The organism is Sphingopyxis sp. (assembly GCF_965279725.1).
GTDB lineage: Bacteria > Pseudomonadota > Alphaproteobacteria > Sphingomonadales > Sphingomonadaceae > Sphingopyxis.
Genome location: NZ_CBDIIL010000001.1, coordinates 171,931 through 227,341 on the forward strand (window position 1 = coordinate 171,931; position 55,411 = coordinate 227,341).

Annotated in this window: 57 protein-coding genes (2 of these 57 running past the window's edge); 28 read left to right on the forward strand and 29 right to left on the reverse strand. The window is 63.2% G+C overall.

Translation table 11 applies throughout. From position 1 onward, the window contains the following. The 7 genes from ACQY6T_RS00815 to ACQY6T_RS00845 all read left to right on the forward strand — a co-directional run. Window positions 1–572: the 3' portion of a class II aldolase/adducin family protein gene (locus tag ACQY6T_RS00815; RefSeq protein WP_428627325.1), read on the forward strand. It extends 193 nt beyond the left edge of the window; the window shows 572 of its 765 coding nt (coding positions 194–765); the start codon falls outside the window, past its left edge; it ends in the stop codon at window positions 570–572. Between the two features lie 27 nt (window positions 573–599). Further along, on the forward strand, window positions 600–1,145 hold the full coding sequence (locus ACQY6T_RS00820) for a (2Fe-2S)-binding protein (RefSeq protein ID WP_428627326.1): 546 nt from the start codon (window positions 600–602) through the stop codon (window positions 1,143–1,145). 134 nt (window positions 1,146–1,279) lie between these two features. Further along, window positions 1,280–2,221 (forward strand): RcnB family protein, encoded by a 942-nt coding sequence (locus ACQY6T_RS00825; protein ID WP_428627328.1) that lies wholly within the window; start codon window positions 1,280–1,282, stop codon window positions 2,219–2,221. A 152-nt stretch (window positions 2,222–2,373) separates the two neighbouring features. After that, window positions 2,374–3,645, forward strand: coding sequence for an amidohydrolase family protein (locus tag ACQY6T_RS00830; protein ID WP_428628805.1), 1,272 nt, complete (start codon window positions 2,374–2,376; stop codon window positions 3,643–3,645). A 145-nt stretch (window positions 3,646–3,790) separates the two neighbouring features. Then, a complete protein-coding gene (locus ACQY6T_RS00835; protein ID WP_428627329.1) occupies window positions 3,791–4,159 on the forward strand; it encodes a hypothetical protein in 369 nt (122 codons plus the stop codon). A 71-nt stretch (window positions 4,160–4,230) separates the two neighbouring features. Further along, entirely contained in the window at window positions 4,231–5,451 is a 1,221-nt protein-coding gene (locus ACQY6T_RS00840; RefSeq protein ID WP_428627331.1) for an ArnT family glycosyltransferase, read from the forward strand. Next, a complete protein-coding gene (locus ACQY6T_RS00845) occupies window positions 5,441–6,901 on the forward strand; it encodes a UbiA family prenyltransferase (RefSeq protein WP_428627333.1) in 1,461 nt (486 codons plus the stop codon). The genes ACQY6T_RS00840 and ACQY6T_RS00845 overlap by 11 nt, the downstream gene beginning before the upstream one ends. A gap of 27 nt (window positions 6,902–6,928) precedes the next feature. Here the strand turns inward: ACQY6T_RS00845 and ACQY6T_RS00850 are convergent, their stop codons facing one another. Beyond that, window positions 6,929–9,490, reverse strand: coding sequence for an EAL domain-containing protein (locus ACQY6T_RS00850; RefSeq protein WP_428627336.1), 2,562 nt, complete (start codon window positions 9,488–9,490; stop codon window positions 6,929–6,931). Window positions 9,491–9,719: 229 nt separating this feature from the next. Here ACQY6T_RS00850 and ACQY6T_RS00855 point away from each other — a divergent pair, with 229 nt between their 5' ends. Further along, window positions 9,720–10,748: a fatty acid desaturase family protein gene (locus ACQY6T_RS00855; protein ID WP_428627339.1), complete on the forward strand. Its 1,029-nt coding sequence runs from the start codon at window positions 9,720–9,722 to the stop codon at window positions 10,746–10,748. Here ACQY6T_RS00855 and ACQY6T_RS00860 read toward each other — a convergent pair. The 6 genes from ACQY6T_RS00860 to ACQY6T_RS00885 all read right to left on the reverse strand — a co-directional run bounded on the left by ACQY6T_RS00860 (window position 10,745) and on the right by ACQY6T_RS00885 (window position 15,949). Next, window positions 10,745–11,515, reverse strand: coding sequence for a putative DNA-binding domain-containing protein (locus ACQY6T_RS00860; protein WP_428627341.1), 771 nt, complete (start codon window positions 11,513–11,515; stop codon window positions 10,745–10,747). The genes ACQY6T_RS00855 and ACQY6T_RS00860 overlap by 4 nt on opposite strands. Further along, entirely contained in the window at window positions 11,508–12,362 is an 855-nt protein-coding gene (locus ACQY6T_RS00865; protein WP_428627344.1) for a DUF692 domain-containing protein, read from the reverse strand. Before ACQY6T_RS00865 ends, ACQY6T_RS00860 begins: the two co-directional genes overlap by 8 nt. Window positions 12,363–12,421: 59 nt before the next feature. After that, the gene (locus tag ACQY6T_RS00870) at window positions 12,422–12,706 is read right to left on the reverse strand and encodes a hypothetical protein (RefSeq protein ID WP_428627347.1); all 285 of its coding nucleotides are present in this window, start codon (window positions 12,704–12,706) and stop codon (window positions 12,422–12,424) included. A gap of 93 nt (window positions 12,707–12,799) precedes the next feature. Next, window positions 12,800–13,285, reverse strand: a complete 486-nt coding sequence (locus ACQY6T_RS00875) for an asparaginase domain-containing protein (protein ID WP_428627349.1) — start codon at window positions 13,283–13,285, stop codon at window positions 12,800–12,802. Continuing rightward, window positions 13,282–14,883: a lysine--tRNA ligase gene (locus ACQY6T_RS00880; protein ID WP_428627351.1), complete on the reverse strand. Its 1,602-nt coding sequence runs from the start codon at window positions 14,881–14,883 to the stop codon at window positions 13,282–13,284. The genes ACQY6T_RS00875 and ACQY6T_RS00880 overlap by 4 nt, the downstream gene beginning before the upstream one ends. A gap of 58 nt (window positions 14,884–14,941) precedes the next feature. Further along, window positions 14,942–15,949 (reverse strand): NAD(P)-dependent alcohol dehydrogenase, encoded by a 1,008-nt coding sequence (locus ACQY6T_RS00885; protein ID WP_428627353.1) that lies wholly within the window; start codon window positions 15,947–15,949, stop codon window positions 14,942–14,944. 139 nt (window positions 15,950–16,088) lie between these two features. Between ACQY6T_RS00885 and ACQY6T_RS00890 the strand changes: the two genes are divergently transcribed. The 4 genes from ACQY6T_RS00890 to ACQY6T_RS00905 all read left to right on the forward strand — a co-directional run bounded on the left by ACQY6T_RS00890 (window position 16,089) and on the right by ACQY6T_RS00905 (window position 20,672). Beyond that, a complete protein-coding gene (locus ACQY6T_RS00890) occupies window positions 16,089–16,457 on the forward strand; it encodes a PilZ domain-containing protein (protein ID WP_428627355.1) in 369 nt (122 codons plus the stop codon). A gap of 82 nt (window positions 16,458–16,539) precedes the next feature. After that, the gene (locus ACQY6T_RS00895; RefSeq protein WP_428627358.1) at window positions 16,540–19,287 is read left to right on the forward strand and encodes an ATP-dependent DNA helicase; all 2,748 of its coding nucleotides are present in this window, start codon (window positions 16,540–16,542) and stop codon (window positions 19,285–19,287) included. Window positions 19,288–19,345: 58 nt separating this feature from the next. Beyond that, window positions 19,346–19,897, forward strand: coding sequence for a SixA phosphatase family protein (locus ACQY6T_RS00900; RefSeq protein ID WP_428627359.1), 552 nt, complete (start codon window positions 19,346–19,348; stop codon window positions 19,895–19,897). 292 nt (window positions 19,898–20,189) lie between these two features. Further along, on the forward strand, window positions 20,190–20,672 hold the full coding sequence (locus tag ACQY6T_RS00905) for a hypothetical protein (protein ID WP_428627362.1): 483 nt from the start codon (window positions 20,190–20,192) through the stop codon (window positions 20,670–20,672). Window positions 20,673–20,738: 66 nt separating this feature from the next. Here the strand turns inward: ACQY6T_RS00905 and ACQY6T_RS00910 are convergent, their stop codons facing one another. The 5 genes from ACQY6T_RS00910 to rpmF form a co-directional block, all read right to left on the reverse strand. Further along, window positions 20,739–21,143, reverse strand: a complete 405-nt coding sequence (locus ACQY6T_RS00910; protein WP_428627363.1) for a MerR family transcriptional regulator — start codon at window positions 21,141–21,143, stop codon at window positions 20,739–20,741. 15 nt (window positions 21,144–21,158) lie between these two features. Beyond that, complete coding sequence (locus ACQY6T_RS00915) at window positions 21,159–21,452, reverse strand: integration host factor subunit alpha (RefSeq protein ID WP_428627365.1); 294 nt, start codon at window positions 21,450–21,452, stop codon at window positions 21,159–21,161. Between the two features lie 151 nt (window positions 21,453–21,603). Beyond that, on the reverse strand, window positions 21,604–22,569 hold the full coding sequence (locus ACQY6T_RS00920) for a beta-ketoacyl-ACP synthase III (RefSeq protein WP_428627367.1): 966 nt from the start codon (window positions 22,567–22,569) through the stop codon (window positions 21,604–21,606). Next, a complete protein-coding gene (gene plsX, locus ACQY6T_RS00925; protein ID WP_428627370.1) occupies window positions 22,566–23,600 on the reverse strand; it encodes a phosphate acyltransferase PlsX in 1,035 nt (344 codons plus the stop codon). The genes ACQY6T_RS00920 and plsX overlap by 4 nt, the downstream gene beginning before the upstream one ends. 22 nt (window positions 23,601–23,622) lie before the next feature. Then, complete coding sequence (rpmF, locus tag ACQY6T_RS00930) at window positions 23,623–23,802, reverse strand: 50S ribosomal protein L32 (RefSeq protein WP_011541714.1); 180 nt, start codon at window positions 23,800–23,802, stop codon at window positions 23,623–23,625. A gap of 324 nt (window positions 23,803–24,126) precedes the next feature. Between rpmF and ACQY6T_RS00935 the strand changes: the two genes are divergently transcribed. Next, window positions 24,127–24,567, forward strand: coding sequence for an MAPEG family protein (locus tag ACQY6T_RS00935; RefSeq protein ID WP_428627374.1), 441 nt, complete (start codon window positions 24,127–24,129; stop codon window positions 24,565–24,567). 109 nt (window positions 24,568–24,676) lie between these two features. Here ACQY6T_RS00935 and ACQY6T_RS00940 read toward each other — a convergent pair whose 3' ends face one another. Then, on the reverse strand, window positions 24,677–25,348 hold the full coding sequence (locus ACQY6T_RS00940) for an MBL fold metallo-hydrolase (protein ID WP_428627376.1): 672 nt from the start codon (window positions 25,346–25,348) through the stop codon (window positions 24,677–24,679). An 86-nt stretch (window positions 25,349–25,434) separates the two neighbouring features. Here ACQY6T_RS00940 and ACQY6T_RS00945 point away from each other — a divergent pair, with 86 nt between their 5' ends. Then, window positions 25,435–25,740: a YdeI/OmpD-associated family protein gene (locus tag ACQY6T_RS00945; RefSeq protein WP_428627378.1), complete on the forward strand. Its 306-nt coding sequence runs from the start codon at window positions 25,435–25,437 to the stop codon at window positions 25,738–25,740. Between the two features lie 23 nt (window positions 25,741–25,763). Here the strand turns inward: ACQY6T_RS00945 and ACQY6T_RS00950 are convergent, their stop codons facing one another. The 3 genes from ACQY6T_RS00950 to ACQY6T_RS00960 form a co-directional block, all read right to left on the reverse strand. After that, entirely contained in the window at window positions 25,764–26,324 is a 561-nt protein-coding gene (locus ACQY6T_RS00950) for a retropepsin-like aspartic protease family protein (protein ID WP_428627381.1), read from the reverse strand. Window positions 26,325–26,372: 48 nt separating this feature from the next. Further along, window positions 26,373–27,329 carry a hypothetical protein gene (locus ACQY6T_RS00955; RefSeq protein WP_428627384.1) on the reverse strand — a complete coding sequence of 319 codons (957 nt, stop codon included), beginning with the start codon at window positions 27,327–27,329 and terminating at the stop codon, window positions 26,373–26,375. A 67-nt stretch (window positions 27,330–27,396) separates the two neighbouring features. After that, window positions 27,397–28,152, reverse strand: a complete 756-nt coding sequence (locus ACQY6T_RS00960) for a YgfZ/GcvT domain-containing protein (RefSeq protein WP_428627386.1) — start codon at window positions 28,150–28,152, stop codon at window positions 27,397–27,399. Window positions 28,153–28,212: 60 nt separating this feature from the next. Here ACQY6T_RS00960 and pyrC point away from each other — a divergent pair, with 60 nt between their 5' ends. Continuing rightward, window positions 28,213–29,235: a dihydroorotase gene (gene pyrC, locus ACQY6T_RS00965; RefSeq protein WP_428627388.1), complete on the forward strand. Its 1,023-nt coding sequence runs from the start codon at window positions 28,213–28,215 to the stop codon at window positions 29,233–29,235. 43 nt (window positions 29,236–29,278) lie between these two features. On the opposite strand, the gene rarD is transcribed toward pyrC, so the two are convergent. Then, window positions 29,279–30,196 carry an EamA family transporter RarD gene (gene rarD, locus ACQY6T_RS00970; RefSeq protein ID WP_428627389.1) on the reverse strand — a complete coding sequence of 306 codons (918 nt, stop codon included), beginning with the start codon at window positions 30,194–30,196 and terminating at the stop codon, window positions 29,279–29,281. A gap of 25 nt (window positions 30,197–30,221) precedes the next feature. After that, the gene (locus ACQY6T_RS00975) at window positions 30,222–30,443 is read right to left on the reverse strand and encodes a hypothetical protein (RefSeq protein WP_428627391.1); all 222 of its coding nucleotides are present in this window, start codon (window positions 30,441–30,443) and stop codon (window positions 30,222–30,224) included. Between the two features lie 182 nt (window positions 30,444–30,625). Between ACQY6T_RS00975 and ACQY6T_RS00980 the strand changes: the two genes are divergently transcribed. The 4 genes from ACQY6T_RS00980 (at window position 30,626) to ACQY6T_RS00995 (ending at window position 33,031) form a co-directional block, all read left to right on the forward strand. Then, window positions 30,626–31,024, forward strand: coding sequence for a glycine zipper 2TM domain-containing protein (locus tag ACQY6T_RS00980; RefSeq protein WP_428627394.1), 399 nt, complete (start codon window positions 30,626–30,628; stop codon window positions 31,022–31,024). 176 nt (window positions 31,025–31,200) lie between these two features. Next, complete coding sequence (locus ACQY6T_RS00985; protein ID WP_428627396.1) at window positions 31,201–31,758, forward strand: GNAT family N-acetyltransferase; 558 nt, start codon at window positions 31,201–31,203, stop codon at window positions 31,756–31,758. Further along, window positions 31,755–32,195, forward strand: coding sequence for a DUF1330 domain-containing protein (locus tag ACQY6T_RS00990; protein WP_428627398.1), 441 nt, complete (start codon window positions 31,755–31,757; stop codon window positions 32,193–32,195). The genes ACQY6T_RS00985 and ACQY6T_RS00990 overlap by 4 nt, the downstream gene beginning before the upstream one ends. 86 nt (window positions 32,196–32,281) lie before the next feature. Next, window positions 32,282–33,031, forward strand: a complete 750-nt coding sequence (locus ACQY6T_RS00995; RefSeq protein ID WP_428627400.1) for a hypothetical protein — start codon at window positions 32,282–32,284, stop codon at window positions 33,029–33,031. A 72-nt stretch (window positions 33,032–33,103) separates the two neighbouring features. Here ACQY6T_RS00995 and ACQY6T_RS01000 read toward each other — a convergent pair whose 3' ends face one another. Beyond that, a complete protein-coding gene (locus ACQY6T_RS01000; RefSeq protein ID WP_428627401.1) occupies window positions 33,104–33,286 on the reverse strand; it encodes a CsbD family protein in 183 nt (60 codons plus the stop codon). A 144-nt stretch (window positions 33,287–33,430) separates the two neighbouring features. On the opposite strand from ACQY6T_RS01000, the gene ACQY6T_RS01005 reads away from it, so the two are divergent. Then, window positions 33,431–33,742, forward strand: coding sequence for a hypothetical protein (locus ACQY6T_RS01005; protein WP_428627404.1), 312 nt, complete (start codon window positions 33,431–33,433; stop codon window positions 33,740–33,742). 146 nt (window positions 33,743–33,888) lie between these two features. On the opposite strand, the gene ACQY6T_RS01010 is transcribed toward ACQY6T_RS01005, so the two are convergent. The 3 genes from ACQY6T_RS01010 to thiS are packed head-to-tail and all read right to left on the reverse strand — an operon-like array spanning window position 33,889 to window position 35,719. Then, a complete protein-coding gene (locus tag ACQY6T_RS01010) occupies window positions 33,889–34,740 on the reverse strand; it encodes an amidohydrolase family protein (protein WP_428627406.1) in 852 nt (283 codons plus the stop codon). A gap of 8 nt (window positions 34,741–34,748) precedes the next feature. Then, window positions 34,749–35,519 (reverse strand): thiazole synthase, encoded by a 771-nt coding sequence (locus tag ACQY6T_RS01015; RefSeq protein WP_428627408.1) that lies wholly within the window; start codon window positions 35,517–35,519, stop codon window positions 34,749–34,751. After that, window positions 35,516–35,719 carry a sulfur carrier protein ThiS gene (thiS, locus tag ACQY6T_RS01020; protein WP_428627410.1) on the reverse strand — a complete coding sequence of 68 codons (204 nt, stop codon included), beginning with the start codon at window positions 35,717–35,719 and terminating at the stop codon, window positions 35,516–35,518. The genes ACQY6T_RS01015 and thiS overlap by 4 nt, the downstream gene beginning before the upstream one ends. 81 nt (window positions 35,720–35,800) lie before the next feature. Here thiS and ACQY6T_RS01025 point away from each other — a divergent pair, with 81 nt between their 5' ends. The 4 genes from ACQY6T_RS01025 (at window position 35,801) to ACQY6T_RS01040 (ending at window position 39,659) form a co-directional block, all read left to right on the forward strand. Continuing rightward, the gene (locus tag ACQY6T_RS01025; protein WP_428627412.1) at window positions 35,801–36,268 is read left to right on the forward strand and encodes a type II 3-dehydroquinate dehydratase; all 468 of its coding nucleotides are present in this window, start codon (window positions 35,801–35,803) and stop codon (window positions 36,266–36,268) included. 70 nt (window positions 36,269–36,338) lie between these two features. Beyond that, window positions 36,339–36,818, forward strand: a complete 480-nt coding sequence (gene accB / locus ACQY6T_RS01030) for an acetyl-CoA carboxylase biotin carboxyl carrier protein (protein WP_428627415.1) — start codon at window positions 36,339–36,341, stop codon at window positions 36,816–36,818. A gap of 8 nt (window positions 36,819–36,826) precedes the next feature. After that, window positions 36,827–38,188, forward strand: a complete 1,362-nt coding sequence (gene accC, locus ACQY6T_RS01035) for an acetyl-CoA carboxylase biotin carboxylase subunit (RefSeq protein ID WP_428627417.1) — start codon at window positions 36,827–36,829, stop codon at window positions 38,186–38,188. 112 nt (window positions 38,189–38,300) lie between these two features. Next, on the forward strand, window positions 38,301–39,659 hold the full coding sequence (locus ACQY6T_RS01040; RefSeq protein WP_428627420.1) for a L,D-transpeptidase family protein: 1,359 nt from the start codon (window positions 38,301–38,303) through the stop codon (window positions 39,657–39,659). A gap of 162 nt (window positions 39,660–39,821) precedes the next feature. Here the strand turns inward: ACQY6T_RS01040 and ACQY6T_RS01045 are convergent, their stop codons facing one another. Continuing rightward, window positions 39,822–40,511 carry a murein L,D-transpeptidase catalytic domain family protein gene (locus ACQY6T_RS01045; RefSeq protein WP_428627422.1) on the reverse strand — a complete coding sequence of 230 codons (690 nt, stop codon included), beginning with the start codon at window positions 40,509–40,511 and terminating at the stop codon, window positions 39,822–39,824. Window positions 40,512–40,738: 227 nt separating this feature from the next. Between ACQY6T_RS01045 and ACQY6T_RS01050 the strand changes: the two genes are divergently transcribed. Continuing rightward, window positions 40,739–41,083, forward strand: coding sequence for an ArsC/Spx/MgsR family protein (locus ACQY6T_RS01050; protein WP_428627425.1), 345 nt, complete (start codon window positions 40,739–40,741; stop codon window positions 41,081–41,083). A gap of 127 nt (window positions 41,084–41,210) precedes the next feature. Here ACQY6T_RS01050 and ACQY6T_RS01055 read toward each other — a convergent pair whose 3' ends face one another. Both ACQY6T_RS01055 and recF read right to left on the reverse strand, forming a co-directional pair. Next, window positions 41,211–41,435, reverse strand: coding sequence for a hypothetical protein (locus ACQY6T_RS01055; RefSeq protein ID WP_428627427.1), 225 nt, complete (start codon window positions 41,433–41,435; stop codon window positions 41,211–41,213). Window positions 41,436–41,603: 168 nt separating this feature from the next. Then, window positions 41,604–42,713, reverse strand: a complete 1,110-nt coding sequence (gene recF / locus ACQY6T_RS01060) for a DNA replication/repair protein RecF (RefSeq protein ID WP_428627429.1) — start codon at window positions 42,711–42,713, stop codon at window positions 41,604–41,606. Window positions 42,714–43,129: 416 nt separating this feature from the next. Between recF and ACQY6T_RS01065 the strand changes: the two genes are divergently transcribed. Both ACQY6T_RS01065 and ACQY6T_RS01070 read left to right on the forward strand, forming a co-directional pair. Further along, window positions 43,130–43,309, forward strand: coding sequence for a PspC domain-containing protein (locus ACQY6T_RS01065; RefSeq protein WP_332820080.1), 180 nt, complete (start codon window positions 43,130–43,132; stop codon window positions 43,307–43,309). Window positions 43,310–43,442: 133 nt separating this feature from the next. After that, window positions 43,443–44,219, forward strand: coding sequence for a DUF3658 domain-containing protein (locus tag ACQY6T_RS01070; protein ID WP_428627432.1), 777 nt, complete (start codon window positions 43,443–43,445; stop codon window positions 44,217–44,219). Window positions 44,220–44,285: 66 nt separating this feature from the next. Here ACQY6T_RS01070 and rpoC read toward each other — a convergent pair whose 3' ends face one another. Together rpoC and rpoB are read right to left on the reverse strand one after the other, a co-directional pair. Next, window positions 44,286–48,572 carry a DNA-directed RNA polymerase subunit beta' gene (gene rpoC / locus ACQY6T_RS01075; RefSeq protein WP_428627435.1) on the reverse strand — a complete coding sequence of 1,429 codons (4,287 nt, stop codon included), beginning with the start codon at window positions 48,570–48,572 and terminating at the stop codon, window positions 44,286–44,288. Window positions 48,573–48,627: 55 nt separating this feature from the next. After that, a complete protein-coding gene (gene rpoB, locus ACQY6T_RS01080; protein ID WP_428627437.1) occupies window positions 48,628–52,806 on the reverse strand; it encodes a DNA-directed RNA polymerase subunit beta in 4,179 nt (1,392 codons plus the stop codon). A gap of 438 nt (window positions 52,807–53,244) precedes the next feature. Between rpoB and ACQY6T_RS01085 the strand changes: the two genes are divergently transcribed. Further along, a complete protein-coding gene (locus ACQY6T_RS01085) occupies window positions 53,245–54,048 on the forward strand; it encodes an enoyl-CoA hydratase-related protein (protein WP_428627440.1) in 804 nt (267 codons plus the stop codon). A 118-nt stretch (window positions 54,049–54,166) separates the two neighbouring features. Here the strand turns inward: ACQY6T_RS01085 and ACQY6T_RS01090 are convergent, their stop codons facing one another. Together ACQY6T_RS01090 and ACQY6T_RS01095 are read right to left on the reverse strand one after the other, a co-directional pair. Then, window positions 54,167–54,769, reverse strand: coding sequence for an HD domain-containing protein (locus tag ACQY6T_RS01090; protein WP_428627442.1), 603 nt, complete (start codon window positions 54,767–54,769; stop codon window positions 54,167–54,169). A 33-nt stretch (window positions 54,770–54,802) separates the two neighbouring features. After that, window positions 54,803–55,411 carry the 3' portion of a hypothetical protein gene (locus ACQY6T_RS01095; RefSeq protein WP_428627444.1) on the reverse strand. The gene runs 108 nt beyond the window's last position, so the window shows 609 of its 717 coding nt (coding positions 109–717); its start codon lies off the right edge, out of view; it ends in the stop codon at window positions 54,803–54,805.

Below are 55,411 nucleotides of genomic sequence, written 5' to 3' on the forward strand. Positions count from 1 at the left end.
TGACGGCCTCGACGTTGATCAAGATCGACATCGACGGCAACAAGGTCGACGAAGATAATCCCTGGCACGTCAACAAGGCGGGCTTCGTCCAGCACAGCCTGTTCCACCGCGTCCTGCCCGACGCGCATGCGATCATCCACACCCACACCACCGCGACGGTCGCAGTCTGCGCGCTCGAAGGCGGGCTCCAACCGGTCAATTTCTACGCCTGCAACTTTGCCGGCCAGCTTGCCTATCATGATTTCGAAGGCGTGACGGTCCGCGAGGAAGAGGGCGAGCGTCTTGTCGAGAACCTTGGCGACAAGCGTATCCTGATGCTCAAGAACCATGGCCCGGTGGTGATGGGCAAGACGCTGACCGAGGCTTTCATCAAATATTGGGCGCTCCAGCGCGCTTGCGAGATCCAGCTCGCGACGATGAGCATGGGCAAACCGATCATCGTCCCGAACGAAGTCATCGCAGTCCACCAGCGCGACCTTTTCATGGCATCGATCCCAGGGCAGGCTGGCAAAGCAGAATTCGACGCGATGGTGCGCAAGGTCGACAAGATCGATACGAGCTGGCGTGACTAATCCGGCGGCTCCGCTAAATCTTCGCGCATGACGCGATTCTCAGTCAACGACCGTCCGGTCGAATATCGGATGGAACCCGAAACGCCCTTGCTGTGGGCGCTGCGCGACGCATCGAACCTGACCGGGACCAAATATGGCTGCGGCACCGGCGAATGCGGTGCCTGCACGGTCGATATCGATGGTGAGGCGATCCGCAGCTGTATGGTCACGATCGCCGAATGCGAGGGGCGCTTCGTTACCACGATCGAGGGACTGACCCGCGACCGCAGCCATCCGGTGCAACAGGCCTGGGTCGCCGAACAGGTGCCGCAATGCGGGTTCTGCCAATCGGGGATGATCATGGCGGCGGCGGCGCTGCTGCGGTCGAACAGCAATCCCAGCGACGCCCAAATCGACGCGGCGATGACCAATATCTGCCGGTGCGGCACCTATCCGCGCATCCGCACCGCAATCCACCGCGCCGGGCGCGTGCTGCGCGGCGAGGAGCGGATCGCCGCCGCCCCGCCGCCGGGCATCCGGCCCGAAGACGCCGCGCGCGCGGTCCCCGCGCTACGCCTTCCCCCCAGCACCTGAACACTGCCGTTCATGTAGCTGAACCGCAGGCAACAGCGCGGTTCAGCCGCCGATCATCTTGCCGCCGGTAAGACATGATTCATCATCCCGGCTGGCCTCTCCAGCGATCGGGACATGAGTTGGAGTATGGCGAGATGAAAAAGATGTTCGGAGGGTTGCTGATCGCTGCGACGATCCTGACCCCCATTGCCCCGGCGGCCGCGCAGGCGACGGGCGAGCGCATGCAATTGGCGCAGCGCGGCGACCGCGGTGATCGCGGCCCGCGCGGCCCTGAAGTCCGGCGCGGCAACAGCGGCGGCGAAGCGCGGGTCCAGCGTCAGCAGACCCAACAACCGCGACCCGAGCGCGAGCAACGTAGCGAAGTGCGCCAGCAACGCACCGAGGTACGTCAACAGCGTAGTGACGTCCGCCAGCAACAGCGCGGCACCGATCAGCGCCAGACTCAGCAGGCGCAACAGACTCAGCGCCAACGCGGCGGCACCTATGATCGCAACAACGACGGCCGCCTCGACCGCCAGTGGGATCGCAATCGCAACGGCCAGGTCGATCAGCGTTACGATCGCAACGACAACGGCCGCGTTGATCGGCGGTATGACCGCAATCGCAACGGCGACCTCGATCGCCGTCTCGATCGCAACAACAATAATCGCCTCGACAGTCGCGATCCGCGGTATGACCGCAATCGCGACGGCCAGATTGATCGGCGTTACGACCGCAACGACAACAACCGCGTCGATCGCCGCTATAACAACGGCCGCGGCAACAGCAGCTGGAACCGAGACTGGCGCAGTGACCGTCGCTACGACTGGCGGAGCTATCGCAACCAGAACCGCAGCCATTACCGGATGCCGCGCTATTACAACCCGTATCGCGGTTATGGTTATACGCGGTTCAGCATCGGCTTCAGCCTGAACTCGCTGTTCTACAGCTCGCGCTATTGGATCAACGACCCCAGCTATTACCGACTGCCGCCCGCCTACGGCGGCACCCGCTGGATCCGCTATTATGACGACGCGCTGCTGGTCGACACCTACTCGGGCGAAGTGATCGACGTAATCCACGATTTCTTCTGGTAATTCCTTTCGGTTACCCGAAGACAAACTCAAGGGGTCGGCTTGTCCGGCCCCTTTTTTTTTGCGCGCGGCCCATCCAGTAGGCCGCTCTCTTTATGGGCTTGCCCTCCCATGTTCAGCGCGCCACGATGACGACACAGAACAGGGGAACATCGATGCATAAATTGGGATTGGTCGCCGTCGCGGCGTTGGCGCTGCTCAGCACCACTGCACAGGCCAAAATAACCGTCGTCTATGCTGGCCAAGTCATCACCGATGCGAATAAGCCGGCGCAAGGTCCTTCGACAATCGTCATCACCGATGACCGCATCACATCGATCACCGCCGGCCGCAGCGCCGCCCCCGCCGATGCCGAAATCGTCGACCTGGGCGACAAGACGCTGCTGCCCGGCCTCATCGACCTCCACGTCCATCTGACCGGCGACCCGGGCGACGATTATCGTGCCGCGGCGGTCGATCCGAACGAATGGGGCGTTGTCGTCGGCGCGAAAAACGCCGGGCTCACGCTGCGCGCGGGCTTCACCACCGTGCGCGAGGCGGGTTCGGCGCAATACACCGCTTATTCGCTCCGCCGCGGCACCGCGAACGGCTTTATCGAAGGACCCCGCATTATCGCCGCCGGCCCTGCGCTGTCGATCATCGGCGGCCACGGCGACGTGACAGGCTTTCGCGAGGATGTGCATGCGGTTCTGGATGAGGGCTATACCTGCACCGGCGCAATCGAGTGTGCCGAAAAGGTCCGCAAGGCCGCGCGGGCCGGTGCCGATGTCATCAAGATCACCGCGACCGGCGGTGTCCTGTCGCAGCAGGCACGCGGGCTCGAAGGCCATTTCACCAGCCCCGAACTTCAGAGCATCGCCGACACCGCCCATTCGCTGGGGCTGAAGGTGATGGCGCACGCGCATGGTGCAGGCGGGATCACTTCGTCGGCCGCGGCCGGAATCGACAGCATTGAACATGGTACCTTCGCTGACGATGCAACCCTGCGGGTGATGAAAGCCAAGGGGACGTATCTCGTGCCGACGCTGATGGCGTTCGAAGGCATTCGCGAACGACTCGGCAAGGGCATCTATACCCCGACCGTAGAGAATAAGGTGCGCATGACGCTCGGCGATGTCGGCAAGGCTGTGACCCGCGCCAAGGCGATGGGCGTGCCGATCGCCTTTGGCACTGATGCTGGCGTGTTCGAGCACGGCCGCAACGGCGGCGAGTTCGCGCTGCTGGTCAAATATGGGCTGACCCCGCGCGAGGCGCTGGCCAGCGCAACAACCGTCGCGGCAAAGCTGCTGTCGATGGAGAATGAAATCGGTCGGATAGCACCCGGCCTGTCCGCCGACATGATCGCGGTATCGGGCGACCCTTTAAAGGATGTGACAGTACTGGAAAAGGTCGACTGGGTGATGGCGCGCGGCCGCATCGCCGAATAACCGGAGTCGCCCAGCGGTGTGGCTTCCACGCCGCCGATCGGACGGGCTCGTGGCGCAGGAATCGACCCGACATTTCGTGCGAGTTTAACATTATCTTGAACCGCCGCCGCTAATGGCAAGTCGCTGATAGACGGAAAGATTGTCCATGACAGTGCGCCTGCTCCTTTTGATACTCGCAAGCGTAAGCCTGTCTGCGCTGGCGCAGCTTGCGCTCAAGATCGGGACCACGGCGGCGGCTGGCGGTCGATCGTCAGGGATTGGTGGAGAGATTGGCGGCCTCGCTCAATCCCCGATGATCATTCTGGGCCTCGGCCTTTACGGCATCGGGGCGCTGCTCTGGCTTTTCGTTCTGGGCCGGGCTCCTCTGTCGCTGGCCTATCCCTTCGTCGGGATCGGGTTCATCCTGACGATGCTCGCGGGCGCCTTCTGGCTCGACGAAAGCGTCAGCGTCGCCCGCGTTGCGGGAACCCTGCTGATCGCGACGGGCTGCGTACTCGTCGCGCGCTCGGCGTAAATCCCATGGCTCCGCAGACCACAGGCCTTCCGCCTTCGGCATCGGCGCTTTCACCGCGAGCCTGTTCAGCCATGCTCGTCGCGATCGTCCTCCTCGCCATGGCGCTGAGACTGGCGGGCGCGTGGGTTCTGCAGCACCCGCTCAATAGTGATCCGCTCGCCTATTTCACTATGGCCCAAGGCCTCGCCGAACGCGGTGAACTCACGGATATGTACGGGCAGAAGGCCTTCTACAGCGCCGGTTACCCGTTGCTGCTAGCGCCGTTTTTCAAGGCCTTGGGCAGCTCGGTCGGCACGGCCATAGCGGCCAATCTACTGCTGTGTGCGATCAGCATCTGGCTGATCTACAAGCTCACCGTCGCGCTGTCCGGACTTCGCGGGGCGGGCCTGATCGCCGCGGCCATCTATGCGCTATGGTTTCCCGGCCTCTGGAATGCGACGATGCTGGCCAAGGAAAATCTTTCGACCCCCTTCCTACTGGGGATCACCCTGTGTGCGATCGCGATCGCGCGCGGCGAGCGCCCTGCGGGTGCCGCGCTGGTGGCCGGCCTTCTGTGGGGCGCGGCGCTGGTCACGGGCGGCTCCGCGCTGCTCCTGTGCCTTGGCGTCGCGGTCGCGCTGTTGATGCTCATGCGCGCACGGGCGCGGTTCGCGCCCGCTTTTGCCGCGGGTCTTTGTTTTATCATCGGCGCCGTGCTGATGCTGGCGCCATGGCTTTATACTACCGACCTGATGGTCGGCCGCCCGGTCCTCACGACCAACGCTGCGTTCAACCTCTACCTGGGCAACAACCCCGCCGCGACGGGCCGGTTCGTCAGCATCGCCGACACGCCGCTGGCAAAGGATTGGGACTCTACGCGCCTGCGTCTTGGCGAGGCAGGCAATGCCGATCGCCTGCAAGGCGAAGCGCTCAACTGGATCAAAGCGAATCCTGGCCGGGCGGCGGAACTGGCCGCGCTCAAACTCGCCTATTTCTGGCAACCCAATCTTCCCGACGCCCGCGACTTCGCGGTCTCGAAAGCCCTCGCTTCGATCCGCCTGATCGAGGTCGCGCAATATGGGCTGATCCTGTTGATCGGGCTGCTCGCCTTTCGTTCGCGGCAAATCGCTAGCGACGGAAAATGGATTTTTGCCGCAATGATCGCGGGCTTCTGGCTGATCCATGCCGCCGCCTACATCATCGTCCGTTACCGCGATCCGGTGATCCCGCTGCTGATCATCATGGCGGCTATTCCGGTCACAGCCTGGGTCGAGCGGCTCGCGGCGCGAAGGAACCGACGCCATGCTGGATAAACAGCGCGTCAGTGCCGACCAAGCCGTACCGCTGTTCGTCGACGTCGACGGCACCCTGACGCGCGCGGATATTTCCCTCGAAAGTTTCGTGAGGATCGCGCGATCCGGCATCGCCGCGATGGTCGCGGTGCTGACCTGGCTGGTCGCGGGCCGTGCCGTCGCCAAGACGATGGCGGCGCGGCGCGACCGCATCGACCCCGCGCGGCTGCCATACCGGCCAGAGGTGCTCAATCTTATCGAGCAGGCCAAGGCCGACGGCCGCCCCGTGATCCTGGCGAGCGCCAGCCACTGGCGGCACATCCGCCGCATCGCCGACCATCTGACGCTGGTGGATCCGGTCATCGCCACGCGCGGTCGCTCTAATCTGAAAGGTGCCGCCAAGCTGGCCGCCATCCGCGCCCGCATCGGTCCCGATGCGCCGTTCGACTATGTCGGCGACAGCCGCGCCGACACCTGCCTGTGGCGCGAAGCACGGCATGGCTGGTCCGTCGGCCATGTGCCGCCGGGATCGGCGGTCCAACGCCTCGGCGACCCACGCCCCAGCGCCGGCCGGGCAATTATCAAGGCCATGCGGCCACATCAATGGGCCAAAAACGCGCTGGTGATCGTTCCTGCGCTAACGTCGGGCGAATTCGCAAAGCCCGCCGTGTTGCTCACTGCGGTGACGGCCGCGTTGCTCATGTCGCTCATCGCCTCGTCGATCTATTTGCTCAACGACCTGCTCGATATCGACTCCGATCGCGCGCATCACAGCAAATGGAAACGGCCGCTTGCGCATGGTGATCTCACGATCCCCGCCGCGCTGGGCCTGTCCCTGCTTCTCGCCACCCTGGGCCTGGCAGGGGGATGGTGGCTGGGTGGCCCCGTGCTCACCTTCTGGCTCTTGGCCTATATGGCGATCACGACCGCCTATTCGTTCCGGCTGAAGGCGGTGATGGTCGGCGACGCCATCGTCCTCGCCTCGCTTTACACGATCCGGATCTGGATTGGCGCAATTGCGATCGACGTGGCGCTTAGCTTCTGGCTACTGCTCTTCTCGGTCTTCCTGTTCCTGAGCCTCGCCTATCTCAAACGCTATGTGGAGATGCGTGACGCGAGCGAACCCGAGCGCCTGCTGAGCGGACGCGGCTATGTCGGCGGTGATCTGGACGTGGTGATGATGTCCGGGATCTCGGCCGGGATGGTCGCGACCCTCGTGCTCGCTCTGTTTGCGCATGATCCGGCGACGGCTGAACGCTATGCGCTGCCCGAAATGCTGTGGCTGCTCTGCCTACCGCTGATTTACTGGCTGAACCGGATCTGGATGATGGCGCGGCGCGGCGAGGTCGAGGGCGATCCGGTGGCCTTTGCGATCAAGGACGGACGAAGCCTTGCCGTTGGCGCGGTGACGGCCTGCATCTTCGTGGCGGCCCTCTACGGACCGGCGGCCGTCAATCTGATCGCCGACTGACGGTTGGCGTATCGCGCCGGCGCACCGTCAGGCGGCCGCGCGGCGCAACTGCATGCGCGCCGGCGCCGCCGTCTTTGGCCCGAGCAGCGCCTCCATATCGACCGCTTCCGCAAATTTGACCCCGACGCGATTGCCCGCCGACCAGCGCGCCTCGACCATGACCATCTGGTCGGGTCCGAACTCGAGCGTCAGCGACGTTCCGGGCGGGACGTTCCATAGCCCCTCGACCAGCGCCCCGCGCGGCGACATGTTGCGCACGATCGCTTCGTAACGATGCCCGCCGCTCGCGACCTGGATCGTGCGGAAGATCGTGAAGCGCGGTTCGCGCGCACTTTTGTAACCGCGCGCTTCGGCTTGGCCGCCGCCCTCGCGCAGCAGCGCCAATACCTCGGCCAGTTCCATCGGACGCCCATAGATATAGCCCTGGACATGGCTGCACCCGAGCCCGCGGATCAGCGCTAGATCGTCATGGGTTTCGACACCTTCGGCGGTCGTTTCCATATTGAGCGCAGTGGCGAGCCCCACGATCGACGAGATGATCGCGGCATTCATGCTGCTGGGGTCGGCGGCGCCGAGCACAAAGCTCTGGTCGATCTTGATCTTGTCGAACGGCGCCTTTTTCAGATAGCCGAGCGCCGAATAGCCCGTACCGAAATCGTCAAGCGCCAACCGGATGCCCGTGCGCTTCAGTTTCTGGAACATCGCCAGATTTTCGGGACTTTCGTCGAGGAACACCCCCTCGGTAATCTCGAGTTCCAGCTGATCCGGACGGATGCCGGCCGCCGATACCGCGCTCAGGATCGTTGCAGGCAGCTTTTCATTGGAAAACTGCCGCGGCGAGATATTGACCGCGACGCGGTAACCGGGACCGAGCAGCGCAATGCTGGCACAGGCGGTGCGGATGACCCACTCGCCGATCGGCACGATCAGGTTCGATTCCTCGGCGATCGGGATGAATTTCGACGGGCTGATCAGCCCCTCGGTCGCGTGATGCCAGCGGATCAACGCTTCGAACCCGGTGATTCGCTCGCTGCCGACATCGACGATCGGCTGATAGAGCAGCCGCAGCTCATCCTTGACCAGCGCATCGCGCAGCGAGTCCTCGATCGCCTTGCGTTCGCTCGCCTGATTGTGCATCGCATCGGCATAGAAACGATAGACGCCGCGCCCCGCATCCTTGGCCGCATACAGCGCGAGGTCGGCGTTGCGGACCAGCGCCGAAGCCGACACCCCCTGTCCTTCCGACACCGCGATCCCGATCGACGACCCGACGCGAACCTGCTCGCCCTCGATCGAAAACGGCTTGGCCAGACTGAGGAGGATCGCATTGGCGATCCCCGCCAGCTTTTCGGGCTGGCAAAGCTGCGGCACCACGATCTGGAATTCGTCGCCGCCCAGCCGCCCGACCTGCCCCTTGTCGCCGACGATCTGGGTCAGCCGCCCGGCAACCTGTTGCAACAGCTGATCGCCGACTGGGTGTCCCAACGTATCGTTCACCGCCTTGAATCGATCGAGGTCCATCAGCAGCAGCGCGCAGGGCTGCGGCTGGCCGATATGGCTTTTGAGCGCCCGTTCGAGCAGGTCGGTGATGTGGGGCCGGTTCGCGAGACCGGTCAGCGTGTCGTAGCGCGCCAGCTGGTTAATCTCGCGGTCCGAGCGTTTCTTCTCGGTAAGGTCGGTGCCGCTGCCCCGAAACCCTTGGAAATTGCCTAGCGCGTTGCTGATCGGCTGACCCGAAATCGACCACCAGCGTTCCTCACCTACGACCGCGGCCTGCACCGTCAATTCCTTGAATGGGGTGCGCGACGACAGGCTGAACCCCAAGGTACGCTCCTCGCTCTCGTCATTGCCGACGCGTTTGCGAATGATGTCGGTGAACGGTCGGCCGACCAGATCGGACGCCGCCCGGTCGAGCCGCGCGGCAACGGTCGGCGAGATATAGACCAGCTGGCCATGGCGGTCGGTTTCCCAAAACCAGCCGCGCCCCGCCCGCTCGAAATCGCGCATCAGGTTCAGCGCGCGTTGCTGGTCGCTGACCGACAGTCGGCGGGCGCGCGTCGCGCGGCGCTGGTGGCGAATATCCTCGCGCATCATCACGATCAGCAGACCGAGGAACACCAAGCCGGCGACGGCGAACGGCCAAGACGCGATGCCGATCGCTCCCCCAAGCGCGGTCGCACCGGCGAAGGCAAAAAAAGCGGGGCGCACGATCGCCGCTGCCGACGCAGCGACGAGCAGCGATCCGACCTGGATCGCGGTGAACGCATCGAAGTGGGCGCTACCGTCCGGAACCGCGATCGCGGCAAACATGGCGGCGGCGTTGAACAAGGTTCCGACCGCGATCATCACCATGCACAGCATGACCAAATTGCGCAGAAGCTGGTTCGACACCGCCCGCGGCCGCCGCATCGCCTGCCCGATTACCGTCAGCACGACGTCGCACGGCAGGCCCGCCACCATCACCAGCCACTGCGATGGATGGTCAAGAAATCCCGACACCCCCGGCACGAACCCAAAGGTGAGAAACGCGAGGACGCGACCGATCAGCACATAATGCCACAGCTGCGCCACGCGCAGCAGACGCGTCACGAACTCGGGCGACTCGAATATCGGCTCGCCCGCCGCCAACGGACCCGCTGCCGGCCCGATAATGTTACGCCGAACCTCCAATTTCCCGCTTGTCCTGCTCGTCTGGTCCACTCCGCTCAGTGGCCAAATAGAGGTTCACAAATCCTTACCTGGCCGCCGCGATCGTCGCCGATCCTGTGCCATTATGGACGCTATTCCGTTTCGCATCGCAACTTGTTATAGCGACCTCATGCCCACCGTCCGCTTGCTCCCGCCCGACCGTTTTTTCGACCGCAGCCAATGGGCGGCGATCACCACTGCGTCGCGGTGGCGCGGTATCTGGCTGGTCGCGCATGCATGGATCGTCAGCATCGTCCTGGTGGGGCTGGCGGCGTGGCTGCACAACCCCGCCGCGTGGGTGCTCGCGATCATGTTCGTCGGCGGCCGCCAGCTTGGCCTCGCAATCCTGATGCACGATGCGGCGCACGGGTTGCTGCATCCGACGCGCAAGACGAACAATTTCCTGGGCCAGTGGTTGACCGGCGCTGCGGTCGGGTCCGACCTCATCGCCTATCGCACCTATCACCTTCAGCATCACAAATTCACGCAGCAGGCCGAAGACCCAGATCTGTCTTTGTCAAAACCCTTTCCCACCTCCCGCACCAGCCTCGCGCGCAAGGCGCTCCGGGACCTGAGCGGCCAGACCTTTTTCAAACAGCGCACGGCGCAATTCGGCTTTGCTCTCGTCGGGCTGAAAGCGATGTTCCGCGGCGAAAAGCCCGAAAAAGGTCGCGCGAGCACCAAGGCCGGAACCCCGTTCAATAAGCAGTCGGATGATGGCATGACGTCACCGGCGGTCGATGTCGCGGGCGCGATCACGGTCGCGCGCGCGGTCGGCCGCTTTCTGCTTGTTCAGGCGCTGCTGCTTGCCGCCTCGCTCGCGCTTTATGGCTGGACGCCGTATCTGCTGTGGCTCGCGGGCCTCGCAACGACCTTTCAACTCTATCTGCGTATCCGCAACATTGCCGAACATGCCTGCACGACGACGGGCAGCGACGATCCCTTCACCCACGCCCGCACCACTTACGCAGGTTGGCTCGCGCGCGCGACGGTTGCGCCATATTGGGTGAATTACCACGCCGAACATCATCTGTTCATGGGCGTCCCTTGTTATCGGCTGGCGGAAGTCCACGCGATGCTGGGCCGCGCCGGTCGCCACGAATCGATGACGATCGCGCCCGGCTATGCGGCCGTTTTGCACCGCGTCACGGCAATCTAGTCAGCGCTCATCAACACGCCGTCGCCAAGCCAGATCCCCAGCCAGCCCGCCAGCGCCGCCAGCGCCGCTGCCTCGCCCAGTCGTTCGATGGCTTGGGCGCTTAAATCCGTAAAGTTTGCCGCCGCTTCCAGTCGGGCAAACATCGCACCTTCGTCAGCCGAAAGGCTACGAAACTTCGGTTGCTGACCGCTGCGCCAAACGAGCAGCTGCACCGGCACCGCGAATGGTTCGACGGCGGGCGGATTTGTTTCGCTGTCGAGCGCGCTCCAGATCGCCGCTATATTGTGGCGCACCGTCAACAGCCGCGCCGATGGGTGGAGGGTCAAAGATCGTTCGATCAATGCATCACCGAGCGCACCGACACCCGCCGCATCGAGCACGGCAACGTCCGGCGCGTCGAACGCCTCGCGCAATCCCCAATCGATGGCGGCTAGTTCGGCAAGCTCGCCGTCGTCGGGATAATTATTCGCCAGAAAGCCCACGAACATGTCGCCATAATAGCGAAGGTTGCGGGTTGTCGACGGGTACGCGGCCACATAAGCGCGCGCAACGTGGCCGAACTGATCGGCACCCAGATAGGCGAACAGCCGCGAATAATGATCGGCCAGAACGCCGGTCAGGCTGGCGCGGTAATTGTTGCGATAAATGTCGAGCCGTCGGCGCGCACCGACATGGTCGTCATCGACGATCAACGCCTCGGCATCGGCGGCACCGTCGATTACCCCGGCCAGGAACCGCGCTTGCACGACGCGCAGCGCCTCAAACATAACTGGGTTCGCACATTTGTGCCGCAACCGCGCGCGCTCGGTCAAGCTCGGTAATCAGCGCGGCGAGCGGAGGGATGTCGTCGTCGCGCTCGATCATCGTCGCAACCGGGCCGAACAGGTCGCAAGCATTGGCGTATAATTCCCAGACCGCGTCGCAGACGTCGGCGTCGTGGGTGTCGATGACATAATCACCCATGTCGCTGTGGCCGGCGAGGTGGATTTGCTGGACGCGCCCCGCAGGCAAGCCGACCAGATAGTCATGCGGGTGAAATCCGTGATTGCGCGCGCTGACATAGACATTGTTGACGTCGAGCAGCAGCAGGCAATCGGCGCGTTCGGCCATTTCTGCCAAGAAGTCCCACTCGCTGCGATCGGACGAACGAAAGGTCACATAACTGGACGGATTTTCGATCAGGATGCGGCGGCCAAGATAGTCCTGGACCCGCGAAATATTGTCGACAACGCAATCGAGCGTCGGCGCGTCATATGGCAATGGCAACAGGTCGTGGCTGTTGTGCGCGTTGATCCCGGTCCAGCACAGATGGTCGGACACCCACAAAGGTTCGACCCGCTCCGCCAGCGCCTTCAACGCAGCGAGATAGTCCATGTCGAGCGGTTCGGCCGACCCGATCGACAGCGACACGCCGTGCATCACCATCGGATAGTCGGCGCGAATGGCGTCGAGCATTGCCAGCGGCTTGCCGCCCGGCACCATATAATTTTCCGAGATGATTTCGAGCCAGTCGACCGGCTGCGGCCGGTTCAGAAACTCGCGGTAATGATCGGCGCGCAGGCCCAGGCCGAACCCCGGGTACGCCAACGTCTTGCGATCTTTGGTACAGGTCATTGATTGGAACATGGATTGCTTTCCGCGCGGCGCCCGGCGCCGCGCGGAAAGCAACGAGGTCAGCCGATGTCGCCGATAACGCCGCCAGCGGTCAGGCACTTGCCCGCGGCCATCGCCTTAAAGCCCTGATTCTTGCATTCATTGTGACCCTTGCACTCGTTGGCGCTGGTCTTGCAGTCGGCGCTTCCCTTGCAGCTGTTGACGCCATAGCAATGGACCGTGTCGCTGGCGCCGACGGCGGCGCCCGAGCTGTTGGCGGGGGCCGGGGCGGCCATCGCGGCACCGGCAAGCGCCAGCGCGGTGGCCGACGCGGCAAAAGCAGCGGCAAATTTATGATTGGTCATGATGAGATCCTCCGAAGACAGAATGGAGGGCAAAACGCACCTCCATGCTTTGATATTCGGATCGGCGCGAAAGATGTTACAGCCGCGTGCGCTTTATTCGGCGCTGGCGACAAACCGCGCCCCGGCGCGATCCTTCTCGGTTGTGGCGGGGTCAAAGATCATGCCGTTCATCGCGATATAGACCCCCGGGGGCAACGTCTGCGCGGCGGCCAACGCAAAGCCGACGTTGAATTCGGCATCACTGGCGCGCACCGACGCCGGCTGCATCGCGCCGGTCATGACGATCGTCTTGCCCGCGATCCCGGCCAGTACGCGCCCGGTGACGACCATCGTGTCGGTGCCGTGGGTGACCAGAATACGCGTCGCCTCGCTCGCCTCGACCGCAGCGCGGATCGCGGCGCGATCGGCATCGCCGATCTCGAGGCTGTCCTTGCGCATCAGCTGCGTCACCCGGTGCGGGACATGGACGTTATTCTCGCGCAGCAGGTCGGGGATCGCCGCCGGTCCGATCTGGAATTCGCTGAGCGCGTCGAAATACACTTTGTCGATCGTGCCGCCGGTGGTCAAGATTTCGATCACGCCAAAGCCTCGGCAATCAGCCGCCGCGTATTCTCGACCCCGAACAGCGCGATGAAGCTGCCCATGCGCGGCCCGGCGCTCGATCCGAGCAAGGTCTCGTACAGCGCCTTGAACCAATCACGCAGATTTTCAAAGCCATAGGCCTCGTTCTTGCCAATCGCATAGACGATATTCTGGATATCATCGGCCGAGGCGTCCGTCGGCAACGCCGCCAGTTCGCGATCGAGTTCGACCAGCGCCGCCACCTCGCCGCCCTGCGGCTTGCGGCGGCTCAGCGTCGGGGCGACATAGTCGCGGTTATACGCCATCGCATTGTCGATCAGCCGGTCAAGCTCAGGCCAGGTCGCGGCGTCGGCACCGTCGACATAGCGGCCGAGGTAGCGCCAGATCTGCTCCTTCGACGCGTCGGCACCCATCACGGCCACCAGATTCAGCAGCAGGCCAAAGGTCACCGGCAATTCGCTCGCCGGAATCTGCTCGCCGCGCGCGACATGCACATGATGCACCGGGTTGCCGAGACGCTTGTCGGCTTCTTGCGCCGGATAGCTGCCGCGCATCTGCAGATATTCGTCGATCGCCTTGGGGATGACGCCGATATGCAGCTGCTTCGCCGCCTTGGGCTCGCGATAGGCGAAGAACGCGAGGCTTTCCTCGCTGCCGTAATCGAGCCACTGGTCAAGGCTGAGGCCGTTGCCCTTCGACTTCGAAATCTTCTCGCCCTTTTCGTCGAGGAACATTTCGTAGATCAGCCCCTCGGGCTTGCGCCCGCCAAGCGCCTTGGCGATCTTGCCCGACTGAACCCCGCTGTCGGTCAGATCCTTGCCATACATTTCGTAATCGACGCCGAGCGCGACCCAGCGCATCGCCCAGTCGACCTTCCATTGCAGCTTGGCACCGCCGCCAAGGATCGAATGGGTGATCATCTGCCCCTCGTCCTCGAACGACACCAGCCCCGCGTCGGCATCGACGACAGTCACCGGCACCTGCAAAACGATCCCAGACGTCGGGCTGACCGGCAGGATCGGCGAATAAGTCGCGGCGCGCTCGGCGCGCAGCGTCGGCAACATGATGTCGAGGATGTCCTGATTGTGGCGCAGGACATTCCTGAGTGCGTCGTCGAACGCGCCCGCCTTGTACCGCTCGGTCGAGCTGACAAACTCATACTCAAACCCGAAACGGTCGAGAAACTCGCGCAGCATCGCATTGTTATGATGCGCAAAACTTTCGAACTTGCCGAATGGGTCGGGGATCGCCGTCAGCGGCTTGCCGAGATATTCGCGCAGCATGTCGCCGTTCGGTACATTGTCCGGCACCTTGCGCAGCCCGTCCATATCGTCACTGAATGCCACAAGTCGCGTCGGCGCGCCGCCTGTCAGCGCCTCATAGGCGCGGCGAACCATCGTCGTGCGCAGCACTTCATTGAAGGTGCCAATATGCGGCAGGCCGGACGGGCCATAGCCGGTCTCGAAGATCATCGCCTCACCGCCCGGCTTGCCGTCGGGATAGCGTTTGACCAGCTTGCGCGCTTCCTCGAACGGCCAGGCCTTGGACGTTTGCGCGGGTTCGCGCAGCGAGGGGTGCAGGTGCAAGTCAGTCATGCCGCGCCCATAGCGGCAAGAAGCGGGAATGGGAAGAAGACCGGACGCGCCGCGACCGTCATCCCCTGGACGATACGTCCTGATCGCGCGCTGCCGGGTCGAGCAGGATAGCGACCGACCCGCGCTTGCGCCCGGTATCCACATAAGCGTGCGCTGCCGCGATGTCGGCGAACACATAGGCGCCGTCGACCACCGGACGTAGCACGCCCCCCGCCGCCAGATCGGCCAGCTGCTGCACATACTCGGGTTTTTCGGTCGCCGGTCCGGCAATGACGCGCCGCCTTCCGCGTCCCGGAGCGCCGATCGTCGCCAGCATATCGGGCAGGCCCGCGGCGATCGCGACAAAACGACCCCGGCGTCGCAACAACGGCAACCCGTCGCGCGCCGTCATGCTGCCGACGGTTTCGAAAATGACATCATAATCGCCCGGGTCACCGCGGGGATCGGTGGTTTCATAGTCGATTACCGCCTCCGCTCCCAGATTACGCACCAGATCGGCGTTGCGCGCGCTGCACACCGCGGTGACATGCGCGCCGCGGTGGCGCGCGAGTTGGACCAGCGCCGACCCCACCGCCCCCGACGCACCGACCACCAGCACCCGGTCGCCCGGCAACACCGCCGCGACATCAAGGAAATGTAGCGCAGTGCTACCGCCGAAACACAGCGTCGCGGCCTCGGCAAAGCTCAAGCCATCGGGTTTGTTTGCAATCGGTCCGGTTTCGGCGACGCAGCGATATTCGGCATGACAGCCCATTTTCCCGCCCGGAAACGCCATCACCGCGTCGCCCAAGCTGTATCGGGTGACGTTCGCGCCGATCGCATCGACGACGCCGGCGATCTCGGTTCCCAGCACGGGCTGGCGCGGTCCCCGAAAGCCCAGGAACGCAGGAACGATCCAGCCGATGCCGGCGGGAAAGCGCGCCGCGCGCATCCGGCTGTCACCCGAGGTCACCGATGTCGCGATCACCCGCACCCGCACCTCGTCCGCGGCGGGTTCCGGCATCGGCAGGTCGCGAAATTCGAGCACCTCGGGACCGCCGTAGCGGGGGCAGACAACGGCTTTCATCGGCAAATCCTGACCTTGGGGGCATTGCCGTTCTCCACATTGCGGCGTGCCGCGCCAACCGCAGCCATGTACCGGGGCATCGCGGCAGCGCCGATCATCGTTACCGGAATATTTACCATCCGGGGCTTAGCATCACCGCATGAACACTCCGCGCATCCCGCAGCCGCGCCGTCAGGCCCGCACCGCCGTCGCCATCGAAGTGACGGTCAATGGCGTCCTCAACTTCATCGACGGCCAGATCGCCGATTTGTCCGAAGGCGGCGCGCGGATCGACGGGGCCAGCATGCCCGCGCGCTCGCGCTGCGAGATCCACTACGGCGGCGACGTCACCTATGCGGTCGTGATGTGGTCCGAAGTCGATCGCATGGGAGTGCGCTTCCCCTACGAACTAACCCACGGGCCGCTGTACAACGCGCTAAAACGCGCTCGCAACGCGATGACGATCAATCCGGCGCAAATTTTCCTGAGCAATCGCGCGCCGACATTCGGCCGTCGCGGCTTGAACTAGCCTCCGCCTCCCTTTTTACTTCGAATGACGAAAGTGGGGAGCGATGCTTGCCGCGTTCGCCTTTTGTCCCTAACTTGGGCCGATGCCCCCCGCCCCGCTTTCCCTCCCCGCGATCCATGCCAGCCACGTCGGCATCTGGATCGCCGACGCGGCGGGGCGCGTCCAGCGGGTCGGGCGTGGTGAGGCGATTGCCGCCGTCGCGGCTACTCCGCATCTGCTGCTCAATGCGACGCTGACCGGCGACCGGCTGGGCTATCCCGAACTGTCGGGGCTCGACCTGCTGGAACTCTTTGCCTTCCTTTATCCCGCGCGCTTTGCGGTGCCGACCCCGGCGGGAATCGCCGCGACGATCGGCATCACCCCACCGAAAACCGAGGAAGACATCGCCGCCTTTCTGCCGCACGCAACCGCAGCGATGCTCGCGGGAATCGACGATCCGGCCTGGCCCGAACGCGAAGGCGCGTGGCACGGGCTGCAAGCTCTCGCGCGCCAACGCTGGTCTTGGGCGCCGCTGGTCCAGCCGCGGCTGACCACGCCCGACGCCGATGAACGCTGGCTGTTCGCGCGCCTGCCCGAATGGGAGGAGCAACCGCCGCGCCCCGCGCCGCGGCAGGTCCGCATCAACCCCGACGACGTCACCGCGCGGCTGGGTCAGCTGACCGGCGACGGCGCCGAACGGCGACCGGGGCAACAGGAATATGCGCGCGCCACCGCCGCGATCTTCGAACCGCGCGAGCGCAAGGACGCCCCGCAGATGCTGGTCGCCGAGGCGGGAACAGGGATCGGCAAGACGCTGGGCTACCTCGCCCCCGCCAAGCAGTGGATCGACCAGTCGGCGGGCAGCGTGTGCATCTCGACCTTTACCAAGGCGCTGCAACGGCAATTGTCGCGCGAGACCGAGCGGCTGTATCCCGACGCCGCGACCCACCGCGAAAAGGTTGTCGTGCGCAAGGGCCGCGAAAATTACCTCTGCCTGCTCAATCTAGAGGATGCGCTGCAGGGCGGCTTTTCGGGGCGCGCCGCGATCCTCGCGCAACTTGTTGCGCGCTGGGCCGCCTACACCCGCGACGGCGACATGGTCGGCGGCGATCTGCCCGGCTGGCTGCCCGCGCTGTTCCGCCGCAACGGCACCACCGCGCTGACCGACCGGCGCGGCGAGTGCATCTATGCCGGCTGCCCGCATTTCCGAAAATGCTTCATCGAACGATCGGCGCGCGCCGCGACGCAGGCGGACATCGTGATCGCCAACCATGCGCTCACGATGGTGCAGGCCGCACGCCCCCGCGACGGCGGCGCCCCCGCAACGCGGCTGATCTTCGACGAAGGCCATCATCTGTGGGATGCCGCCGACTCGATGTTCGCCGCGGCGCTGACGGGGCAGGAAGCGGTCGAAATCCGGCGCTGGGTGCTCGGGCCAGAGGGCAAGTCGCGCGGGCGACGGCGCGGTCTTGCCGCAAGGCTGGCCGATGTTGCGAGTTATGACGAGGCGGGCGACCGCGCGATTCAGGCGGCGATTACCGCCGCCGCCGAACTGCCCGGCGACGGCTGGCTCGGCCGCCTGTCCGAGAATGATCCGTGGGGCGCGATCGAGCGGTTGCTCGCCGCGGTGCGCGGGCAGGTTTATGCGCGCGCCGCCGACGCCAAGGGGGGCGACAGCGGCTACGGCCTCGAAACCGAGCTTGCCGATCCCGACGTGGCGCTGGTCGCGGCGGCGGCGGCGGCGAGCGACGCGGTCGAGGCGCTGCTGCGCCCGCTGATGGCGCTCGGCAAAAGGCTCGACGCACTGGTCGACGATCCACCCGACTGGCTCGACGGCCAGGCGCGCGCCCGTGTCGACGGCGCGCGGCATAGCCTGGGCACCCGCGTCGATACGCTCGGCGGCTGGCTCTCGCTGCTCGGGCGCGTCGGCGGCCCTGCCAATCCCGATTTTGTCGATTGGCTGGCGATCGACCGCTACGACGGGCGCGAGTTCGATACCGGACTGCACCGCCACTGGCTCGACCCCGCGCGGCCGATTGCCGAGATCGTCTATCGGCCTGCGCAAGGCGTGCTGGTGACGTCGGCGACCCTACGCAGCGGCCATGGCAGCCAAGATGCGCAGGGAGGCGGCTGGACCGAGGCCGACATCCGCACCGGCGCGCGCCACATGGATGGCGGGGTCCAGCATTTCGCGGTGCCCAGCCCGTTCGACTATGCCCGCCAGTCGGAGGTGCTGATCGTCACCGACATCGCGCGCGGCGACCTGCCCGCGCTCGCCGGCGCGTATAGCCGGTTGATCGAAGCGTCGGGCGGCGGCGCGCTGGGGCTGTTCAGCGCCATCCGGCGGCTCCGCATAGTCCACGCCCGCATTGCCGACCGCCTCGCGCGCGCCGGGCTGCCGCTCTATGCCCAGCATGTCGATCCGCTCGACACCGGCACTCTCGTCGATATTTTCCGCGCCGATCCGCACGCCTCGCTGCTCGGCACCGATGCGCTGCGCGACGGCGTCGATGTCCCCGGCGAATCGCTGCGGCAGGTGATCATGGAGGGGGTGCCGTGGCCGCGCCCGACGATATTGCACGCGGCGCGGCGCGCGGCGCAGGGCGGCAGCGCCTATGACGACATGGTCATCCGCGGCCGCATCGGGCAGGCGTTCGGCCGCCTGATCCGCCGCGCTGATGATTTCGGCCAGTTCGTCATGCTGTCACCCAGCTTCCCGTCCAGGCTGCTCAGCGCCTTTCCCGAAGGCACCCCGATCCGCCGCCTGCCGCTCGACGAAGCAGTCAATCATGTCGCCGCCGCCAACGTCGAGCGCAGAAAAAGCGCCTTTGCGGCCTTTTCACCGTCATGAGTTTGCGGCACAAGGCAGGCCGGATGAGGGCATAGCGCCGCGGCGCGGGGGAGAGATTTTGAAGACTTTGACGATCCTGCGCCACGCCAAATCGGGTTGGGACGTCCAGGTCGAGCGCGATTTCGACCGCCCGATCAACAAACGCGGCCAGCGCGGCGCCGAAATCGTCGGGCAATGGCTCAAGCGTCAAAAGCTGCCCGTCGACCGCATCATCGCGTCGCCCGCGGTGCGCGTGACCGAAACGCTCGACATCTTCCAGCCCGCCGCGGACCTCGACACGATCGAGCCGCATTGGGACCGCCGCATCTATCTCGCGTCCGCCGCGACGCTGATCGACGTCATCCGCGACATCGGCCGCGATGCCGAACATTTGCTGATTTCGGGGCATAATCCGGGGCTGGAGGATCTGATCCTGATGCTCGTCCCCGAAACGAGCGGCGACGCGCTGCGCGGCGAAGTCGAGGAAAAGCTGCCGACGTCGGCGCTCGCGCGGCTCGAACTCGACATCACCGACTGGCATGATCTCGACACCGGCATGGCCCGCTTCACCGCCTTCATCCGCCCCCGCGACCTCGACCCGACGCTGGCGCCGGCGATGGATCACGACTGACAGGTCATCATCCCTGTCGCGGAGCGATGGGGAGGTGGCAGCGCGAAGCGCTGACGGAGGGGCCATAACGCTACCGTCGCGGCCCCTCCACCCTTCGCTTCGCGAACGGTCCCCCTCCCCATCGCTTCGCCACAGGGAGGACCATCTCCTCATCGTCATCCCGAACTTGATCCGGGATCCATAGCGGCACCGTCGTTGTGGATCCCTGATCAAGTCCGGGATGACGAGGGTCTGGAAACGACCAATTGCGGACGTTGAAGCTTTCGCTCTAATGTCGCGACAGGAGGACGATATGACCGTCACTTGGCACGACATAGCCTTTCAGCTTGAGCAGTGTGTTGCACAAGCTACCGCGACGGAATGGTCATGGCTTGTGCCAGAGCCGTGGACACCACTCGTCTGCTCGATGGTTGGTGGCGTGTTTTTTGAAAAGCCCAATTCCACAGTTCATTGGCTGGATACCGGAACAGGATTGGTCGAGCAGATAGCGAACAATCGCGCAGAATTTGAGGTGGCTATAAAAGCCTCTCCTGCTTCGGTTGAAGAATGGTTTCTCCCCCCATTGGTCGAGCGACTTCACGTCGCAGGCAAGAAAGCGGGCGCCGGTGAGTGTTATGGTTTCAGCGTTTTGCCGGTTTTTGCCGAAGGAAAGTACGACGTCAGCAATATGTTCGTTGTTCCAGTTAGAGAGCAGTTCGTCGCGATGGCTGACATACATCGCCAGATCAACGAACTACCTGACGGTGCCTCGGTTCAAGTGAAAATAGTGGATTAGAAAAGTATCTGCTGTCTATCCCTAAGCCGACACTCCCGAACCGGCCAACACGCAAAGCCAGTCGGCTCAGTCGAGCGCCGCCGCCAATCGCTGGCGCAGCGCGACGAGCGCCGCGACCGGTACACCATGCGCCTGCCCGATCGCGCCATTCCCGGTCGCCCGCTCCGCGCGGATTTCGGTCGCTGGCGCCGGAGCAGCTTTAGCCCCCGTCTCCGACAACGCCTTACGCGCGCCCTCGACCGTGAACCCCTGCACATGCAGCAGATGATGGATCCGCTCGGCCAGCGCGACATCTTCGGGGCGGTAATAGCGGCGGCGGCCCGAGCGCTGGAGCGGCTTCAGTTGCGGAAAGCGCGTTTCCCAATAGCGCAGGACGTGCGTCGGCACTCCAATTCGCTCCGCCAGCTCGCCGATCGCGAGCATGGCGCTAGGCGCCTTGCCGCCATCGTCGGACTTATCAAAATCCGTCATGCGTAGAGGCCTGGCTTATTTACCGGCAACGCGCGCACGCATCGTCTGGCTGGCGCGAAAGGTCATCACGCGGCGCGGCAGGATCGGCACTTCGATGCCGGTCTTGGGATTGCGCCCGACCCGCTGCGCCTTGTCGCGCAGGACAAAGGTGCCAAAACCGGATATTTTGACGTTCTGCCCGTCCGCCAGCGCGTCGGACATATGATCCAGAATCGATTCGACGATCGTCGCCGATTCGTTGCGCGACAACCCGATCTGCTGGTTGATCTGCGTTGCTATATCGGCTCGCGTAAGCGTCCCTGCGGTCATGATGGTCCCTCCCCCTCGTAAAGCGAAACTGGTCGAACCGGTCCCGGACAGCCCCCACCGTCACGAGTCCCGTGCCCCTATGTAACAAAAGCGAATTAATCCGCCAAACTGAAACGGATGGAGCGAAGAGTTAATGCGGTGAAGCCGAAACTCAGACCCGCAAGACCGCGGCGCCCCACGTGAAGCCACCGCCCATCGCTTCCAGCACGACCAGATCGCCGCGCTTGATCCGCCCGTCGCGCACCGCTAGGTCGAGCGCCAGCGGCACCGATGCCGCCGATGTATTGGCGTGCTGGTCAACGGTCAGGACGACGCGTTCGGCGGGCAAGCCCAGCTTTTTCGCGGTCGCGTCGATAATCCGCTTGTTCGCCTGATGCGGCACGACCCAGTCGATCTGATCGGGCGACAGGCCGACATCGGCCATCACTTCGCCGAGCACCGACGCCAGATTGGTCACGGCATGGCGGAACACTTCGCGGCCCTGCATGCGGACATGGCCGACAGTGCCGGTGGTCGACGGGCCGCCGTCGACATAGAGCATGCCCGAATATTTGCCCTCGGCGTGGAGCCGCGTCGCCAATATGCCCTGATCGTCGTCAACGTCCTTCGCCGACAGCACGACCGCGCCCGCACCGTCTCCGAACAACACGCACGTCGTGCGATCTTCCCAGTCGAGGATGCGGCTGAAGGTTTCCGACCCGATCACCAGCGCATGCTTGGCGGCGCCGGTGCGCAGCATCGAATCCGCCACGGTCACGGCATAAAGGAAGCCCGAGCAGACCGCGGCAACGTCGAACGCGATGCAATCGGGGGCGCCGATCAGCGCCTGCACCTTCGTCGCGCTGGCGGGAAACGTATTGTCGGGGGTCGCGGTGGCGAGGATGATGAGACCGATGTCGGAGGGTTCAAGCCCCGCCGCGGCCAGCGCCTGCTGCGCCGCCAAGGCGCCCAGCGTCGCGGTCGTCTCGTCGGGCTCGGCGATATGGCGAAAGCGGATGCCGGTGCGCTCGACGATCCATTCATCGCTGGTGTCCACACGCTCCGCCAGTTCGGCGTTCGACACGCGATTACGCGGCAGCGCGGACCCTGTACCGGCCAAGATCGCGCGGAGCGTCATGCGACGTTGCCGCTCTGAAAATTGGCTAGATCCTCGGTCACCTGCCGCGTGATATCTTTTTCGATCAGCTCGGCACACAAATGGACGCAGTTCGCGACCCCCTTGGCATCGGCGCTGCCGTGGCTTTTGAGCACGACGCCGTTCAGGCCCAAAAACACCGCGCCATTGTGGTTGTTGGGGTCGAGATGGTGACGCAGCAGCTCGGTTGCGGGGCGCGAGATCAGGAAACCGATTTTCGAGCGCGTCGAGCTGGTAAAGGCGCGGCGGAGCAGATCAGTGACGAACCGCGCCGTTCCCTCGATCGTTTTCAGCGCGATGTTGCCCGAAAAACCGTCATGGACGATGACATCGACGTCACCGCGCGACAATTTGTCGCCCTCGATGAAGCCGGTAAACTCCATCGGCAGCCCTTTGGCGGCGCGCAGCATCGCCGCGGCATCGCGAATCTCGTCCGTACCCTTCAGCTCTTCGGTACCGATGTTGAGCAGCGCGACGCGCGGGCGCTGCAGCCCCATCGCAGTGCGCGCATAGGCCGCGCCCATGACCGCAAACTGGGTCAGGTTGGTGGCGTCGCATTCGGTGTTGGCGCCCAAGTCGAGCATGACCACGTCATTTTCGCCTAGCGTCGGCAGCAGCGCCGCGAGCGCCGGCCGGTCGATCCCCGGCATGGTGCGCAGAGCGACCTTGGCCATCGCCATCAGCGCGCCGGTGTTGCCCGCCGACACGGCGCCGCCGGCATCGCCGCGCTTCACCGCGTCGATCGCCAGCCCCATCGAGGTGCTTTTCGCCTTGCGCAGCGCCTGGCTTGGCTTGTCCTCGCCCGTCACCACCCCGTCGGTGTGGATGATGTCCGACGCCGCGCGCAGATTGGGGTGGTTTTCCAGCGCCGCCTTAATCTGCACCTCGTCGCCGACGAGGATGAAGCGCAGGCCGTCGTGCTTGTGGCGCGCCATGGCGGCGCCGGCGAGCATCATGCGCACGCCGACGTCACCGCCCATCGCATCGATCGCGATTCGCGGTGTCAGTGCCATGTATTTGCGCTCCGGCTAGGGGTCAGGCGCCGACCGACACCACTTCGCGGCCATTATAATGGCCACAGGCGTTGCAAAGATTGTGCGGGCGCTTCAGCTCGCCGCAATTGGGGCATTCCTGAAAGGCTTCAACCTTCAGGCTGTCGTGGCTGCGACGCATACCGCGCTTCGAGGGCGAGGTTTTTCGCTTGGGAACGGCCATGTTATTTCCTGCATTCTCAATAGTGTGTCACGAATCGGCTACCCGGATTTGTCGTCCCCGTTGCCGGAAATGACTGGCCCGCCCGCCGTACGAAACGCTGTTCCTGCCGCGTATTGGCATGAAAATCGTCCGCCGAAGGGTGCCTCAACGCCAGAAGGTGTCGGGTGCCGGATCGGGCGGGGCTATAGCGTTTTCGCCCGCAAAGGCAAGCCCTGTGGATGACAATGCGCAGGCAAAAGCGTCGCCCTTGCCGATCGCACAGTGCGATGCCACACCACGTCGAGCGCCGGGCGACAACAACCGCGGCCAAAATGGGGGATGCATATGATAATCTTGCCGATCAGCCTGACGATTGCCGCCGGAGCGGCGCTGCTCAACCTGTGGCTTTCGATCCGCGTCGGCCGGGTGCGGACCAAGGAAAAGGTCTTTGTCGGTGACGGCGGCAATGAACTGGTGACCCGGCGCATGCGCGCGCACAGCAATTTTGTCGAAAATACTGCCTTTGTGCTGATCCTGCTCGCGCTTGTCGAACTCGGCATCGGATCGTCGATGTGGCTGTGGGGGGTCGGCGCGCTCTATCTGGTCGGGCGCATCCTGCACGCGCTGGGCATGGACGGCATGATGTGGGGCCGCATGGTCGGCACCATCATCACGATGCTGACCCAGCTTGGTCTCGCGGGCTTCGCGCTGTTTATCGTCTATGCGACGCCAACGAACGTCACCACGACCGAGATCGAGCAAACAGAGGTCGTAGTGCCGAAATAACTTCGTCATTGCGAGCGAAGCGAAGCAATCTCCAGCTGGCGAACCGCAATTGCGAGAGCTGGAGATTGCCGCGTCGCTGCGCTCCTCGCAATGACGAGGAGTTGGTCTGTCAGACTGCCGTCCCCAACGCCATATCGCCGACAAACGGATTCGTCCGCCGCTCGTGCGCGAAATTGCTGTGTCCGCCATGACCCGGCAGAAACGTCGTGTCGCCGCCAAGCGGCCACAATTTCTGCGTGATCGAATCGAGCAATTGCTGATGATTGCCGCGCGGAAAATCGGTGCGACCGATCGACCCCTGGAAAATCACGTCGCCGACAATCGCCAGTTTTGACGGCGCATGATGAAAAACGACATGCCCCGGGGTGTGGCCCGGGCAGTGGATGACATCGATAGTCAGATTGCCGACGGTGACGGTGTCGCCATCGACCAGCCAGCGGTCGGGCTCGAACACTTCGCCGACCATACCGAACCTTGCGCCATCCTCGGCGAATTGTTCGATCCAGAACCGGTCGTCCTCATGCGGCCCTTCGATCGGGACGCCCAGTTCCTTCGCAAGCATCCCTGCCTGGCCGCAATGGTCCATATGGCCGTGGGTCACCAGGATCTTTTCAACCTCGACCCCGGTCTGACGGACCGCGTCCTTCAGCTTGTCGAGATCGCCGCCCGGATCGACAAAAGCCGCCTTGTTGGTCTCGGTGCACCACAAGAGGGTGCAATTCTGCTGGAAAGCGGTGACCGGCACGATCGCCGCGCGCATCGGAGGATTAGGAGCGTTCATGCCGGTGATGTGGGGAAATGGAACCGAAATGGCAAGCCGTCGCACCGATTTGACCCGCCGCCCTTGCCGACATATTGCATGATGCCGTGACCAAAGCCTTTTCCCACGGAACCGTCCATGAAGCGGGCGACGACATGCAGGTGGCGCTGACGGCCGACGCCGAAACGCTGGCGCTGTGGGAAAAGCTGACGCCGCTCGGGCGCAACGAGTTCATCTGCTGGGTCGATGACGCCAAACAGGCCAAAACCCGCGCGCGCCGGATCGAGCGAACGCGCGAGGAACTGCACGAAGGAAAGCGGCGCCCCTGTTGCTGGGCAGGATGCGTCCACCGCACCGACAAGGCACCGAGCCGTTGGCAGCAGGCGGTTCTGATCGACAAGAAAGCGAAGTAGCGCCCACGCCCGCCGCGTGCGCGTCAGCGCAGCGTCATCGTGTCGCCTTCGACATTCACCGCAGCCAGTTTCGACAAATAGCTTTGCCCGAGCAGCGACACCCCCATGTCGGCATCGACCACGGCGGCTTGCACCTGCCGCACTTCGATCCCATCGACTTCCACTCTGTCGAGCATCACCGTCCGCATCGGAACATCGCCGCCCGCGGTGCGCGCCGTGCCGGTGACCGGCAGGCGATCGACGTCGATGCCGATCGCCTCGGCATCGCGGCGGGTCAGCGCGATGATCGACGCGCCGCTATCGACCATCATCCGGATATTCGTTCCGTTGACTTGCGTGTCGGCGTAAAAATGCGAATCGTCAGACCGGCCTAGCCGCGCCGCGCCGCCCGATGCTTTTGCGCCGCGCGCGGTAGAATCCCACCCGCCGCTCTTTTTAGGCTGGGTCGTCCAGTTGCTGTTCGCATTGTCCTGCACGGCCGCGGGACGCGCGTCGATGCTCTCTGCCGATCGCCCGGCGATACCCGCGATGCCGACCGACACCCCCGCGATGATCGCGGCCAATCCAAGGAAACGCCCCAACATGGCGAGCCTTGTCGCACGGCAGGGTTGGAAACATGTTAATGCAGAGCATCAAAGATGCGGCGGTTCCGTCAGACTCCAGCGGTCGGGTTCCATCGCCGCCTGCCACCGATTGCTTTCACCATCGATGCGATAGGTGACCTTGACACAGGCGTAGGGGCGATCGGGATTCAGCGTCGCGTCGAAACTCGAAACCGGCCACAAGTCGGCCGCCTTGGCCGCCGCCGACCAGCAGATGATAGCGTCGGCTTGATCGGCGCGCGTCTTGGCGTCGATGTCGGCCGGGCTATCGTCCAGATTGGCTTTCCAGCCGAATATCTGGCTTTGTACCGAGGTGCGCGGATCCATGATCGCCGCCAGCGGCGACATTTTTCCCGAAATTTGCTGGCTGACCCACTCGCGCTGTTCGCTGCCCATCCATTGGGTGAGGAACAGCGACTGCCGCCGTTCCGGATCGTTGCTCTGCAGCGCCGCGAGCAATTGCCTTTCGACATCGGCGAAGCGAGCGCGCCAAGGCGATCCGGCATCAAGCGGCGCGATGTTGCCCAAGCCGGACGCCTCCGTCTGCAGCAGCCGTTGCGGCCGCGATTCGCCAAGACTGCTGATTTCGGCCACCCAAAGGCCCGTCGTGTCATTATAGTGGCAACCGCCCGCCAGCATCGCCATGTCATCGGCTGACGCCGCGTCCTGCTTCGCGCCGATCTCGACGCAATCGCGAACCCGCGCGACGACCCGAACCTTTTGCCAATCGCCTGCAATCGTGTCGATGATCTTGCGATTGTCCAGCAGCAGGGTTCCGCCGTTGGTGGCGACGTCGAGGCTGTCCTTGGGCAGGCGATAGAGGGCATCGCGGTCGGCATAGATAAAATCGCCGCTTTTCAACCCTTCGACGCGGACGCATTTACCCAGCCATTCCGCGGGTTGAGCCGCGATAGCGGCGACCGTCGTGTCATGCGCGACACTTGCCGAGCAGACGTCGGCACTCGCCCGATTTTTCGGAGCATGCACCGGTGAAGCGGCGAAAGCGCTCAAGAGCAGTAAGGAACTGTGCAGCATCTTTGTCTAACCTTCCGGTTCACTCAGCTTCCAACGCGCCTAACGCGGGACGCATCCATTCGGGCGCATTGGCAGCATCGATCGCCTCGACGCGGCGATGTTCGACCGACAGACCCAGCTCAGGATACGCCATGACCTGCCGCTTCTCGTCCGCGCCCGCCAACGGCACGACCACCAGCCGCCGATTGACCTTTTGTCGCCAGTTCATCCGCGCCGTGTTTTCCTGTCCGACATAGCACCCCTTGGTGAAGCTGACGCCGTTGAGTTCCGCCGCATTGCATTCGAGCCACAGGGTCGTGCCGTCGCCCAGTTCGGCGCGTCCTTCGGTGACGCCGAGCGCCAGCCGGTGCGCGCGCCACGCCGGGTCGGCGCCGCCACCCGTGTCGGCGCCCGTCTCAGCCGGCGCGATCCAACGCTGCCCCAGGCCAAAGAATCGAGGATCGACCACGCCAACATCTCCTTCGGGAGCCCAATGCACCATCAGGTCCGTTTCCGGTGTGATCGCAATCACGCGGCGTAGGCGATACAGTGTCAGGCGCTTGGCCAGATCGCCTGCGGCACCGCGCTCGCAATCGATCAGGATGTCGTCGCCATCGCCCCAGATCAGAAAATCGAACAGCGCCTTACCCTGCGCGGACAGCAGCGCCGCCCACACCGGCAGATTTCCCGACGTGTCGTTGGTGACCAGCCCTTGCAGGAAAACCCGCACATCCTCCCCCGACAGACGGATCAGCGCGCGGTCAACCAAAGTGGTCGGGAGGGTGGTATTGGTCATGGCGATAATCTAGGGACGCGACAGCCAAAACCAAGCACCCATTTCATCCGCGAGACCCGCATGACCGACCGCCTGACGATCCGCCGCCCCGACGACTGGCATGTCCATCTGCGCGATGGCGCGATGCTGGGTCATGTCGCGCGCTACACCGCGCGCCAGTTCGCTCGCGCGATCGTCATGCCCAACCTGGCGCCGCCGGTGACAACGTCCGAGGAAGGCCGCGCTTACCGCGACCGCATCAACGCTGCCGTCCCCGCCGATCTCGACTTCACCCCGCTGATCGTCGCCTATCTGACCGACGCCACCAATCCCGACGAGATTACACGCGGCCATGCCGAGGGGGTATTCACCGCCGCCAAGCTCTACCCCGCCCATGCCACCACTGGCAGCGCGCATGGGGTCACCGACGTCGCCAAGATCATGGGCGTCCTCGAACGGATGCAGGCCATCGGCATGCCGTTGCTGATCCACGGCGAGGTGACCGACCATGACGTCGACATCTTCGACCGCGAGGCGGTGTTTATCGAGCGCACTCTGGAACCGCTCGTCCGCGCCCTGCCCGCGCTCAAGATCGTGTTCGAACATATCACCACCGCCGACGCCGCGCAGTTCGTCGCCGATGCCCCCGCCATGGTCGCCGCGACGATCACCCCGCAGCATCTGCACATCAACCGCAATGCGATGCTTGTCGGCGGCATCCGCCCGCACGCCTATTGCCTGCCCGTCGCCAAGCGCGAGCATCACCGCCTCGCGGTGCGCGCCGCCGCGACGTCAGGCTCGCCCAAATTCTTCCTCGGCACAGACAGCGCGCCGCATGAGGTGCATACCAAGGAAGCCTCGTGCGGCTGCGCAGGCATCTTCAATTCGCCCTTCGCGCTGGAAAGCTACGCTGCCGCGTTCGACCAGGACGGCGCGCTCGACAAGCTCGAAGGGTTTGCCAGCGAACATGGCCCGCGTTTCTATGGCCTGCCGCTCAATGAAGGCACGATAACGCTCGAACGCGGCGAGACGGTCGTCCCCGATCGGATCGGCGACGTCGTACCGTTTCACGCCGGCGAAACGCTGGGCTGGAAACTGGCCTAAATCTTTTCGTTACACCGGACCAAGCCCGGGGTGACGAGAAAGACTAGGCCACCGCCACCATTCGTTCGGCGCGCATCTTGCGCCACATGTCGAAACTGAACACCGCGATGCTGATCCAGATCAGCACGAAGCAGAAAAGTTGCGCGGGCTTCAGCGGCTCGTCGAACACGAACAGCCCCAGCAGGAAAACAATGCTCGGCGCCAGATACTGGACAAAGCCGAGCGCTGCATAGCTCATCCGCCGCGCCGCGGTGGCAAACAGCAACAGCGGTATCGCAGTGACCACACCCGCCGCGGCTAGCAGCCAACTGATGTCCGTGCTCGACCCGAAACCGCGCCCGTCGCCGATCCACAGATAATAGCCCGCGGCGGCAGCCGAGAGCGGCAACAACAAGGTCGTCTCGATCGCCAGTCCTGGCAGCGACCCCACCGGCACCACCTTGCGGATCAGGCCATAGGTGCCAAAGCTGAGCGCCAGCGTCAGGCTGATCCACAGCGTGTCGAGCGCGCCCGCGAGCAGGATCGCGACGCCGACGCCCGCGATGACCACGGCGACAGCTTGTAACCGGCTCAGCCGCTCACCGAGGAAGATCATCCCAAGCAGAACATTGACCAGCGGGTTGAGATAATAGCCAAGGCTGGCGGCGAGCACATGGTCGGTAAAGACGGCGTGGATATAGACCAGCCAGTTGAGCGCGATCAGCACCGAACTGGCGAGCAACAACCGCAGCACCCGCCAATTCTTCAGCGCCGCGCGATATTCGCCGATCTGGCGGCGGAACGCCATGATCACGAAACACAACGGCAGCGACCAGACGATGCGCTGTGCCAGCACCTCGACCGGCGGCACGTCGGACAGCAATTTAAAGAACAGCGGGACAAAGCCCCAGATCGCATAGGCGCCGAGCGCATAGGGCAAGCCACCCTGATTGCTCCGCGCCGGGGCTGTCTGTTGCGTCATGATAGGAACGCCTTCCGGCCCGAAATCAGATGATCCCGCCGCCCAGCATCAGGCGGATTACGCCGATGACGATCACGACGATGTTCAAATTGCGCCCGCTATTGCTGCTCGACATCGCGCCTAGCGCGAGCCCGACAACTGCAAAAGGCACGATCACCCAATTGGCCCAGCCAAGCAGCGGGATGAAAGCAAAAACAGCCAAAACCAAGGCGATGGTGCCGATAACGAGCGAGGAAATATTGAGCATGGGCAATCTGTCGCATGCCGCCACCGACGCAGCAAGACCCTTTCGGTTCGTCGCCGCCAGCACTCCGTTCGTCTTGTTGCCCTGCGTTCATGCAACGCGATCCGGGGGTGGCTCGTTTCCTCATTCGAAGCGCCCAGCGCCGCCCGGCGGTGCAAGGCGCGAAACCAGGAAAGGGATTATTCATGCGTAGTTTCAACAAAGGCCTGATGGGCGCATTGGCCGCCGCCAGCGTCGCGCTGACCGCTCCGGCCTATGCCGGCATCGCGGCCCCGGCGAAGGCCGATGGATTTCACCAGCTCGATCAGTCGTCGAACTTCTACAAAAAGCGCAAGGATCGTCGCTATTACGCGAATGATCAGCGGGTCAATTCGAACACCCGTGTGTGGCGCGACAACGACGGTCGTTATCGCTGTAAAAAGGATAATGGCACGACCGGCCTGCTGATCGGCGGCGCCGTGGGTGGTGTCGCTGGTCATGAAATCGCCGGCAATGGCGACAAACTGCTCGGCGCCGTGCTCGGTGCAGCGGGTGGCGCCCTGCTGGGACGTGAGATCGACAAGTCCAAATATCGCTGCCGTTAAGCGATAGGAACCCCGTTACGGGTGTGGGTCCGAGACCCCTCCGCCCGCACACGTGATGGAGAGGGCGTCAACCTGGTCGTTGGCGCCCTCGACCGTGTGTGGGCCGGATCGTCCAGTTCGCGCTTGTTCGTCACATCGTCTTGCCGCAAAAGCACCGCTCCTGACCCCGGGAGAGGATGATCATGCTCAACGGCCCCCTGCTCGTGACCCAGCGGCTCATCTTGCGCCCGCCCGCGACCGAGGATTTCGACGCCTTTGCCGCGATGTGCGCCGAGCCGGATACGATGCAATTCATTGGCGGCACCTGCCCCCGGGCGTCGGCGTGGCGCATTTGGTGTACGCTCGCCGGCGCGTGGCATATTCGCGGTTTTTCCATGTTTTCGGTGATCGAACGCGACAGCGGCGAATGGGTCGGACGCCTCGGCCCATGGGAACCCGACGGCTGGCCGGCGCCCGAAATCGCCTATGGTGTGCGCGCGAAATTTGCCGGCAAGGGCTATGCCTTTGAAGGGGCGATCGCCGCTTGCGATTTCGCGGTCGAATTTCTGAAATGGCCCGAACTGATGCACAGCATCGATCCCGCCAATACCCGCTCGCAGGCGCTGGCAATCCGCCTTGGCGCCGCCAACAGCGGCCCGACCCGCCTGCCCGCGCCGTTCGAGGATGCCCCCGTCGATGCCTGGACGCAAAGCGCCGACGCGTGGCGGATCAGGCGCAAGGAGCTTGTGCCGTGAGGGATCATCATGTCGACCCCGAACGCGCCCAATTCGATGCGTTCAAGGCTCTGCCGCGCGACGCGGTGATCCATATGCTCAACCTCGTGCGCTTCAAAGCGGAAGCGGCTTATCCCGCCGATCATCCGCTAACCGGCGAAGCGCTGATCGGCGCCGACGCCTATGCGCATTACGGCGCCGATAGCGGTCCCGTCTTTCAGCGCGTCGGCGGCCGCATCGTGTGGCGCGGGACGATGGAGGCGATAGTGATCGGCCCGACAGACGAACATTGGGATGCGGTGTTTATCGCCGAATATCCGAATAGCGCGGCGTTTCTAGAAATGGTCACTGATCCCGTCTATCGTCAGGCGGTCATTCACCGTCAGGCTGCGGTAGAAACCTCCCGCCTGATCCGTTGCGATCCGAAAGCGTCTCGCTCCGGCACAGTTTTCGGCTAACAAAGTGTTACCTGTTAACGCATTTTATTTGCGTCTTTTTAACCAGGATCGGGCATTCCCGGTGAAAGATTAAGGGAGTGTTAGCGATGATGTTGCGCGGAAAATGGCTGGTCACCGGCCTGCTGATGGCGGCGGCACCGCTCGCCGGTTGCCGGGACAACCCCACAGCCAAGTCCGAACTTGCCCCGCTCGACGACGGGCTGACCAATGCCGATCCCGCGATCAAGGGCGCGCTCGAAGACAAGATCATGGTCGATCCGAAACTCGCGGGTCAGGCAAACCAGAATGCGGTCGGGCCGGGCAACCGCCCGGTCGATGGCGGCGTTCCGGGTGTCGCCGCCGGCAAGGCCGCTACCGTCGCCGAAGCCGCCGCTGCGCTCAAGGCCGGCAAACTGCTCGCAGCTCCCAAAGCGTTGCCGGTTGAAGCGGGCTGTGATGGCTGTGATGCCAAACAGCGCCCCGTCACCATCGGCGCGCTCGCGCGTGATCAGCAAAAGGGCGGCTGCGACGCCAAGCTGACCTATGGCAACGCCTGGGCGGATCGCCTGCCGGCCGCGTTCAAAGTCTATCCCCGCGCCACGCTGCGCGAAGCCGCCGGCGTCGCTGGCGGCAAATGCAACATCCGCGTTGTCAATTTCCAGACTGCGGCGTCGATCCAGGGTGTGTTCGACTATTATCACACGATGGCCATCCGCTCCGGCTACACCAGCGACCACCGCGTCAACGGCAACGAGCATATGCTGGGTGGCACCAAAGGCGACCTCGCCTATGTCGTCATGGCGCGCCGCGATGGCGGCATGACCGACGTCGATTTGATCGCGTCGGGCGGCAAATAAGTCTTCGCACGATCGCAAAACTAAAAAGGCCCCGGTCTCCCGGGGCCTTTTCCTTGTGGTTCAGATAGACCGTTAGACTTTATCGCCAAGCGCGCCCTTGACCGAACCCTTCAGGTTCTGGGCTTCGCCCTTCTTTTCCTGAACAACGCCTTCGGCGGTCAGCTTGTCATTGTTGGTCGCCTTGCCGATGGCCTGCTTGGTGTTGCCGATGGCTTCGTTGGCGAGGCCTTTGGCTTTGTCGGTCAGTTCACCCATGGGGAGTCTCCTTGTTTTGAAAGAGGCGGAGGGGGATGCCTCTCGGTAAAGAAACGACCCGCTGCGTCGGATGTTCCATCGCCCGACAAATCGTTCTGAAAAAAGGGCAATTGACCTGCCACGCAAATAGGATTGAATGGCGGCATGACATTTTCCAGCCGTATCGTGATCGCCGCGACCGCAATGCTGCTCGCCCCCGCCACCCTCGCCCAGCCCGCACCGTCCAAAGTTGCGGCGCAACCGCAGCTGCGCGGTCTGACCGCCGAAGAAGCGGCGGAGCTGATCGCGAAGGTCGCCGATGCGCAAGCGAAGGTGAAGAACAAGGAACAGGTCGTTTTCGAACTGCTGTCCGGTGCGCCCGCATTTTATCCGATGACGCGCATCACGCCGCCGCAACGCTTTTCTTCGCCTGCCGCTCGCCAAGACATTCAGCGTCGAGCGCAAGGCATCGGATAACAAGCTGTGGCAGCCCTATCGATTGATCGTTTTGCCCGACGGCCCCGGAAAATTGCTGTGGGATGTCGAAGTCATCCTCGGCGTCAATGGCCAGATCGAACGCATCGAAATGGTCTATCGCCCGCCCGCGCCCTTCTGACCGCGACCTAAGGCGCGGGCCTCAACAGATTGCGCGCGTTATCGTGGCGAATTTTCGCTTTCTCTGCGGGAGTGATGTCTAGTTTTTCCAGCGCATTGACCGTCTGCGCCAACGAGAATTGCGGATAGTCCGACCCAAGCAGGATATGATCGATCCCGACGTTGCGCATCGTCCAGATAAACTCTTCTTCGATCGGCGCGTCGGCGGCGAGCGTGACCGTCGCAGAAATGTCGAAATAGATATTGTCCCCGAACAGGCCCTCGGCCGTGCGCGCCATCTTCAAAATATTCCAGAACCGGAAATTCAGTCCGCCCATATGTGCGAAGACGAACTTCGTCTTCGGCGCCTGCAGCGCCAGGTTGAACATTTTCTCGCTGTCGCCGCCGGGAACGATATTGGCGTTATCCATTACCACGATGACGCCCAGCTCGCCGGCGCGTTTGACCAGCGTCAGCACGCGGGGGTCGGCCGGATCGAACTTCTGCGTGTGCGGATGGATCTTCAGCAGCTTGACGCCCAGCCCGGCGACGCGCTCCAACTCTTCGATCGCGGCGGGGCCGTCATACGGATGGACCGTCGCGATCGGCACCATCGTCGGGTGTTTCGCCGCCAGCGCGAGCAGCGCATCGTTGCGCGCGCGAATATCGCGTGGGTTACCCGCCAGCGCCTGATTCGGACCGCCGAACCACATGCCGCCGAAACCGCTTTCGTCAATCCCGGCCGCTTTGACCTGCGCCTCATATTTGCCGATCGACTTTTCGCCGTCCCACAGATGGACATGGCTGTCGAAAACCTGCTGAGCGCTTGCGCCTTGCGGTGCCGTGACGAGCGCAGCGGAGAGAAAAAGCAGGCGTATCATCGGCGATCCTAGATCAGGCCCGCCAGCGGGCTCGACGGGTCGGCATAGCGCCGCACGCCCATACGCCCCGACAGATAGGCATCGCGTCCCGCCTCGACCGCCAGCTTCATCGCGCGCGCCATGCGGATCGGGTCTTGGGCCTCGGCAATCGCGGTGTTCATCAGCACCCCGTCGCAGCCGAGTTCCATCGCCACCGCGGCGTCGCTCGCGGTGCCGACCCCGGCATCGACGAGCACCGGCACCGAAGCGCCCTCGACGATCAGGCGGATGGTCACGCGGTTCTGGATCCCCAGCCCCGACCCGATCGGCGCGCCCAGCGGCATCACCGCAACCGCGCCGGCGTCCTCCAGCTGCTTCGCCGCGATCGGATCGTCGACGCAATAGACCATCGGCAGAAAGCCTTCCTTGGCCAGCACCTCGGTCGCCTCAAGCGTCTCGCGCATATTGGGATACAGCGTTTTCGCCTCGCCCAGCACTTCCAGTTTCACCAGGTCCCATCCCCCCGCCTCGCGCGCCAGCCGCAGCGTCCGGATCGCGTCGTCGGCGTTGAAGCAGCCTGCGGTGTTGGGCAGATAAGTGATCTTCTTGGGGTCGATATAGTCGGTGAGCATCGGCGCGGTCGGATCCGACACGTTAACCCGTCGCACCGCGACCGTGACGATCTCCGCCCCCGATGCCGCAACCGCCGCCGCATTCTGCTCGAAGTCCTTGTATTTGCCGGTCCCGACAATCAGCCGCGACGTGAATGTCCGTCCGGCTACGCTCCAAGTGTCGGTCAACAACCGCCTCCCACAAAATGTACAATCTCCAGCGCGTCGCCCTCGGCGATCGCCACATCGGCCAGCGTCGAACGCGGTACGATCGCGCGGTTGCGTTCAACCGCGACCTTCTTCACGTCAAGGCCGAGCGAGGCGACGAGGTTGGCGATGCTGCCTTCGCGTACCTGCCGCGTTTCGCCATTCAGGACGACCGAGATCATTTGGAAATCCGCCTTGCTTTGCCTTTTACCGAGCAGCCCATATAGGAGGACCGCGCGTCCTCGCAACCGAAAGCCCGGCCCTTGACCAACAAGCCCTTGACCAACGAGCGTTTCGACAAGCCAACCGTCTTTGTCCTCTCCGGCCCCAACCTCAACCTGCTCGGCACCCGCGAGCCGGAGATTTACGGGCATGATACGCTGAACGACATTCACGCGCGGCTCGATGCGCAGGCCGACGAACTGGGCCTGCGCCTTGAGTGCCGCCAGACCAATCATGAGGGCGTGCTGATCGACTGGCTGCACGAGGCCTATGTCGCGGGCGCCAAGGCGGTGCTGCTCAACGCCGGCGGCTATACCCACACCTCGATCGCCATCCACGATGCGATCAAATCGATCAAAGTGCCGGTGATCGAGGTCCATCTGTCGGACCCGATGACCCGCGAATCCTTTCGCCACATCAGCTATGTCGGCATGGCGGCTGTGCAACATTTTGCGGGCCATGGCGCGGACAGCTATACGCTGGCGCTGGACGCCGCCGCGCGTCTCTGACAAGAGGGCGCATCAAAAACGGGGTCCGAGCGTCCTTATCAACAGACGCCGCAACAACAGGAACAATCTCATGGGTGACCATAAAGACAATGGCATCAACATCGATCCGGCTTATGTCCGGGCGCTCGCCGAGCTGCTCGACGACACCGGCTTGTCCGAAATCGAGGTCGAGGACGGCGAGCGCAAGATCCGTGTCGCTCGCACGCTGACCGCCGCGCCGGTGGCCTACGCCCCAGCCCCCGTCGCTGCACCCGCTGTCGCGGCCGCTCCCGCCGCCGCCGCTCCCATCGCCGCTACACCCGCCGCCGAAAGCTTCGCTGACGCGGTGAAATCACCGATGGTCGGCACCGTGTATCTCTCGCCGGAACCCGGCGCCCCCAATTTTGCCGCGATCGGCGCGGCGGTAAAGGAAGGCGACACCGTCCTGATCATCGAGGCGATGAAGGTCATGAACCCGATCGTCGCCCCGACGTCGGGTACGCTGAAGGCCGTGCATGTCGAGAACAGCCAGCCGGTCGAATTCGACCAGCCGCTGTTCACCATCGCCTGAGTGCAGCGATGACCATCGAGAAACTTCTGATCGCCAATCGCGGCGAAATCGCGCTGCGCATCCACCGCGCCTGCCACGAAATGGGCATCAAGACCGTCGCGGTCCACTCGACCGCCGATGCCGACGCGATGCACGTCCGCCTGGCCGACGAAGCCGTGTGCATTGGCCCGCCGGCGGCCAAGGACAGCTATCTCAATATCCCCGCGATCATTTCGGCCGCCGAGATTACCGGCGCCGACGCGATCCACCCGGGCTATGGCTTCCTGTCGGAAAACGAGCGCTTCGCCGAAATCATCGAAGCGCATGACATGATCTTTGTCGGGCCAAAGCCCGAACATATCCGCACGATGGGCGACAAGGTCGAGGCCAAGCGCACCGCGGTCGCGCTCGGACTGCCGGTCGTTCCGGGCTCACCCGGCGCCGTCACCTATGGCGACGAGGCGCGCAAGGTCGCCGAAGGCATCGGCTATCCGGTGTTGATCAAGGCCGCGTCGGGCGGCGGCGGGCGCGGGATGAAGGTCGTACCCGACGAAAGCAGCCTCGAAAGCCTGATGGGCCAGGCATCGAGCGAAGCGGCGGCGGCATTCGGCGATCCGACGGTTTACATGGAAAAATATCTCGGCAACCCGCGCCATATCGAATTTCAGATATTCGGCGACGGCCGGGGCACCGCCATCCATCTCGGCGAACGTGATTGCTCGCTCCAGCGCCGCCACCAGAAAGTGCTCGAAGAAGCCCCCTCGCCGATCATTTCCGCCGACGAACGCGCGCGCATGGGCAAGGTGTGCGCCGACGCGATGGCGGCGATGCACTATCGCGGCGCGGGGACGATCGAGTTCCTCTGGGAAAATGGCGAGTTCTTTTTCATCGAAATGAACACGCGTATCCAGGTCGAACATCCGGTGACCGAAATGATCACCGGCTTTGACCTTGTCCGCGAACAGATCCGCATCGCCGGCGGATCGGACCTGTCGGTGAAACAGGAAGATCTGGAGTTCCGCGGCCACGCGATGGAATGCCGCATCAACGCCGAAGATCCGCGCACCTTCATGCCCTCACCGGGCAAGGTGACCAACTACCACGCCGCAGGCGGCATGCATGTCCGCGTCGATAGCGGGCTGTACGCGGGCTATTCGATCCCGCCCTATTACGACAGCATGATCGGAAAGCTGATCGTTTACGGTCGTACCCGTGAAAGCTGCATGATGCGGATGCGCCGTGCGCTCGAGGAAATGGTGATTTCCGGGGTCAAGACGAACATCCCGCTCCATCAGGCTCTGCTCGCCGACCCGGATGTGATCAACGGCGATTATACGATCAAATGGCTCGAAGAATGGCTCGCGAAGCAGGATGAAGCAGCGAAAGCCTGATTCATCTTGAATTCGTCCTTGCGAGCGCAGCGAAACAATCTCCTCGCAATGACGATGAGCTGTGGCTTAGCTCACTTTCACTGCGGCGCGTTTTTGGCTATGGCCTTTAACCATGGTCAAAAACTCCTCCTTTTCAGCACGTCGCACCGCGACTTTTCTCCTCCCGCTCAGCCTGCTCGCGGCCCCCGCCCTTGCCCAGACCGGAGTGAAAGAGGATTCGGTCGTTCTGCAACCAGACAAGGTCGCCGACGATGCGCCGGTGGTGGCTGCTGAGGTCGCTTTGCCGACCTGGTCGGAAGAAAATGCTACGGCGCTGCTCAGCGCGATCGAAAAAATCGGCAGCGAAGGCCTCTTCGCCAAGGACTATAACCCCGACGCGCTCGCCGCCGCGATCCTGGCGGATGATCAGGCTGCGCTCGACAAGATCGCGACCGACACTTTCCTGCTCCTCGCCACCCATCTGCGCGACGGGCGCACGCCCAATGCGGCGCGCAAACAATGGTTCATGGTCGACAGCGATGGCGACAGCGAGCCGCTGCTGGCGCTGCTCGGCACCGCGCTGAACGCCGGGTCGATCCGCGAAACGCTCACCGGCCTCAACCCCATCCATCCCGACTTCGCGGTGCTCAAGGCCTCGCTCGCCAAGGCCAAAACCCCCGCCGATGCCAATGCGATCCGCGTCAACATGGAACGCTGGCGCTGGATGCCGCGCGCGCTGGGTGAGCGCTATGTTGTCAGTAACGTCCCCGAATATCTGACCCGCGTTGTCCATGGCGGGACGATCATCGCGACGCACAAGGCCGTGGTCGGCAAGATGTCGTCCGCGACGCCGCAGCTTAACCCGATGGCGACCGGCATCATCGTCAACCCGACCTGGACCCTGCCGCGCAGCATCATCAACGAAGGCATCGGCGCCACGATCGCCAACAATCCCGCATCGGCGCGCGCGCAGGGCTATACCTGGACCGGCAGCGGCAAGACGCTGTCGGTCGTGCAAAAGGCCGGTCCGGGCAACGCACTCGGCGTCATGAAAATGGAAATGCTCAACGAGCATGCCATCTATCTGCACGATACGCCGTCAAAGGGCGCGTTCAACGCCGCCGCGCGCGCGTTCAGCCACGGCTGTATCCGCACCGAACGCGCGCTGCATTTCTCTGGCCTGATGGCGGTGATGTTCGCGGGCAAAAGCCCCGAGGAATTCGGCGAGGCGATCGCCAGCGGCAAGACGACGCGCTTCGGTTTCGAAAGCCCCTTCCCCGTCTATGTTGCCTATTGGACGGTCATCCCCGACGGCAAGGGCGGCACCAAAAAGCTCGTCGACATCTACGGCCGCGACGCACCGGTGATCGCCAGCTTTGCCAAGCCCGGCCGCCCGACCGCGGCGATCATCGCCCCGGTCGTACCGCCCGTGGTGCCAACGATCGCAACCACCGCCCGCGTGACGACCCCCGGGACGAGCGGGATTTATTGAGCGACGGCGCGGACGATCGGGACTCAGCCACTTCCTTTATCGTCACCCCGGACTTGGTCCGAGGTCCATGACTTCAGCGCTGCTGTGGATCCCGGATCAAGTCCGGGATGACGAAATCGGCTCAAGCAACATCCGCTTCCCAACCCAAAGCAGACGCTGGACCTAATCCGCGGTTGTCGGCAAATTCCCACTGAACGAGCTTGCTCGCCGAAGATTCTCCATCCCCGGCAGAGGATCGGCCGGCGGCAGCTGGAATGGCGCGGACACCGGCGGCATCTCGCTCAGCCGATCGGCGAACAGCAGGCGCCCCGGCCCGATCTTATAGAGAATCTGCGGCAGCAATTCCTCGCCAAAGACGAAGCAGCCTTCGCTGCGCCCCAGCTTGCCCTGCGTCGCGATCAGTGACGGGTCGGCGTACCACGCGCCATGGACCACAATCGCGCGCATGTCGGCATTGTTGTTGTCGGGCTCCAGCCCCGCCAGCCGCATCGACGACCCGTTGGCGCCCCAATAATAATCGCCGGTGCGATAGCCGCCGCGCGAGGTCGCCAGGCTGCCCACGCGATTGGAAAAGCTTTTGAGCCAGCCGTCATGCTGCGGGTCAGACCCGCGCCCATGGGTGACCGGGAACATCTCGATCTTGCCCGCGATCATATCGACCAGCGCAAAGCGCGGGCGAGATGACGGCAGGCCGAAATCGACGATGCCGACGCGGTCGGTCTGAGGAATAAAGCGGCTTTGCATCGCCAACTGCTTGCGCGCGACGGCCAGATAGTCGACGGGCGGTGGCAACGGCGCTGCGGGCTGCTGAATCCAGTTAGGCAGCTGCGCGCGTGCGGGTACGGCGGCCATTGCCCCCGCCCCTGCCATCGCGGCAAGTAACGCCCTGCGATCGATCAATTCATTCACTTTGACAACAACCCCGCACTGGCCGCCCTTTGACGGTCCCTCGACTCTGCATAAGCCGTGCGTTCGCCGCGAAAGGCAAGCAGGTGGCTCCCTATCATGCGGGCAAATGTGCCATATATGCTATGAATAGCGGGTTTACGGTCCAGAAGGGCTTCGTTAGGACCCGCGGCATGAAAGCAACAATCTGGCACAACCCCGCCTGCGGCACGTCGCGCAAGACGCTGGCGATCCTGCAAGAGACGTCCGGTGTCGAGCTGACCGTCGTCGAATATCTGAAAAATCCCTATGCCGCCGACACGCTGCGCCAGCTGTTCGCGGCCGCCGGCCTGACGGCGCGCGAAGCGCTGCGGCTGCGCGGCACCGATGCCCAGGAACGCGGGCTATACGCCGCCAGCGAAAACGCGATTATCGCCGCGATGGCCGCCAACCCCGCCTATGTCGAACGCCCGATCGTCAAGACCGAAAAGGGGGTACGGCTGTGCCGCCCACAGGATCTGGTGCGCGAGATTCTTTAGCCCCGGATTCGTCGACCTACGCGAGATCACCTACTGGACGGCTATCTAAAGAATGTCGCCCTGGCAAAAGCAAAGGGGCCGCGGACAATGTCCACGGCCCCCGCAGAATTTGGATATGCAGACCCGATTACGGGCTGGTCGGGCTGTCGTCGCCGTCGGTCAGCAGCACGATCCCAACGATGATACCGACCGCTGCCAGCGCGATAAAGATCCAGCTGGTTTCGCCTTCCATTTCGCTCTGACCTTCAACGGTCGAGGCAGCACGGACGCTCTGCGCGGCCGAAGCGGCGACGGGCGCCGCAATCAACGACGTGGCGGCGAGGCTAATCGCGGCCTTTTTGAAAAGATTCATAATATACTCCCTGGCTGGAAAAGCATTCGAGGATCGACCCGGCGTTACGCTACTCTATTGATCCACCATCAGATTCATAACGCCGCGCAAATATATTGCAATGCGGCATGAAACGCGTCGTACCCTGAAAAACCGCCGGATCGGCGCAAATATCACGGTCGAGATGTACTAGCCCCCACCAATCCGGCCGCTCGCGATCACGAATCGCGTCACCGGACCGGGCATGTCGGCGAACAGCGCCGCCTCGGTGCCGGTCAGCCATGCCTGCCCTCCTTGGCCCGCCAATCGCGCATAGAGCGCCGCGCGCCGCAGCGGGTCGAGGTGCGCGGCGACCTCGTCGAGCAACAGCACCGGTCGCTGCCCACGCGCCCGGGCGACGCAGTCGCTGTGTGCCAGCACCAGCGACAGCAGCATCGCCTTTTGTTCACCGGTCGAACAGCGCGCCGCCGCCCGGCCGGTTGCAGCGTGGACCGCGACCAAATCGTCGCGGTGCGGCCCCGCCGTCGCACGGCCGGCCGCCGCGTCGATCCCGCGACGCGCTGAAAACAGCGCCTGCAACGCCGCCACGTCATGCGGCGCGGCGCGCGCCGCACCTTCGCTGTCGACTAGCGTCAGCAGCGGGCGGGCAAAGGGGGTATCGGGCTGATCGGCCAGTTCTGCCGACAGCGCTGCCAGCGTGGCTTGCCGCGCCGCATCCATCGCCGCACCATGTTCGGCAAGCTGCGCCTCCAGACTGGTCAGCCATTGCCGATCGGCGCTGCCCGGATCGGCGAGCAACTTGCCGCGCGCGCGCAGCGCCGCGTCATACCGGTTGCTGTGCTGCGCGTGGCGCGGGTCGAGCGCGAGGACCAGCCGGTCGAGGAAGCGGCGCCGGTTGCCGGCGGTTTCGACGAACAGCCGATCCATCGCCGGGGTCAGCCACAGCACCCCCAGCCATTCGCCAAGCGACGCCGCGGCGGCGGCGCTCCCATTGATCCGCACGATCCGCCGCCCGGGGTGCGCGGGTTCGATCCCAGTGCCAAGCGACACCGGCGCCAGATCATCGCCCGCCAGCACCTCGGCAAACACCGCAAAGCCGCCGGTCGCGCTGTCGCGTACCATATCGCTCAGCGCCGCGCGCCGCAGCCCGCGCCCCGGCGCCAGCAGCGAGATGGCCTCCAATATATTGGTTTTACCCGCGCCATTGTCGCCGTGCAGCGCGACCAGCCCCGGCCCGGCGACCAGCTCTGCCCCGGCGTGATTGCGAAAATCGGTCAGCGAAAGGCGGGTCAGCGTCATCCTGCATGCCGCCTACCGCAGCGCCCGGGGCGGCGCCAGCCTCGAACATTTTTCGCGCCGTCCAAGTGAGAATGATATTTTTTCAAATAACGGCATTTTTCCCCACTATGGCGTATTTTTTTCTTTATAACTTTCTATCAAAATCCCACAAACCGCGGTTAACCGCCAATGAATGAATTTGGCACGGTCTCTGCATTGGTATCGGCATCCACCGGATAACCGGATGGAAGGTTCAAGGAAGGAAAATATCATGGCCCATTTCAATGTCGACTCGTTCAAGAGCTACGCGATCGCAGCCGTTGCTTCGCTTTATTGCTCGATCATGTTCATCGCCGCTGTCGGCCCGAGCGGCTTGGTCGCCTGATCAGCCGCGGCGCATAAAACGCCGGCCGCTGGCCGGGATGGAAAGGAAAGAAATGAAACAGGGTTTTCGCAAGAATCGTCGCGATGGTGTGATCTTCGGTGTCTGCGCCGGGATGGCAGACCAGTTCGGCATCGACGTCTTGTGGACGCGCGTCGGCTTTGTCGCCTTGACGCTTCTGGGCTTCGGCCTGCCACTGCTGCTGTACCTCGCCGTCGCGATCCTCGCGCCGTAGGAGGCAGCATAAGGGCCGGACGCCTTTCAGGCGCAGTCACCCCGGCCCGCACATTCCCAAGCAACCAAGGGCTCACCGGCCACCCCGGTGGGCCCTTTTCCATTCGTTTATCGGTGGCACATAAGGAAACCCGATGATCCACATCGTTTTCAGTTCGTCAGCGGCCGGCACCTTGCGGCAATTGCTTCGCAGACGTGGGTTGCGAGAGCAGGTTGTTGATCTCACGGAATCACTTGATTGGGGTCCGATAGCGACGTCGTTGAAAGAGCGAGAAAATTGGCTCAACCAAAATGCGCCCACTGGCTTTGAGAACCGCGATTGGATCAGCAAGCATGTGTCCGAGTTCTGGACGGCGGTTGAACGAGATCCTGAGCGGCTGATCTGGATTGCTCCTCACTCCGCAGCCGAACAGTCTGGTCTCTATTGGTTTCTATCACAATTCGATGGCATCGAAGCGGAAATGGTGATCGCGGACTACCCGCTTTCAGCGAGTTGGAAAAATCAGGCTCCGTTTGGCCTCGGAGAGCTGAATGAAGACATGATGGCAGAGCTATTCGACGGTTGCACGCGTGTCCGACGGGACGATGGGCGCTTTCCTGGTGGCCGATGGTTTCAACTGATGATTGAAAACGCCCTTCTTCGCATTGTCGAAGGCGGCGCCATCCAGAGCGTCCACGAGAGCTATTTCGACGATTTGTTGCTCGAACATTGCCCTTCCTATGATACAAATTGGCGACGTGTCGTGGGCCACGCCATAGCGGCCTCCTTCGACAGCCGCAGATCAGCAAGCGACGATTTTTTGTTTTGGCGCCTTCGGGAATTGGTCCGACGAGGTCTGATCATATGTGACGGGGAGCTTCAGCTCCTTTCCACCGGAGATCGAGCGGCCAACATTCGACGGACAATCTGAAAGAAAAAGCCCCGCCGGATCGCTCAGGCGGGGCTCATTTCTGTCAGCCAAAGGCAGCGCGGAAGCTTACGCCTCGCCCTCACCCTCCGGACGATCTTCGACCATCACGTCATCGGTCGTGAAGTCTTCGCCCTGGACCTTGCCGAGCGGATCGTCGCCCATCGCGGCTTCCGGGCCTTGCGCCAGTTCGGCGGCATGCTCGGCAGCGGCGCTGGCCGGTGCGATAAGGTCCACCTGGCTCGCGGCGCGCATCGATGCGCGCAGCGCGGCATCCTTGCTCGACGCGGTGACGCGGACGCGGTTCATCGCGGCGCCGGTACCCGCCGGGATCAGGCGGCCGACGATGACGTTTTCCTTCAGCCCGATCAGCGAGTCGATCTTGCCCTGCACCGAAGCCTCGGTGAGAACGCGGGTCGTCTCCTGGAACGATGCCGCCGAAACGAAGCTGCGCGTCTGCAGGCTCGCCTTGGTGATACCCAGCAGAACCGGGCGACCGTCGGCAGGCTTGCCATTTTTGGGCAGCTTGGCGTTATATTCCATCATCTCCAGATAATCGAGCTGTTCGCCCGGCAGCAGCGTCGTGTCGCCGCCGTCGGTGATCTCGACCTTCTGCAGCATCTGGCGAACGATCACTTCGATATGCTTATCGTTGATCTTCACGCCCTGCAGACGGTAAACCTCCTGGATTTCCGCGACCAGATATTCGGCAAGCGCCTCGACGCCCATGACGTCCAGGATGTCGTGCGGGTTCGGCGAACCGCTGATCAGCGCATCGCCGCGCTTGACCTGATCGCCTTCCTGCACTTCCAGCACCTTCGACTTGGGAATGAGGTATTCGATCGGATCGCCTTCTTCCGGCACGATCGCAATCTTGCGCTTCGCTTTGTAATCCTTGACGAATTCAATGCGTCCGCTGATCTTTGCGATAACGCTGTTATCCTTCGGAATACGCGCTTCGAACAGCTCGGCCACCCGCGGCAGACCACCGGTGATGTCGCGCGTCTTCGACGCTTCGCGGCTGACACGGGCCAGAACGTCGCCCGCCTGCACCGTCTGACCGTCCTCGACCGACAACATCGTGCCGACCGCGAGCAGATAGCGCGCGGCTTCACCCGACGCGTCGTCGAGTAAAGTCAGGCGCGGTTGAAGGTCTTCCTTCTTGGCACGGCCCGCCGAACGATATTCGATCACGACGCGCTGGGCGATGCCCGTCGCTTCGTCGACCTGTTCGATCAGGGTCTTGGTATCTTCCAGATCCTGATATTTCACGATGCCCTGCTTTTCGGTGATCAGCGGCATGGTGAACGGATCCCATTCGGCAATCCGCTCGCCCTTCTTGATCTTGTCGCCATCCTTGTGGAGGATATGCGCACCATAAGGCAGTTTGTGCGACGCGCGCTCGCGGCCTTCGCTATCGATCACCGCGACTTCGCCCGAACGCGCCAGCGCCAGACGGCGTCCACGCTGATCGACGATCGTCGGCATGTCACGATATTCGATCGTGCCGTCCGAGATGGATTCGACGTTCGACTGTTCGTTGACCTGCGCCGCGCCGCCGATGTGGAACGTCCGCATCGTCAGCTGGGTGCCGGGTTCACCGATCGACTGGGCGGCAATAACGCCGACCGCTTCACCGATGTTCACCGGGGTACCGCGGGCCAGATCGCGGCCATAGCATTTGCCGCAAACCCCCAGCACCGCTTCGCAGACCAGCGGCGAACGGATCTTGACCGACTGAACTTCGGCATCTTCGATCCGCTGCGTCGTCGGTTCGTCGAGCAAGGTGCCGACCGGAGCGAGCACATTGCCGTCCTTGTCGACGACATCTTCCAGCGTCGTACGGCCCAGGATGCGCTCACCCAGCGAGGCGATCGTCGAACCGCCCTGAATGATCGCACGCATTTCCATGCCGCGTTCGGTGCCGCAATCTTCCTCGATCACAACGCAATCCTGCGACACATCGACCAGACGACGGGTCAAATAACCCGAGTTTGCCGTCTTGAGCGCCGTATCGGCCAGACCCTTACGGGCACCGTGGGTCGAGTTGAAATACTCGAGAACGGTCAAGCCTTCCTTGAAGTTCGAGATGATCGGCGTTTCGATGATCTCGCCCGACGGCTTGGCCATCAGGCCGCGCATGCCGGCAAGCTGCTTCATCTGCGCCTGCGAACCACGGGCACCCGAGTGCGCCATCATATAGATGGAGTTGATCGGGGCCAGACGGCCCGTCTTCGGGTCCTTCGGTTCGGCGCGGATTTCGTCCATCATCGCGTTCGCGACCTTGTCGCCGCACTGCGACCAGGCGTCGATCGCCTTGTTGTACTTTTCCTGCTGCGTGATCAGGCCGTCCTGATACTGCTGCTCGAAATCCTTCACCAAAGCGCGGGTGTCGTCGACGGTCTTCACCTTCGACGCCGGAATGATCATGTCATCCTTGCCGAAGCTGATGCCAGCCTTGAACGCGTTGCGGAAGCCCAGTGCCATGATGGCGTCGGCGAACAACACGGTCTCTTTCTGGCCGGTGTGACGATAGACCTGATCGATCACGTCGCCGATTTCCTTCTTGGTCAGAAGGCGGTTTACGACGTCGAACGGCACCGTGTGCGATTTCGGCAGGCATTCGGCGATCAGCATGCGGCCCGGAGTCGTCTCGAAGCGCTGAAAATATTCATTGCCCTTCTCATCGGTCTGCGGGACGCGGCTGGTCACCTTGGTGTGCAAGGTCACGGCACCGATAAACAGCGCCTGATGCACTTCGGCCATGTCGGCCAGCAGCATGCCTTCGCCCGGCTCACCGGGACGCTCCATCGACAGATAATAGAGACCCAGCACCATGTCCTGCGACGGCACGATGATCGGCTTGCCGTTCGCGGGGCTCAGGATGTTGTTGGTCGACATCATCAGCACGCGCGCTTCCAGCTGGGCCTCAAGGCTCAGCGGGACGTGAACGGCCATCTGATCGCCGTCGAAGTCGGCGTTGAACGCGGCGCAGACCAGCGGGTGCAGCTGGATTGCCTTGCCCTCGATCAGCACGGGTTCGAACGCCTGGATGCCCAGGCGGTGAAGCGTCGGGGCGCGGTTCAGCAGGACCGGGTGCTCGCGAATGACTTCGTCGAGGATGTCCCAGACTTCCTTGCGTTCCTTCTCAACCCACTTCTTCGCCTGTTTCAGGGTCATCGAAAGACCCTTGGCGTCGAGGCGCGCATAGATGAACGGCTTGAACAGCTCGAGCGCCATCTTCTTCGGCAGGCCGCACTGGTGCAGCTTGAGTTCGGGACCGGTCACGATGACCGAACGGCCCGAATAGTCGACGCGCTTGCCGAGCAGGTTCTGACGGAAGCGGCCCTGCTTGCCCTTGAGCATGTCGGACAGCGACTTCAGCGGGCGCTTGTTGGCACCCGTGATCGTGCGGCCGCGGCGGCCGTTGTCGAACAGGGCGTCAACGGCTTCCTGCAGCATGCGCTTTTCGTTGCGGACGATGATGTCCGGCGCGCGCAGTTCCATCAGGCGCTTCAAACGGTTGTTCCGGTTGATCACACGGCGATACAGATCGTTGAGATCCGACGTCGCAAAGCGGCCGCCGTCGAGCGGCACCAGCGGGCGCAGTTCGGGCGGGATCACGGGGACGACTTCCAGGATCATCCATTCGGGGCGGTTGCCCGAATCGATGAAGCTTTCGACAACCTTCAGACGCTTGATGATCTTCTTGGGCTTCAGCTCCGACTTGGTCGTCGCCAGATCTTCCATCAGATCGGTGCGTTCCTGCTGCAGATCGAGGTTCTCGAGCAGGACGCGGATCGCCTCGGCGCCGATGCCGGCCGAAAAGGCGTCTTCGCCATATTCGTCCTGCGCGTCGAGCAGCTCGTCTTCGGTCAGCAGTTGGAACTTCTCGAGCGGGGTCAGGCCGGGCTCAAGCACGATATAGGCTTCGAAATACAGGACGCGCTCAAGCTGCTTGAGCTGCATGTCGAGCAGCAGGCCGATGCGCGACGGCAGCGACTTCAGGAACCAGATGTGCGCGACCGGCGCGGCGAGCTCGATATGGCCCATGCGCTCGCGGCGGACCTTGGTCACCGTGACTTCGACACCGCATTTTTCGCAGACGATGCCCTTGTATTTCATGCGCTTATACTTGCCGCACAGGCATTCATAATCCTTGATCGGACCAAAGATGCGCGCACAGAACAGGCCGTCACGCTCGGGCTTGAACGTGCGATAGTTGATGGTTTCGGGCTTCTTGATCTCGCCGAACGACCATGAGCGGATACGCTCGGGGCTCGCGATGCCGATCTTGATCATGTCAAAGGTTTCGGGCTTCGCGACCGGGTTCATGAAGTTGGTAAGCTGGTTCATAATTTAGCTCCGCTGCCCCTCTCGCGCGCCGCGAGAGGGGTGAGGCAATATCGTTTTACTCGGCGGCTTCGGGAAGCGCGTCGGGCCGTTCGTCGGGATCTTCATCCGCATGGGATGACAGTTCGACGTTGAGGCCCAGCGAGCGCATTTCCTTGACAAGCACGTTAAAGCTTTCGGGAATGCCGGCCTCGAAGGTGTCGTCACCCTTGACGATCGCTTCGTAAACCTTGGTGCGGCCGATCACGTCATCGGACTTCACCGTCAGCATTTCCTGGAGCGTGTACGCCGCGCCATAGGCCTGGAGCGCCCAGACCTCCATTTCCCCGAAGCGCTGGCCACCGAACTGCGCCTTACCGCCCAGCGGCTGCTGAGTGACGAGGCTGTAGGGACCGATCGACCGCGCGTGGATCTTGTCGTCGACCAAGTGATGGAGCTTCAACATATAGATGTAGCCCACCGTCACCTTGCGATCGAAACGATCGCCGGTGCGGCCGTCGTACAGGTCCGACTGACCCGATTCATCCAGACCCGCGAGGGTCAGCATGTTGGTCACATCGGCTTCCTTGGCGCCATCGAAGACCGGCGTCGCGAACGGCACGCCAACCCGCAGGTTTTCGGCCATTTCGACGATGTTATCGGCGTCGCGGCCCTTGATGTCGTCGGCATAACCATCGCCATACACATGGACCAGCGCATCGCGCACCGCTTCCGGCATCTGGCCGCTGGTCACATCGGGATTGGCATCGCGCCATTCGTCGAGTGCCTGCGTCACCCTCTGCCCCAGACCGCGCGAAGCCCAACCAAGGTGGGTTTCCAGGATCTGCCCGACGTTCATGCGCGACGGCACGCCCAGTGGGTTCAGCACGATGTCGACATGGGTGCCGTCTTCCAGGAACGGCATGTCTTCGACCGGCAGCATGCGCGAAATGACGCCCTTGTTGCCATGGCGGCCGGCCATCTTGTCGCCCGGCTGCAGCTTGCGCTTCACCGCGACGAAGACCTTGACCATCTTGAGCACACCCGGCGCGAGTTCGTCGCCGCGCTGCAGCTTTTCGACGCGATCTTCGTACTTCGCGTTGATGCGCTTGATCGCGTCGTCATACTGCGCCTTGATCGCTTCCAAAGCGGTCTGGCTGTTGTCCTCGACAACCGCCAGCTTCCACCAGTCGGCACGATCGAGTTCGGTCAGCATTTCTTCGGTGACGACGTCGCCTTTCTTCAGCCCCTTCGGCACCGCGCTGGTCGCTTGACCGATCAGGATATCCTTGAGGCTGGAGAAGGTCGCACGGTTGAGGATCGCGCGCTCGTCGTCGGCATCCTGCTTCAAACGCTCGATTTCTTCGCGTTCGATCGCAATCGCGCGTTCGTCCTTGTCAATCCCGTGACGGTTGAAGACGCGGACTTCGACGACGGTGCCCGACACGCCCGGCGGCAGGCGAAGCGAGGTGTCGCGCACGTCGCTGGCCTTTTCACCAAAGATCGCGCGCAGCAGCTTTTCTTCCGGCGTCATCGGCGATTCACCCTTGGGGGTGATCTTGCCGGCCAGAATGTCGCCCGGGCCGACTTCGGCGCCGATATAGACGATGCCCGCTTCGTCGAGGTTGCGAAGCGCTTCCTCGCCGACGTTCGGAATGTCGCGCGTGATGTCTTCTGGGCCAAGGCGCGTATCGCGCGCGGTGACTTCGAATTCCTCGATGTGGATCGAGGTGAAGACGTCGTCCTTCACGATACGTTCGCTGATGAGGATACTATCCTCATAGTTATAGCCGTTCCACGGCATGAACGCGACGAGCACATTCTTGCCCAGCGCCAGTTCGCCCAGCTCGGTCGACGGACCGTCGGCGATGATATCGCCAGTGCGAACGATCTCACCCACCTTCACCAGCGGACGCTGGTTGATGCAGGTGTTCTGGTTCGAACGCTGGAACTTTTGCAGGCGATAGATGTCGACGCCCGACTTGCCGGGTTCGACCATATCGGTCGCACGGATCACGATACGCGTCGCATCGACCTGATCGATCACGCCGCCGCGGCGCGCCGCGATCGCAGCGCCTGAATCGCGGGCGACGGTCTCTTCCATGCCGGTGCCGACCACAGGCGCTTCGGCCCGGAGCAGCGGCACAGCCTGACGCTGCATGTTCGATCCCATCAACGCGCGGTTGGCGTCATCGTTTTCCAGGAACGGGATCAGCGACGCGGCGACCGAAACCAGCTGCTTCGGCGACACGTCCATCAACGTGATCTGATCCTTCGGCGCCATCAGGAACTCGCCGGCTTCACGCGCCGAGATCAGCTCGTCGATAAAGCTGCCGTCGGGGTTGAGGTCGGCGTTGGCCTGCGCGACCGTGTGCTTCTGCTCCTCCATCGCCGACAGATAAACGACGTCGGTCGTGACCTTGCCGTCGATGATCTTGCGGTACGGGGTTTCGATAAAGCCGTACTTGTTCACCCGCGCAAAGGTGGCGAGCGAGTTGATCAGGCCGATGTTCGGGCCTTCTGGCGTTTCGATCGGACAGATACGGCCATAGTGGGTCGGGTGAACGTCGCGGACTTCAAAGCCTGCGCGCTCGCGCGTCAGACCGCCCGGCCCGAGCGCCGACACGCGGCGCTTGTGGGTGACTTCCGACAAAGGATTGGTCTGATCCATGAACTGCGAAAGCTGCGACGAACCAAAGAATTCGCGCACCGCGGCAACCGCGGGCTTCGCGTTGATCAGGTCGTTCGGCATGACGGTCGACACATCGACCGAGCTCATGCGCTCCTTCACCGCGCGCTCCATGCGGAGCAGGCCGACGCGATACTGGTTTTCCAGCAGCTCACCGACCGAACGGACACGACGGTTACCAAGGTTATCGATGTCGTCGATTTCGCCCTTGCCGTCCTTCAGGTTCACCAGTTCCTTCACGACGGCCAGAATGTCGTCGCTGCGCAACGTGGTGACCGTGTCCTCGACGTCGAGGCCCAGGCGCATGTTCAGCTTGACGCGGCCCACGGCAGACAGGTCGTAACGCTCGGCGTCAAAGAACAGCCCGCCGAACAACGCTTCGGCGGTTTCGCGCGTCGGCGGTTCGCCGGGGCGCATGACGCGGTAGATGTCGCTCAATGCCTGATCGCGATCTTCGGCCTTGTCGGCCTTCAGCGTGTTGCGGATCCACGGACCGGTGTTGTTGTGGTCGATGTCGAGCAGCACCAGCTTGTCGAGCCCGGCACCATCGATCTTTTCCAGATTTTCGGCCGACACTTCGTCGCCGGCTTCGATGTAAATCTCGCCGGTGGCGTCGTTGACCAGATCATAAGCCGAATAACGGCCAAAGATTTCCTCGGTCGGGATCAACAGCGTGTCGAGACCGTCCTTGGCAGCCTTGTTGGCCAGACGCGGGCTGATCTTGTGACCTGCCGCGAACACGACTTCGCCGGTCTTGGCGTCGACGACGTCGAACGCCGGCTTCGACCCACGCCAGTTTTCGACCATGAACGGCACTTTCCAGCCGCTTGCATCGCGTTCGAAGACCAGACGATCATAGAAATGGTTGAGGATTTCCTCGCCCGACATGCCCAGCGCATACAGGAGGCTGGTGACCGGCAGCTTGCGCTTGCGATCGATGCGGACGTTGACGATGTCCTTGGCGTCGAATTCGAAATCGAGCCACGAACCGCGATACGGAATGACGCGGGCAGCGAACAGGAACTTGCCCGACGAGTGGGTCTTGCCGCGGTCATGATCGAACAGCACACCCGGCGAACGGTGCATCTGCGACACGATAACGCGCTCGGTGCCATTGACGAAGAAGGTGCCGTTGCCCGTCATCAGGGGCATGTCGCCCATGTAAACGTCCTGCTCCTTGATATCGAGCACCGAACGGGTGTCGGTTTCGCTGTCGACTTCAAAGACGATCAGGCGCAGCGTGACCTTCATCGGCGCCGCATAGGTAATGCCGCGCTGGCGGCACTCGTCGACGTCATACTTCGGCGCTTCGAGTTCGTAATGAACGAAGTCCAGCTCGGCGGTGCCGGCGAAATCGCGGATCGGGAACACGCTGCGCAGCGTCTTTTCCAGGCCCGAAACATAACCGACCGACGGGTCGGACCGCAAAAACTGCTCATAGGATTCGCGCTGCACCTCGATGAGGTTGGGCATCTCCACCGCTTCGTGGATGTTGCCGAACAGCTTGCGGATGCGCTTGCTTGCGGTTGCTTCGAGGGCTTTGCCCACCGACTTCGCTTTGGTCGCCATAAGTGATTGTCTCGCCTGTCAAAAATCCAAATCGCGGACGCTTCGACGCGAAAAAAGCCGCAGGCAACCGTTGCCGGTTTACCGCAGCTTTCCAACGCCTGTCGAAATCCCCATCGACCTATCCGTACAATCCGCTGCGCAAGGCGGACTCTATCTCGGACGATGGGGTGAAGCGGGCATATAGGGTCGGGGGGGCGCAGTGTCAACGGCGGCGGGTCGGGTTGGCAAGACTATCGAGGTCCGTTTTGCGAGGTGGGTTTTGCGGTGCGACCTGCCCGCCTCCAACACCTCTCGCCTGCGGAAGGGGAGAAGAGAACGCTCGCAATCGGTCGAAAACAGTCGCCCCTTTCCCGCCCTTCCCTCTTGCACTCGCCCCCTAAATGAGTCACATCTTTACGTGAACGTAAAGGTAAAGCGCCTGCGAGAGGATTCTTCCCCATGACCGACATCCCGACCTTCGACACGATCAAACTCGAGATCAGCGACAATGTCGCGACGATCACGCTCAACCGCCCCGACCGGCTCAATTCGATGCCGCCCGCAATGGCCGATGAGATCCGCACCGCGCTCGACTATCTCCCCTCGCTTGGCGCCCGCGCGCTGTTGATCACCGGCGAAGGCCGCGGCTTTTGTTCGGGCGCCGACCTCGGCGGCGACCGTTCCGCGTCGGCGGTCGGCGGCGGCGCGAACAGCCGCAAAGCCTTGCGCAACCATTATAACCCGATGCTGCTCGCGCTCGCCAACCTCGATATTCCGGTCGTCACCGCGGTCAACGGTCCTGCCGCCGGGGTCGGGTGCAGCTTCGCGCTGTCGGGCGATTTCACGATCGCGGGCAAAAGCGCCTATTTCCTCCAGGCCTTCGTCAACATCGGCCTCGTCCCCGACGGCGGCTCTTCATGGCTGTTGCCGCGCCTGATCGGCCTGCCGCGCGCGACGCAGATGATGATGCTGGGCGAGAAGATTTCGGGCGAACAGGCCGCCGACTGGGGCATGGTCTATAAGTGCGTCGAGGATGCCGACCTGTTGACCGAGGCTAGCGCGCTTGCAACGCGCCTCGCGAACGGTCCGACGGTTTCGCTCGGCACGATGCGCAAGGTGCTGCGCGACGGTCTCTCGCAAAGCTATTCGGAAACGCTCGATGCCGAGGCGAAAGGCCAGTTCATCGCAGGTAACAGCGCCGACGCGGTTGAGGGCGTGCTGGCGTTCGTCGAGAAGCGCAAGTCGGCGTTCAAGGGGAAGTAAGCCCTAACCGCCATCACGTTCGTGTCGGGCGAAGTCGAGACACCCATCGGGAAAGCGCAAGATTGAGGGGCATCTCGACTTCGCTCGATGCGAACGGATTTCTGTTGTTGCCTTTCTCTTACTCCGCCGCTTCCTCGACCATCACCTTTTTATAGATGCTGTTCTTCGGATAGCCGCAGACCCGCATCACCATCGGCTCGAAGAATTCCAGCGGCTCGCTCTCATATGCAGGGTCGAACGCCGGCGCGTCGTAGGCTTCGCAAAAATGGGCGCACGCCGCATAATGCGGACTGTCCTTGAACTGGTCGCGCATGTCGCGGTCCAGGCCGATATAATGGAAGAAATAATGGCCCTGGAAAATGCCGTGATGCTGGACGATGAACAGATTCTCTTCTGACAGAAACGGTTTCAGAATCGCCGCCGCAACATCCGGATGGTTGAACGCGCCCAGCGTGTCGCCAATGTCGTGGAGCAACGCCATGACGACATATTCTTCGTCGCGGCCATCCCTGTGCGCTCTGGTCGCGGTCTGCAGACAATGCTCCAGCCGGTCGACCGGAAAGCCGCCATAATCGCCGCCGAGCAGCTTCAGATGATCGAGGATGCGCTTGCCGTTCTGCGGCGCGAACTCTTTCTGCTCGCGCGCGATGATGTCCCAGTCTTCCTGCTTTCCGTCGATCATCGACCGGAATGTGGCGTGATCGTGCGTCATCTCGTTCATGGCAGCCTCTCCTATTTTGAGAGGCAGCCTATCCTATTCGTTGTTATTTGCAACGTTATAGGATTTGACCTCGGCCTGGGTCAGGCAGCGCCGCGTCGATTTGTCATCGGCGTTGGCCAGCGCCTTTTGCTGATACATCACCTCGGTCAGCAGCTTGCGCGACACGCCCATGCGGATCAGGAAATCATTGTCTTCGCTGGCGAGCAGCGCGGCATCCTGTTCGATGTCGCCGATCAACTCCTTGGTGGCATCAGTGCCCATGGCGACGCTCATGTCGATCGCGCTGCGATCGCCGGTGCGGGTGAACATGTGGACGATGAACAGCCCGCCGGGATCGATCACCCGCGGCTGGCCGCCCATGAAGATGAAATTGCAGGCGCTGAAACAGGCCCAGTCCGACGGAATTCGCGTCATCAACCCAAAGTTCGACCGGATGATCCGCCCCGCGGCATTGCCCGCGCGCGCATCGCCGCCGGGCGAGCGCAGCCACACTTCGCCGACGTCGGGATTGGCGGTGAGCGCCGCCTTCAACCTGTCGGGCAGCCCAGCGTCGATCCGCCCTTCGGCGAGAAGCACCTTGATGCCGCCTTTGACGACGGGGGTCAGTTGCATCGTCGCGTTGGTCGACCAGTCGGGCGCCGC

Excerpts from the sequence above, each read along its gene's own strand:
- ACQY6T_RS00975 (WP_428627391.1), bottom strand. The coding sequence starts at position 30,443 with ATGCTCAATATTTCCTCGCTCGTTATCGGCACCATCGCCTTGGTTTTG.
- ACQY6T_RS00890 (WP_428627355.1), top strand. The coding sequence starts at position 16,089 with ATGAACACTCCGCGCATCCCGCAGCCGCGCCGTCAGGCCCGCACCGCC.
- pyrC (WP_428627388.1), top strand. The coding sequence starts at position 28,213 with ATGACCGACCGCCTGACGATCCGCCGCCCCGACGACTGGCATGTCCAT.
- rpoB (WP_428627437.1), bottom strand. The coding sequence starts at position 52,806 with ATGGCGACCAAAGCGAAGTCGGTGGGCAAAGCCCTCGAAGCAACCGCA.
- rpoC (WP_428627435.1), bottom strand. The coding sequence starts at position 48,572 with ATGAACCAGCTTACCAACTTCATGAACCCGGTCGCGAAGCCCGAAACC.
- ACQY6T_RS01040 (WP_428627420.1), top strand. The coding sequence starts at position 38,301 with ATGGTCAAAAACTCCTCCTTTTCAGCACGTCGCACCGCGACTTTTCTC.
- ACQY6T_RS00865 (WP_428627344.1), bottom strand. The coding sequence starts at position 12,362 with ATGACCTGTACCAAAGATCGCAAGACGTTGGCGTACCCGGGGTTCGGC.
- ACQY6T_RS01065 (WP_332820080.1), top strand. The coding sequence starts at position 43,130 with ATGAAACAGGGTTTTCGCAAGAATCGTCGCGATGGTGTGATCTTCGGT.
- ACQY6T_RS00835 (WP_428627329.1), top strand. The coding sequence starts at position 3,791 with ATGACAGTGCGCCTGCTCCTTTTGATACTCGCAAGCGTAAGCCTGTCT.
- ACQY6T_RS01045 (WP_428627422.1), bottom strand. The coding sequence starts at position 40,511 with ATGGCCGCCGTACCCGCACGCGCGCAGCTGCCTAACTGGATTCAGCAG.
- ACQY6T_RS00855 (WP_428627339.1), top strand. The coding sequence starts at position 9,720 with ATGCCCACCGTCCGCTTGCTCCCGCCCGACCGTTTTTTCGACCGCAGC.
- ACQY6T_RS01055 (WP_428627427.1), bottom strand. The coding sequence starts at position 41,435 with ATGAATCTTTTCAAAAAGGCCGCGATTAGCCTCGCCGCCACGTCGTTG.
- ACQY6T_RS00870 (WP_428627347.1), bottom strand. The coding sequence starts at position 12,706 with ATGACCAATCATAAATTTGCCGCTGCTTTTGCCGCGTCGGCCACCGCG.
- ACQY6T_RS00950 (WP_428627381.1), bottom strand. The coding sequence starts at position 26,324 with ATGTTGGGGCGTTTCCTTGGATTGGCCGCGATCATCGCGGGGGTGTCG.
- ACQY6T_RS01010 (WP_428627406.1), bottom strand. The coding sequence starts at position 34,740 with ATGATACGCCTGCTTTTTCTCTCCGCTGCGCTCGTCACGGCACCGCAA.
- thiS (WP_428627410.1), bottom strand. The coding sequence starts at position 35,719 with ATGATCTCGGTCGTCCTGAATGGCGAAACGCGGCAGGTACGCGAAGGC.
- ACQY6T_RS00880 (WP_428627351.1), bottom strand. The coding sequence starts at position 14,883 with ATGACTGACTTGCACCTGCACCCCTCGCTGCGCGAACCCGCGCAAACG.
- ACQY6T_RS00995 (WP_428627400.1), top strand. The coding sequence starts at position 32,282 with ATGATGTTGCGCGGAAAATGGCTGGTCACCGGCCTGCTGATGGCGGCG.
- ACQY6T_RS01000 (WP_428627401.1), bottom strand. The coding sequence starts at position 33,286 with ATGGGTGAACTGACCGACAAAGCCAAAGGCCTCGCCAACGAAGCCATC.
- ACQY6T_RS01090 (WP_428627442.1), bottom strand. The coding sequence starts at position 54,769 with ATGAACGAGATGACGCACGATCACGCCACATTCCGGTCGATGATCGAC.
- ACQY6T_RS00920 (WP_428627367.1), bottom strand. The coding sequence starts at position 22,569 with ATGACGCTCCGCGCGATCTTGGCCGGTACAGGGTCCGCGCTGCCGCGT.
- ACQY6T_RS00985 (WP_428627396.1), top strand. The coding sequence starts at position 31,201 with ATGATCATGCTCAACGGCCCCCTGCTCGTGACCCAGCGGCTCATCTTG.
- ACQY6T_RS00935 (WP_428627374.1), top strand. The coding sequence starts at position 24,127 with ATGATAATCTTGCCGATCAGCCTGACGATTGCCGCCGGAGCGGCGCTG.
- ACQY6T_RS01070 (WP_428627432.1), top strand. The coding sequence starts at position 43,443 with ATGATCCACATCGTTTTCAGTTCGTCAGCGGCCGGCACCTTGCGGCAA.
- ACQY6T_RS00960 (WP_428627386.1), bottom strand. The coding sequence starts at position 28,152 with ATGACCAATACCACCCTCCCGACCACTTTGGTTGACCGCGCGCTGATC.
- ACQY6T_RS00820 (WP_428627326.1), top strand. The coding sequence starts at position 600 with ATGACGCGATTCTCAGTCAACGACCGTCCGGTCGAATATCGGATGGAA.
- recF (WP_428627429.1), bottom strand. The coding sequence starts at position 42,713 with ATGACGCTGACCCGCCTTTCGCTGACCGATTTTCGCAATCACGCCGGG.
- rarD (WP_428627389.1), bottom strand. The coding sequence starts at position 30,196 with ATGACGCAACAGACAGCCCCGGCGCGGAGCAATCAGGGTGGCTTGCCC.
- accB (WP_428627415.1), top strand. The coding sequence starts at position 36,339 with ATGGGTGACCATAAAGACAATGGCATCAACATCGATCCGGCTTATGTC.
- ACQY6T_RS01085 (WP_428627440.1), top strand. The coding sequence starts at position 53,245 with ATGACCGACATCCCGACCTTCGACACGATCAAACTCGAGATCAGCGAC.
- ACQY6T_RS01050 (WP_428627425.1), top strand. The coding sequence starts at position 40,739 with ATGAAAGCAACAATCTGGCACAACCCCGCCTGCGGCACGTCGCGCAAG.
- ACQY6T_RS00825 (WP_428627328.1), top strand. The coding sequence starts at position 1,280 with ATGAAAAAGATGTTCGGAGGGTTGCTGATCGCTGCGACGATCCTGACC.
- ACQY6T_RS01005 (WP_428627404.1), top strand. The coding sequence starts at position 33,431 with ATGACATTTTCCAGCCGTATCGTGATCGCCGCGACCGCAATGCTGCTC.
- ACQY6T_RS00980 (WP_428627394.1), top strand. The coding sequence starts at position 30,626 with ATGCGTAGTTTCAACAAAGGCCTGATGGGCGCATTGGCCGCCGCCAGC.
- ACQY6T_RS00840 (WP_428627331.1), top strand. The coding sequence starts at position 4,231 with ATGCTCGTCGCGATCGTCCTCCTCGCCATGGCGCTGAGACTGGCGGGC.
- ACQY6T_RS00915 (WP_428627365.1), bottom strand. The coding sequence starts at position 21,452 with ATGACCGCAGGGACGCTTACGCGAGCCGATATAGCAACGCAGATCAAC.
- ACQY6T_RS00910 (WP_428627363.1), bottom strand. The coding sequence starts at position 21,143 with ATGACGGATTTTGATAAGTCCGACGATGGCGGCAAGGCGCCTAGCGCC.
- rpmF (WP_011541714.1), bottom strand. The coding sequence starts at position 23,802 with ATGGCCGTTCCCAAGCGAAAAACCTCGCCCTCGAAGCGCGGTATGCGT.
- ACQY6T_RS00845 (WP_428627333.1), top strand. The coding sequence starts at position 5,441 with ATGCTGGATAAACAGCGCGTCAGTGCCGACCAAGCCGTACCGCTGTTC.
- ACQY6T_RS00860 (WP_428627341.1), bottom strand. The coding sequence starts at position 11,515 with ATGTTTGAGGCGCTGCGCGTCGTGCAAGCGCGGTTCCTGGCCGGGGTA.
- ACQY6T_RS00895 (WP_428627358.1), top strand. The coding sequence starts at position 16,540 with ATGCCCCCCGCCCCGCTTTCCCTCCCCGCGATCCATGCCAGCCACGTC.
- ACQY6T_RS00830 (WP_428628805.1), top strand. The coding sequence starts at position 2,374 with ATGCATAAATTGGGATTGGTCGCCGTCGCGGCGTTGGCGCTGCTCAGC.
- ACQY6T_RS00885 (WP_428627353.1), bottom strand. The coding sequence starts at position 15,949 with ATGAAAGCCGTTGTCTGCCCCCGCTACGGCGGTCCCGAGGTGCTCGAA.
- plsX (WP_428627370.1), bottom strand. The coding sequence starts at position 23,600 with ATGGCACTGACACCGCGAATCGCGATCGATGCGATGGGCGGTGACGTC.
- ACQY6T_RS00940 (WP_428627376.1), bottom strand. The coding sequence starts at position 25,348 with ATGAACGCTCCTAATCCTCCGATGCGCGCGGCGATCGTGCCGGTCACC.
- ACQY6T_RS00905 (WP_428627362.1), top strand. The coding sequence starts at position 20,190 with ATGACCGTCACTTGGCACGACATAGCCTTTCAGCTTGAGCAGTGTGTT.
- accC (WP_428627417.1), top strand. The coding sequence starts at position 36,827 with ATGACCATCGAGAAACTTCTGATCGCCAATCGCGGCGAAATCGCGCTG.